General features: G+C 60.1%; 48 protein-coding genes and 1 pseudogene (1 of these 49 only partly in view). 30 read left to right on the top strand and 19 right to left on the bottom strand.

Annotated features, from left to right (window positions below; genetic code table 11):
* Both ACVHNU_RS10155 and ACVHNU_RS10150 read right to left on the bottom strand, forming a co-directional pair.
* A protein-coding gene (locus ACVHNU_RS10155) for an alkene reductase (protein ID WP_201137689.1) crosses the window boundary here: on the bottom strand, positions 1-638 show its 5' portion. The gene continues 487 nt to the left of window position 1, outside the view; 638 of the gene's 1,125 nt are visible here — the first part of the coding sequence; the start codon lies at positions 636-638; its stop codon lies beyond the left edge, outside the window.
* Between the two features lie 96 nt (positions 639-734).
* A complete protein-coding gene (locus tag ACVHNU_RS10150) occupies positions 735-1,412 on the bottom strand; it encodes a type 1 glutamine amidotransferase domain-containing protein (RefSeq protein ID WP_473019616.1) in 678 nt (225 codons plus the stop codon).
* 196 nt (positions 1,413-1,608) lie between these two features.
* On the opposite strand from ACVHNU_RS10150, the gene ACVHNU_RS10145 reads away from it, so the two are divergent.
* Positions 1,609-2,193, top strand: a complete 585-nt coding sequence (locus ACVHNU_RS10145) for a TetR/AcrR family transcriptional regulator (protein WP_103483554.1) — start codon at positions 1,609-1,611, stop codon at positions 2,191-2,193.
* Between the two features lie 48 nt (positions 2,194-2,241).
* Here ACVHNU_RS10145 and ACVHNU_RS10140 read toward each other — a convergent pair whose 3' ends face one another.
* A complete protein-coding gene (locus tag ACVHNU_RS10140; protein ID WP_473019615.1) occupies positions 2,242-2,883 on the bottom strand; it encodes a recombinase family protein in 642 nt (213 codons plus the stop codon).
* Positions 2,884-3,201: 318 nt separating this feature from the next.
* Here ACVHNU_RS10140 and ACVHNU_RS10135 point away from each other — a divergent pair, with 318 nt between their 5' ends.
* Together ACVHNU_RS10135 and ACVHNU_RS10130 are read left to right on the top strand one after the other, a co-directional pair.
* Entirely contained in the window at positions 3,202-4,269 is a 1,068-nt protein-coding gene (locus ACVHNU_RS10135) for a fatty acid desaturase (protein WP_473019614.1), read from the top strand.
* 53 nt (positions 4,270-4,322) lie between these two features.
* On the top strand, positions 4,323-5,468 hold the full coding sequence (locus ACVHNU_RS10130; RefSeq protein WP_473019613.1) for a serine hydrolase domain-containing protein: 1,146 nt from the start codon (positions 4,323-4,325) through the stop codon (positions 5,466-5,468).
* A gap of 50 nt (positions 5,469-5,518) precedes the next feature.
* Here the strand turns inward: ACVHNU_RS10130 and ACVHNU_RS10125 are convergent, their stop codons facing one another.
* The 6 genes from ACVHNU_RS10125 to kdpF are packed head-to-tail and all read right to left on the bottom strand — an operon-like array spanning position 5,519 to position 13,465.
* On the bottom strand, positions 5,519-6,208 hold the full coding sequence (locus ACVHNU_RS10125; RefSeq protein WP_103519821.1) for a response regulator: 690 nt from the start codon (positions 6,206-6,208) through the stop codon (positions 5,519-5,521).
* On the bottom strand, positions 6,205-8,904 hold the full coding sequence (kdpD, locus tag ACVHNU_RS10120) for a two-component system sensor histidine kinase KdpD (RefSeq protein ID WP_473019612.1): 2,700 nt from the start codon (positions 8,902-8,904) through the stop codon (positions 6,205-6,207). The genes ACVHNU_RS10125 and kdpD overlap by 4 nt, the downstream gene beginning before the upstream one ends.
* A 22-nt stretch (positions 8,905-8,926) precedes the next feature.
* Positions 8,927-9,499, bottom strand: coding sequence for a potassium-transporting ATPase subunit KdpC (gene kdpC, locus ACVHNU_RS10115; RefSeq protein WP_473019611.1), 573 nt, complete (start codon positions 9,497-9,499; stop codon positions 8,927-8,929).
* A gap of 15 nt (positions 9,500-9,514) precedes the next feature.
* Positions 9,515-11,593: a potassium-transporting ATPase subunit KdpB gene (gene kdpB, locus ACVHNU_RS10110; protein WP_003224888.1), complete on the bottom strand. Its 2,079-nt coding sequence runs from the start codon at positions 11,591-11,593 to the stop codon at positions 9,515-9,517.
* 10 nt (positions 11,594-11,603) lie between these two features.
* Positions 11,604-13,376 (bottom strand): potassium-transporting ATPase subunit KdpA, encoded by a 1,773-nt coding sequence (kdpA, locus tag ACVHNU_RS10105; RefSeq protein WP_473019610.1) that lies wholly within the window; start codon positions 13,374-13,376, stop codon positions 11,604-11,606.
* Entirely contained in the window at positions 13,373-13,465 is a 93-nt protein-coding gene (gene kdpF / locus ACVHNU_RS10100; protein WP_003224886.1) for a K(+)-transporting ATPase subunit F, read from the bottom strand. Before kdpF ends, kdpA begins: the two co-directional genes overlap by 4 nt.
* 274 nt (positions 13,466-13,739) lie before the next feature.
* On the opposite strand from kdpF, the gene ACVHNU_RS10095 reads away from it, so the two are divergent.
* Positions 13,740-14,867, top strand: a complete 1,128-nt coding sequence (locus tag ACVHNU_RS10095) for a GGDEF domain-containing protein (protein WP_473019609.1) — start codon at positions 13,740-13,742, stop codon at positions 14,865-14,867.
* Positions 14,868-14,899: 32 nt separating this feature from the next.
* On the opposite strand, the gene ACVHNU_RS10090 is transcribed toward ACVHNU_RS10095, so the two are convergent.
* The gene (locus ACVHNU_RS10090) at positions 14,900-15,559 is read right to left on the bottom strand and encodes a carbonic anhydrase (protein WP_003224876.1); all 660 of its coding nucleotides are present in this window, start codon (positions 15,557-15,559) and stop codon (positions 14,900-14,902) included.
* 395 nt (positions 15,560-15,954) lie between these two features.
* Between ACVHNU_RS10090 and ACVHNU_RS10085 the strand changes: the two genes are divergently transcribed.
* A complete protein-coding gene (locus ACVHNU_RS10085; protein ID WP_473019608.1) occupies positions 15,955-16,566 on the top strand; it encodes a dTMP kinase in 612 nt (203 codons plus the stop codon).
* 185 nt (positions 16,567-16,751) lie between these two features.
* Here the strand turns inward: ACVHNU_RS10085 and ACVHNU_RS10080 are convergent.
* Both ACVHNU_RS10080 and ACVHNU_RS10075 read right to left on the bottom strand, forming a co-directional pair.
* Positions 16,752-17,268: pseudogene (locus ACVHNU_RS10080) on the bottom strand (cupin domain-containing protein).
* Between the two features lie 177 nt (positions 17,269-17,445).
* Positions 17,446-18,354, bottom strand: a complete 909-nt coding sequence (locus ACVHNU_RS10075) for a helix-turn-helix domain-containing protein (protein WP_473019607.1) — start codon at positions 18,352-18,354, stop codon at positions 17,446-17,448.
* Between the two features lie 161 nt (positions 18,355-18,515).
* On the opposite strand from ACVHNU_RS10075, the gene ACVHNU_RS10070 reads away from it, so the two are divergent.
* The 5 genes from ACVHNU_RS10070 to ACVHNU_RS10050 all read left to right on the top strand — a co-directional run bounded on the left by ACVHNU_RS10070 (position 18,516) and on the right by ACVHNU_RS10050 (position 24,886).
* Complete coding sequence (locus ACVHNU_RS10070; protein WP_226499371.1) at positions 18,516-19,874, top strand: glutamine synthetase family protein; 1,359 nt, start codon at positions 18,516-18,518, stop codon at positions 19,872-19,874.
* 204 nt (positions 19,875-20,078) lie between these two features.
* On the top strand, positions 20,079-21,167 hold the full coding sequence (locus ACVHNU_RS10065) for a polyamine ABC transporter substrate-binding protein (protein ID WP_003224753.1): 1,089 nt from the start codon (positions 20,079-20,081) through the stop codon (positions 21,165-21,167).
* Complete coding sequence (locus ACVHNU_RS10060; protein WP_473019606.1) at positions 21,164-22,465, top strand: NAD(P)/FAD-dependent oxidoreductase; 1,302 nt, start codon at positions 21,164-21,166, stop codon at positions 22,463-22,465. The genes ACVHNU_RS10065 and ACVHNU_RS10060 overlap by 4 nt, the downstream gene beginning before the upstream one ends.
* A gap of 197 nt (positions 22,466-22,662) precedes the next feature.
* Positions 22,663-24,318: a PqiB family protein gene (locus ACVHNU_RS10055; RefSeq protein ID WP_473019605.1), complete on the top strand. Its 1,656-nt coding sequence runs from the start codon at positions 22,663-22,665 to the stop codon at positions 24,316-24,318.
* 16 nt (positions 24,319-24,334) lie between these two features.
* Positions 24,335-24,886, top strand: coding sequence for a PqiC family protein (locus ACVHNU_RS10050; protein ID WP_226499374.1), 552 nt, complete (start codon positions 24,335-24,337; stop codon positions 24,884-24,886).
* On the opposite strand, the gene ACVHNU_RS10045 is transcribed toward ACVHNU_RS10050, so the two are convergent.
* On the bottom strand, positions 24,844-26,157 hold the full coding sequence (locus ACVHNU_RS10045) for a sensor histidine kinase (RefSeq protein ID WP_473019604.1): 1,314 nt from the start codon (positions 26,155-26,157) through the stop codon (positions 24,844-24,846). The two genes, ACVHNU_RS10050 and ACVHNU_RS10045, sit on opposite strands and share 43 nt — an antisense overlap.
* A 316-nt stretch (positions 26,158-26,473) precedes the next feature.
* On the opposite strand from ACVHNU_RS10045, the gene pmrG reads away from it, so the two are divergent.
* The 6 genes from pmrG to ACVHNU_RS10015 all read left to right on the top strand — a co-directional run bounded on the left by pmrG (position 26,474) and on the right by ACVHNU_RS10015 (position 34,539).
* On the top strand, positions 26,474-27,154 hold the full coding sequence (pmrG, locus tag ACVHNU_RS10040; RefSeq protein WP_262141202.1) for a lipopolysaccharide core heptose(II)-phosphate phosphatase PmrG: 681 nt from the start codon (positions 26,474-26,476) through the stop codon (positions 27,152-27,154).
* 295 nt (positions 27,155-27,449) lie between these two features.
* Positions 27,450-29,171 (top strand): lipid IV(A) 4-amino-4-deoxy-L-arabinosyltransferase, encoded by a 1,722-nt coding sequence (gene arnT / locus ACVHNU_RS10035; protein WP_473019603.1) that lies wholly within the window; start codon positions 27,450-27,452, stop codon positions 29,169-29,171.
* Positions 29,168-30,685, top strand: a complete 1,518-nt coding sequence (locus ACVHNU_RS10030) for an ArnT family glycosyltransferase (protein ID WP_473019602.1) — start codon at positions 29,168-29,170, stop codon at positions 30,683-30,685. The genes arnT (ACVHNU_RS10035) and ACVHNU_RS10030 overlap by 4 nt, the downstream gene beginning before the upstream one ends.
* 186 nt (positions 30,686-30,871) lie before the next feature.
* Complete coding sequence (locus tag ACVHNU_RS10025) at positions 30,872-31,885, top strand: iron ABC transporter substrate-binding protein (protein ID WP_473019601.1); 1,014 nt, start codon at positions 30,872-30,874, stop codon at positions 31,883-31,885.
* A 3-nt stretch (positions 31,886-31,888) separates the two neighbouring features.
* Positions 31,889-33,484: an ABC transporter permease gene (locus tag ACVHNU_RS10020; RefSeq protein WP_262141198.1), complete on the top strand. Its 1,596-nt coding sequence runs from the start codon at positions 31,889-31,891 to the stop codon at positions 33,482-33,484.
* Positions 33,481-34,539 (top strand): ABC transporter ATP-binding protein, encoded by a 1,059-nt coding sequence (locus tag ACVHNU_RS10015; protein ID WP_473019600.1) that lies wholly within the window; start codon positions 33,481-33,483, stop codon positions 34,537-34,539. The genes ACVHNU_RS10020 and ACVHNU_RS10015 overlap by 4 nt, the downstream gene beginning before the upstream one ends.
* Here ACVHNU_RS10015 and ACVHNU_RS10010 read toward each other — a convergent pair whose 3' ends face one another.
* Positions 34,540-35,430: a site-specific integrase gene (locus ACVHNU_RS10010; RefSeq protein ID WP_003224736.1), complete on the bottom strand. Its 891-nt coding sequence runs from the start codon at positions 35,428-35,430 to the stop codon at positions 34,540-34,542.
* Positions 35,431-35,867: 437 nt separating this feature from the next.
* Here ACVHNU_RS10010 and arnB point away from each other — a divergent pair, with 437 nt between their 5' ends.
* The 14 genes from arnB (at position 35,868) to ACVHNU_RS09940 (ending at position 51,516) form a co-directional block, all read left to right on the top strand.
* Positions 35,868-37,016, top strand: coding sequence for a UDP-4-amino-4-deoxy-L-arabinose aminotransferase (gene arnB, locus ACVHNU_RS10005; protein ID WP_103483385.1), 1,149 nt, complete (start codon positions 35,868-35,870; stop codon positions 37,014-37,016).
* A complete protein-coding gene (gene arnC, locus ACVHNU_RS10000) occupies positions 37,013-38,044 on the top strand; it encodes an undecaprenyl-phosphate 4-deoxy-4-formamido-L-arabinose transferase (protein ID WP_201137718.1) in 1,032 nt (343 codons plus the stop codon). Before arnB ends, arnC begins: the two co-directional genes overlap by 4 nt.
* Entirely contained in the window at positions 38,041-40,032 is a 1,992-nt protein-coding gene (arnA, locus tag ACVHNU_RS09995) for a bifunctional UDP-4-amino-4-deoxy-L-arabinose formyltransferase/UDP-glucuronic acid oxidase ArnA (RefSeq protein WP_003224731.1), read from the top strand. Before arnC ends, arnA begins: the two co-directional genes overlap by 4 nt.
* Positions 40,032-40,916 carry a 4-deoxy-4-formamido-L-arabinose-phosphoundecaprenol deformylase gene (gene arnD / locus ACVHNU_RS09990; protein ID WP_103483384.1) on the top strand — a complete coding sequence of 295 codons (885 nt, stop codon included), beginning with the start codon at positions 40,032-40,034 and terminating at the stop codon, positions 40,914-40,916. The genes arnA and arnD overlap by 1 nt, the downstream gene beginning before the upstream one ends.
* On the top strand, positions 40,913-42,562 hold the full coding sequence (arnT, locus tag ACVHNU_RS09985; protein WP_473019599.1) for a lipid IV(A) 4-amino-4-deoxy-L-arabinosyltransferase: 1,650 nt from the start codon (positions 40,913-40,915) through the stop codon (positions 42,560-42,562). Before arnD ends, arnT (ACVHNU_RS09985) begins: the two co-directional genes overlap by 4 nt.
* On the top strand, positions 42,559-42,903 hold the full coding sequence (gene arnE, locus ACVHNU_RS09980; RefSeq protein WP_003224726.1) for a 4-amino-4-deoxy-L-arabinose-phosphoundecaprenol flippase subunit ArnE: 345 nt from the start codon (positions 42,559-42,561) through the stop codon (positions 42,901-42,903). Before arnT (ACVHNU_RS09985) ends, arnE begins: the two co-directional genes overlap by 4 nt.
* Entirely contained in the window at positions 42,900-43,313 is a 414-nt protein-coding gene (gene arnF / locus ACVHNU_RS09975; RefSeq protein WP_003224724.1) for a 4-amino-4-deoxy-L-arabinose-phosphoundecaprenol flippase subunit ArnF, read from the top strand. Before arnE ends, arnF begins: the two co-directional genes overlap by 4 nt.
* Positions 43,310-44,689, top strand: coding sequence for a UDP-glucose dehydrogenase family protein (locus tag ACVHNU_RS09970; protein WP_003224722.1), 1,380 nt, complete (start codon positions 43,310-43,312; stop codon positions 44,687-44,689). Before arnF ends, ACVHNU_RS09970 begins: the two co-directional genes overlap by 4 nt.
* Complete coding sequence (locus tag ACVHNU_RS09965; protein WP_473019598.1) at positions 44,686-46,284, top strand: ArnT family glycosyltransferase; 1,599 nt, start codon at positions 44,686-44,688, stop codon at positions 46,282-46,284. The genes ACVHNU_RS09970 and ACVHNU_RS09965 overlap by 4 nt, the downstream gene beginning before the upstream one ends.
* A 79-nt stretch (positions 46,285-46,363) precedes the next feature.
* Positions 46,364-46,882 carry a GNAT family N-acetyltransferase gene (locus ACVHNU_RS09960; protein WP_262141191.1) on the top strand — a complete coding sequence of 173 codons (519 nt, stop codon included), beginning with the start codon at positions 46,364-46,366 and terminating at the stop codon, positions 46,880-46,882.
* Positions 46,883-46,998: 116 nt separating this feature from the next.
* Positions 46,999-48,177, top strand: coding sequence for an MFS transporter (locus tag ACVHNU_RS09955; RefSeq protein WP_473019597.1), 1,179 nt, complete (start codon positions 46,999-47,001; stop codon positions 48,175-48,177).
* Between the two features lie 154 nt (positions 48,178-48,331).
* On the top strand, positions 48,332-49,018 hold the full coding sequence (locus ACVHNU_RS09950) for an HPP family protein (protein WP_473019596.1): 687 nt from the start codon (positions 48,332-48,334) through the stop codon (positions 49,016-49,018).
* Between the two features lie 236 nt (positions 49,019-49,254).
* Positions 49,255-50,361 (top strand): enoyl-CoA hydratase/isomerase family protein, encoded by a 1,107-nt coding sequence (locus ACVHNU_RS09945; RefSeq protein WP_473019595.1) that lies wholly within the window; start codon positions 49,255-49,257, stop codon positions 50,359-50,361.
* Positions 50,362-50,364: 3 nt separating this feature from the next.
* Complete coding sequence (locus ACVHNU_RS09940) at positions 50,365-51,516, top strand: acyl-CoA dehydrogenase family protein (RefSeq protein ID WP_473019594.1); 1,152 nt, start codon at positions 50,365-50,367, stop codon at positions 51,514-51,516.
* 186 nt (positions 51,517-51,702) lie between these two features.
* On the opposite strand, the gene ACVHNU_RS09935 is transcribed toward ACVHNU_RS09940, so the two are convergent.
* The 5 genes from ACVHNU_RS09935 to ACVHNU_RS09915 all read right to left on the bottom strand — a co-directional run bounded on the left by ACVHNU_RS09935 (position 51,703) and on the right by ACVHNU_RS09915 (position 57,407).
* Positions 51,703-52,476, bottom strand: a complete 774-nt coding sequence (locus ACVHNU_RS09935; RefSeq protein WP_123586292.1) for an enoyl-CoA hydratase — start codon at positions 52,474-52,476, stop codon at positions 51,703-51,705.
* A 15-nt stretch (positions 52,477-52,491) separates the two neighbouring features.
* Complete coding sequence (locus ACVHNU_RS09930) at positions 52,492-53,619, bottom strand: acyl-CoA dehydrogenase (protein ID WP_473019593.1); 1,128 nt, start codon at positions 53,617-53,619, stop codon at positions 52,492-52,494.
* A 140-nt stretch (positions 53,620-53,759) separates the two neighbouring features.
* Entirely contained in the window at positions 53,760-54,953 is a 1,194-nt protein-coding gene (locus tag ACVHNU_RS09925) for an acetyl-CoA C-acyltransferase (protein ID WP_262141187.1), read from the bottom strand.
* A gap of 12 nt (positions 54,954-54,965) precedes the next feature.
* Positions 54,966-55,727 carry an SDR family NAD(P)-dependent oxidoreductase gene (locus ACVHNU_RS09920; protein ID WP_338801863.1) on the bottom strand — a complete coding sequence of 254 codons (762 nt, stop codon included), beginning with the start codon at positions 55,725-55,727 and terminating at the stop codon, positions 54,966-54,968.
* Positions 55,728-55,742: 15 nt separating this feature from the next.
* Positions 55,743-57,407, bottom strand: a complete 1,665-nt coding sequence (locus ACVHNU_RS09915; RefSeq protein WP_473019592.1) for an AMP-binding protein — start codon at positions 57,405-57,407, stop codon at positions 55,743-55,745.
* Positions 57,408-57,671 lie beyond the last annotated feature (264 nt).

The raw sequence follows: 57,671 nt of genomic DNA, 5'->3' as shown, positions 1-57,671 counted from the left end.
AGGCGATTGTGCAGCGAGCCACCGTACTGATCGGTGCGCACATTGCTGTGGGCAGAAATGAACTGGTTCACCAGATAGCCGTTGGCACAGTGCAGTTCGATCCCGTCGAAGCCGGCGTCCATCGCATTGCGCGCCGCCTGAATATAAAGCTGAACCAGTTCCTGGACTTCATCGGTGCTCAGCGCTCGCGGCGCGGAGGGTGTAACCAGCTCGCCAGCACCCGGCGCGGTTTCGATGAACACACTGACACGCTCGGTGGCGATGGCAGAAGCTGAAACGGGTGCCGCGCCATCGGGCTGCAACGCGGTGTGGGACACACGTCCGACGTGCCAAAGCTGCGCGAATATCACGCCGTCCTTTGCATGAACCGCTTCGGTAACTTTGCGCCATCCGGCAATTTGTTCAGGGGTATGAATGCCAGGCGTCCAGGCGTAGCCCTGACCGCGAGGCTCGATCTGCGTACCTTCGGTGACCAGCAGACCGGCGCCGGCACGTTGCTGGTAATACTCGGCCATCAACGCGTTGGCGACATTGCCCGGTTGTGTGCTGCGCTGGCGGGTGAGGGGAGGCAGGACAATGCGGTTTTTCAAGGTGTGCAGGCCCAGGGTGACGGGGGTGAAGTAAGGGCTGTTTTTCATGCAATTCCTGTTTTGATCTTATTAGACCAGTCGACTATTAAAGCGGTAAAAAAAACACCGTGCGTCACGCGCACGGTGTCGGGGGCGCTGGAGGGCTCAGGCCAACAGTTTCAGCAGTTTTTCAGCGACGACTGCCGAGCTGGCAGGGTTTTGACCCGTCACCAGTTGACCATCGGTCACCACGTGAACCTGCCAGTCAGCCACTTTGGAGTAACGCCCACCGAGACGCTGAAATTCGTCCTCGATCAGGAACGGCACGACATCCGTCAGGCCCACAGCGGCTTCTTCAGCATTGGTGAAACCGGTGACGTCCCGGCCTTGAATCAACGGTTTGCCGTCGGCAGCAACGACGTGACGCAGAACGCCCGGTGCATGGCAGACAAAACCGTGAGGTTTGTTGCTGCGGTCGAAGGCTTCGATCAAGGCGATCGAGTGTTGGTCTTCGGCCAGATCCCACAGCGGGCCATGGCCACCGGGATAAAACACGGCATCGAAATCGTCAGCGCTGACATCCGCCAGGCGCCCGGTATTGGCCAGCGCCTGTTGGGCAGCAGGGTCCTTGCGGAAGCGGTCGGTTTCAGCGGTCTGTGCATCGGGCTCATCACTTTTCGGATCGAGCGGTGGCTGGCCGCCGGCCGGCGATACCAGGGTGATCTGCGCACCGGCATCCTTGAAGGCGTAGTAGGGAGCTGCGAACTCTTCGAGCCAGAAGCCGGTTTTCTTGCCGGTGTTGCCAAGTTGATCGTGGGAAGTCAGAACCATCAAGATTTTCATAGAGCGCCCTGTGTTGGTCTGGTGTCCTCGACGGGTTCGTCTGCGACACCTCGGAAGGAGTGACGGGCACAGAATAGATTTATATTAGACCGGTCGTCTAGTAAATTTTTGCGGCCGTGTTTCCGCGCCATCACTGTGGCAAACTCCTGCTCATCAGAAATATACGACTGGTCTAATGTTTGGTATTTTGCGCCCCATGAAACCGACCTACGACGATACCCGCCAACACCTGCTCGACACCGGCCACCGCATGATGGCCGAAAAGGGCTTCACCAGCGTTGGCCTGAGCGAGATCCTGCAGACCGCCGGTGTGCCCAAGGGCTCGTTCTATCACTATTTCAAATCCAAAGAGCTCTACGGGCAGGCGCTGCTCGAGGATTACTTTGTCGGCTACCTCGCAGACATGGAACGACGCCTGACCCTGCCTGGGCTAAGCGCTTACGAGCGGCTGATGGATTACTGGCAGGGCTGGCAGAACCGTTGCACCCTGGAAGGCCATGGCGATGAGTGCCTGGTAGTGAAGTTGAGCGCAGAGGTCGCCGACCTGTCCGAGTCAATGCGACTCACGCTGCGAGATGGTGCCGAGCGCATCGTTGCGCGCATCACGACGTGCCTCGAAGAAGGGCAACTGGATAAAAGTCTGCCGGATACCGACGCTCGCCAACTGGCAGAAACCCTTTATCAACTCTGGTTGGGCGCCAGTTTGTTGAACAAGCTGCAGCGCACGGGGCAATCGTTGCAGACGTCGATGGTGATGACGAAACGGCTTCTGCAAAACTGAGGACAACAAAGGCTTGTAGCGATTTTAGCCACGCGCACGCCTGCATCGTTACGAGCAGGCCGAGTGGTCGGCTTCGCCATGATCTCTGTCCTCAGTTGCAATACGCTGACGACCGTCCGAACAGTTGTGAATGGAATTCAAGTACCGATAAAGCGTCTGCCGGCTGATATCAAAGTCACGCGCCAATTTGGATTTACTTTCTCCGGCGCGGGCTCGGTGAATTAAGCTGACAACCTGATTGTCAGACAGTTTTTTCTTGCGACCTCTGTAGGATCCGCGAATCTTTGCGGTGGCAATTCCTGCTGCCTGCTTTTCCCTCGTCGCATTGCGCTCAAACTCTGCGAGCCGCTCCATTACCGTAATGATGGGTTCCACAACTTCAAGGCAGTCGTGCCGGAAAATCAGGTTTTCTTGAAGAAACTCCAGCGTTACCTGCTTTTCAATCAACCGGCGAATGATGGTGCACAGTTGCTCGGTACTGGTAGTGAGCGATGCCATGCTGTCCACTACCACAGTGTCCCCGCATTGTATGTAGCGAATCAGCCTTTCAAGGCCTGCGCGATTCACGCCATTGTCTGCTGCGTTATCGCAAAACGCTGCGTCAAATACATCTTGGCTCGTTAGTTTCTCTAACGTGTCCTTGGAATTTGCTAGAGAAAGCCGGAAATATCTGATGCGGTGCAGTCTCATGGTGCCTCCTTGGCAATACTTGTACGCAGTCCTTCTGAACTTGTACAAGCTGTAACTAAATTATTAATTCCTTACACAAATAACTGTAACGCTGAACCCGCCCAAAATACACAGTTGCAAAGACCTGAACTTACCTTATTATTTTGAAGCTTGGAATGATTCTAGCAATTTTTTTGAAAACAGTCGGCTTCGCATCTCTTGAATGAAGTGCGTGAACTCGCGCACCTAACTTGAATGCCTGGTTTTTAGCGTTCAAACCACTGATTTGTCCGGCTTGACGAGGCTGGCAATACCCCGACGCAAGCAGAGGATGAATTGATGAATGTCTTGAAGAAAGCCATCGAAATTGATCGCCTGAATACCGATCAGGAAAAAATTGATGAAGTAACCCGGCGAATTACCGAATACGGAAATTACCTGCGCAAGCGCTATCCGCTCCTGCAGTATCAGAATGCTCTGGGGGCGAGTGTCATGGCGTTTTCCCTGGTGGGGATGGCCGTTACGGGAGGCCTTTACCTGAAGGGTTTCATCCCAGGATGGACGTGTATTTTAATCAATGCGCTGCTGACTTCGTTCATTCATGAAATCGAACATGATTTGATCCATCGGCTTTATTTCAGAAAACAACCGCTGGCTCATAATGCCATGATGTTTTTGTGCTGGCTGGCCCGGCCGGGAATGCCCAGCCCCTGGTTAAGACGCGATCTGCATTTTCATCACCATAAGGAGTCTGGAACTGCTTCGGATGTCGAGGCGTGGATCACCACCAGTGGCAACCCGTGGGGAATACTGCGGTTATTGAAACTGATCGATGGATTTTTGTTTGGTTTTCTAAATGCGGTTTTAGCGCCGGGATGGCGGCAAAAGGTAAGATTGTTAGGCAAGATTATTCGACTCAATACACCGTTCGGTCTGTTGTATTGGGGATGCTGGTATGTATTCCTCGGCTACCATCTGTATATCGGACTTGGGTCAATCATGGGGGCGCAAGTTTACAGTTCTGCCGCGACGCTGGAATTAATGGATGTCGTCAATAGTGCAGTGGTCATCCTTATTGCGCCAAATATGATACGACAGTTCTGCCTGTTCTTTATTAGTTCAAATATGCACTATTATGGTGACGTTGCTCCGCGCAATGCGTTACAGCAAACACAGGTAATGAACCCTTGGTGGTTGTGGCCGTTTCAGATGTTCTGCTTCAACTTCGGCAGCACTCACAGCATTCACCATTTCGTTGTGCGAGACCCGTTCTATCTGCGTCAGATGACGGCACCTTATGCGCATAAGGTCATGGCAGAGGCGGGGGTCAGATTCAATGACTTTGGCACTTACAAACGGGCGAATCGTTTTTCCATGGAGCACTCTCAAACCCGGTCGCGTGGTTGAGTTCCTTCACAAACATCATTTGTTTGAAGCATTTCAAGACGAGGATTCCTGATATGAGAGCGCAAGGGATGTGTGCGAAGCCGTTCGAAGCGGTCAAGCAAGCTTTCGAGGACATGTTTGATGATCCGCAGGAGCGTGGGGCCGGACTCTGCGTGCAGGTAGGCGGAGAAATGGTTGTCGACCTCTGGGCCGGCATGGCGGATCTGGAGGGCACGAAGCCTTGGGCCCGCGATACGCTCGCCAATACCTTTTGCGTCATAAAACCCTATGTCGCCGTGGCGGTTCTGATGTTGGTCGAGGAGGGCAAGCTGGAGCTGGATGCGCCCGTGGCCCGTTACTGGCCTGAGTTCGCCCAAAGCGGGAAAGCAAAGGTCACCTTGCGTCAGGTAATGAACCACACCGCAGGCCTGCCGGCGCTGCGAGCACCCGACCATAACGCCAGGATGTATGACTGGGAGCATATGGTGCAGGTCTTGGCGGCCGAGCCGCTTTGGTGGGAACCGGGAACAGACCTGGGGTACGGCACCACCACCTTCGGCTGGATTCTCGGTGAGTTGATTCGTCGGGTGGACGGACGAGATCCATGCGTCTTTATCCACGAGGAGATTCTGGATCCCCATGACCTTGACGTTCACCTTGGCGTGGACGAAAAACACTTTCACCGTATCGCGCGATTCGACAGTGCCACGGGGCGAGTCGGGGACTCTTACTCGCAAGCGTTGCGCACAGTGCTGAAAAACGAGCCATCGCACATCGCGACATTCGCCTTCACCAACCCCGGAATGGTACCTAGACGAACCAGTGACCCGCGCTGGTGGGCCTATCGGCAACCGGCTGTATGCGCACATGGGACGGCTCACGGCCTGGCCGGTTTTTATAGTGCATTACTGGCGGGAAACTTTATCGGTCGCGAACTGCTCAGTGAGTTCACTCGAGAGCACAGTCATGGCATGGATCGGGTATGGATGCGCCCAATGCGTTACGGATTGGGCTGCATGCTGGAGCAGCAACGCGACCCCGCGGCTTCCCACGCAATGGGCCCGGGCACCTTTGGTCATATCGGCCTTGGCGGCCCGATCAGTTTCGCCGATCCCAAAACGCAAGTGAGCTTCGGTTTTGTCACCACGACGTCGGGCAGTCATTCGATGATTGATCCGCGCCCTGGCCGGTTGTCATCCCTCGTCTATGCGGCGCTCTGAGCGAGAAAGCAGACGCCCCACAATGACCGCTGAACAGCAACTGGCCCATCTCAAGGAATAAAGCGATAACCCACCCCTGTTTCCGTCACCAGATGCCGTGGCTGGGACGGATCCACCTCGACTTTTTTGCGCAAACCGCCCATGAATACACGCAAGTAAGGGGTGTCGGTGGTATGCGAGGGGCCCCATACCGCCTTCAGTAATTGCAGGTGGGTCAGGACCCGATCAGGGTGCGAGCACAGATGCACCAGCAAGCGGTATTCCAGCGGGGTCAGATGCAATGGCGCGCCGTTGCGCTCGACGACACGTCGTTCAACATCGATGCGCACTTCGCCGAAGCTGAACACCGAGTTGTTTTCGGCATCCTTGGCTTGTCTGCGCAGCAACGCCCGGACGCGGGCCAGAAGCTCTCCGGTGCCAAACGGCTTGACCAGATAATCGTCGGCACCGGTGTCCAGGGCCAGGATCTTGTCGGACTCCGCTCCGCGCGCCGACAGCACGATGATGGGCACCGGCGACCAGTTGCGCACATCGCGAATCAGATCGATACCGTCACCGTCGGGCAAGCCAAGGTCGAGCACGATCAGATCGGGGCGGCGCGTTCCCGCGTCGACGAGACCTCGGTGAAAGGTGTCGGCCTCATGCACTTCCAGACCTTCGGCTTGCAGGGCCATACGCACGAATCGGCGTATTTCCTTCTCGTCTTCAATGATCAGAACACGGGGCAATGATTCGCTCATGGCTGCTCCTCGTCACTGCGTTGCGCAAGGGTTTCGATATCCGGCGGCGTTTCAAGGGGCAGGCGCAAGGTAAAACAGGCTCCGCCTTCAGGCCGCGTCACGCCTTCGATCGTCCCGCCATGGGCGTGCGCAACGGCCCTGCAGATGGCCAGGCCCAAACCGACACCGGGGATCGCACTTTCCTTTTTGCCGCGCATGAATTTATTGAAAATGTCCTCTTCGTGGCCGTAGGGCAAGCCCGGCCCCTGGTCGGCAACCCAAAGCTCGAAGTGGTCTGACGTGGCCCTGGCCCCCAGATCAATGGGGGTGTTGGCTGGCGTGTATTTGATGGCGTTTTCGATCAGGTTGATCAGGATGCGCTCGATCAGCACCGCGTCGATGAATACGGGGGGCAGATCGTCGTCCAGTGCGACGTGCACCGACCGTTCGCCGAGCGTCGGCGCAATGGCTCGCAGTGCGCTACCGACCACGTCTTCAATCAGCTGCCACTGGCGATTCAACTGGACCTTGCCAGACTCGAGGCGGGCCATGTCCAACAGGTTGTTGACCAGCGTGTTCATGCGCAGCGCCGATTCGCCCACGGCGCTGGCGATCTCGGCCGCTTCGGCGGGCAGGGGCGGATGAGTCAGCTTGAGCGCTTCGGCCAACCCGACCATCACCGAAAGCGGGGTTCGCAGATCGTGAGAGATGGCTGACAGCAACGAATTGCGCAGCCGTTCGGACTCCATTTGTACCGTGGTGTCCTGGGCGACGTGAATGTAGTGAATGCGCTCCAGCGAAATCGCCAGCAGGGAGGCGCAGGTGTCGAGCAGTCGTCGCTGCTCCGGTACCACCAATCGCGTAGTGTCACGCGGTTGCACCGCCAGCACCCCGCGTACGCGCATGGGCGCCGAGAGCGGCAGGTACAGGGTCGGGCTGGAGGGCAGGGTATCGGTGCCGTACCCGGCCGGTTCGGATTTGTCGAATGACCACTGGGCGATCGCAACGTCCACCAGTGGCGCCTCCCCGGTGATCAGCGGTGCCGCCAGCTTGTCGTGGTCATCGGCGACCAGCAGTGCCGAGCGGGCGCCGAATTCGGCGGAGAGAAATCGCGCGCCGATCTCGGCAACTTGTTCGGTCATCAGTGCCGCAGACAACAAGCGTGACATGTCATACAGCGCACGCATCCGGTCTTCGCGTCGCTGCGCAACCCGCGCCTGATACGTCAGGCCCGCAGTCATCTGGCCGATGACCAGGGCTACGACGAGCATGACGCTGAAGGTCACCAGATATTGAGCGTCAGCGAAGGCGAACGAAAAGCGCGGCGCGACAAAGAAAAAGTCGAACGAAGCCACCGAGACAAACGCCGCCAGAATCGCCGGGCCGCGTCCCAGGCGAACCGCCACCGCGACCACCGCGAGCAGGAAGACCATGACGATATTGGCTTGCTCGAACACATGCAGCATGGGCAACGCAATCACAGTCGTCGCCGCGCAGATCAGCACGCTCCAGGCATAGTCGCGCCAGACGACAGGGCCGCTGCCGGTCTGGGTGCGAGTCTCGGTTGGCGCGTGTCGGTTGGCCGGAAGCGAGATTTGAATCACATCAAAGTCAGCGCCCAGCTCACCGATGCGCTCGGCCAGCGCTTTGCGCCAGAGTCGCCGCTGAGGATGTTCGTCGCGGCCCACCACGACTTTCGAGAGGTTGTACTGCCGGGCATATTTGACCAGTGTTTCGGCGATGTCCTGACCGGCCAGCGTGGCGATCTGCGCGCCCATCTCCTGTGCCAGCTTCAGCGTTGCCAGCATCCGCCGCCGCTTGGTCTCGGGCAGGCGCTGCAAGGCAGGCGTTTCGACGGTCACGGCGTGCCACGGCACATTCAGCTGATCCGCCAGACGGGCTGTCGAACGAACGATTTTCTCGGCCTGTTCATACGGGCTCACGCAAGCGAGCAATGAGTCGCGCGTGCCCCAGACCGGTTTCACCGAACTGCTTTGGCGGTACTGCAGCATGTCGCTGTCGACGCGGTCGGCCGTGCGACGCAGCGCCAGTTCACGCAGGGCAATCAGGTTGCCTTTGCGAAAAAAGTTCTGCACCGCGCGCTCGGCCTGTTGCGGCAGGTACACCTTGCCTTCTTTCAAGCGCTGCAACAGATCATCGGGCGGCAAGTCGACGATGACCACTTCGTCGGCGTTGTCGAAGACATGGTCGGGCACGGTCTCCCAGACACGAATGCCAGTGATGCCGCCAACGATGTCGTTGAGGCTTTCCAGGTGCTGGACGTTCATGGTTGACCAGACATCGATCCCGGCGCTCAGCAACTCCTCAACGTCCTGCCAGCGTTTTGGATGACGGGAACCGACCACGTTGGAGTGAGCCAGTTCGTCAATCAGGATCAGCCGGGGATGACGTTCAAGTGCAGCATCCAGGTCGAACTCGGTGACGGTACGCTGCTTGTCGACAACCTGTTTGAGCGGCAGCCGATCAAGCCCTTCAGTCAGTGCCTCAGTGTCGGCGCGACCGTGGGTTTCGATCACGCCAATCAGCACCGTGCTGTCCTGCAGTTTGACCGCATGCGCAGCAGCGAGCATGGCGTAAGTCTTGCCCACCCCGGCGCTGGCACCGAAGAAGATCTTCAAGCGGCCACGTTCGGCTTGCGCGGCTTCTTCGCGGATCCGCGCCAGCAGCAGGTCGGGGTCAGGGCGTTGGTCGGCCATCAGGCTCACCGTGTGTCAGCGTTCAATGAGCGGCGTCGAGTGCCAGGTTCAGGGCGAGGACATTGACCCGTGGTTCGCCGAGAAATCCAAGGAGCGGGGTTTCCGACTGTTCAGCGATCAACTGATCAACCCGTGCAATGGGCAGGTTGCGCACCCGTGCAATCCGGTTCGCCTGATACTTTGCGGCGGCAATGCTGATGTGCGGATCCAGCCCACTGGCGGAACTGTAGACCAGGTCGGCGGGGATCGTCGCCGAGTTGCCCGGATCGGCGGCGTGCAGGGCGTCGATCCGGCCTTTCACCGCGTCCATCAATGCCGGGTTCAACGGGCCCAGATTGGAGCCGCTCGAGGCCTGTGCGTTATACGGCATGGGGCTGGTGGCAGACGGTCTGCTCCAGAAGTATTTCGGGTCACTGAAGCCTTGACCGATCAACAGCGAACCCACGGGTTTACCGTCTTTTACGATCAGGCTGCCAGAGGCTTGCGCTGGAAAAACCAGTTGCGCGATGCCCGTGGTCAGCAGCGGATAAGCCAGGCCGGTGATCAGTGACAGCGCAATCAACAAGGTCAACGCTGGACGCAGTAGAGATGTCATGACAGTAATCCTCGCTTAAACCAGGCCGACGGCGGCCAGTGCCATGTCGATGATCTTGATGCCGATGAAGGGCACGATCACGCCGCCCAGCCCATAGATCAGCAGGTTGCGGCGCAACAGCAGGGCCGCACCGACCGGGCGGTACTTCACGCCTTTGAGGGCCAGCGGAATCAGGAAAATGATGATCAGCGCGTTGAAGATCACCGCCGACAGCACCGCCGAATTCGGGCTGGTCAGCCCCATGATGTTCAGCGCGGCGAGCTGCGGGTAGGTGGTGACAAACGCGGCGGGGACGATAGCGAAATACTTGGCGATGTCGTTGGCAATCGAGAAGGTCGTCAGCGAACCCCGGGTCATCAGCATCTGCTTGCCGGTTTCCACCACCTCGATCAACTTGGTCGGGTTACTGTCCAGATCGACCATGTTCCCGGCTTCCTTCGCCGCTTGTGTTCCGGAGTTCATCGCCACGGCAACGTCGGCCTGCGCCAGTGCCGGCGCGTCGTTGGTGCCGTCGCCGGTCATGGCCACCAACCGGCCTTCAGCCTGATAGCGGCGGATCAGTTCGAGTTTCTGCTCGGGCGTGGCTTCGGCAAGAAAGTCATCGACCCCGGCTTCGGCGGCAATGGCTGCTGCGGTAACGCGGTTGTCGCCGGTGACCATCACGGTCTTGATGCCCATGCGCCGCAGTTCGACAAAGCGCTCCTTGATGCCGCCCTTGACGATGTCCTTGAGCTCGATCACGCCCATCACTTTCGCGCCGTCGGCCACCACCAAGGGTGTGCTGCCGCGACGGGACACTTCTTCAACGATCGCTTGCACCGCTTCGGGAAAGTGTCCGCCCAGACTCTGCACATGGCGCAGGACTGCTTCGCCGGCGCCTTTGCGCAGTTGCCGCTCGCCGAGGTCGACGCCGCTCATGCGGGTCTGTGCAGAAAAGTGTACGAAGTGCGCGTCGAGGGCGGCGATGTCCCGCTCACGCAGGTTGAAGCGCTGTTTGGCCAGCACCACGATGCTGCGTCCTTCGGGGGTTTCATCGGCCAGCGAAGCCAACTGGGCGACGTCGACCAGATCCGCTTCCTTGACGCCCGGCGCCGGCAGGAACGCCGAGGCATGGCGGTTGCCCAGGGTGATGGTGCCGGTTTTGTCGAGCATCAACACATCGACGTCACCGGCGGCTTCCACGGCGCGCCCGGAGGTGGCAATCACGTTGGCCTCCATCATGCGACTCATGCCCGCGACGCCCACGGCCGACAGCAGTCCGGCAATGGTGGTGGGAATCAGGCAGACCAGCAGCGAGATCAGCACCGTTATCGACACCGGCACGCCGGACTTCGCCACCGCAACGCTGTACAGCGAGAAGGGCAGCAGCGTTACCGTCACGCCGAGGAACACGATGGTCAGCGCCACCAGCAGGATCGACAGGGCGATTTCATTGGGGGTCTTTTGCCGCTTGGCGTTTTCGACCATGGCGATCATGCGATCAACAAAAGTTTCGCCGGGGTCGGCGGTCACGCGTACGACGATCCAGTCCGAGAGCACCCGTGTGCCGCCGGTGACGGCGGAGAAGTCGCCGCCACATTCGCGGATCACCGGGGCCGACTCACCCGTAATGGCTGACTCATCCACCGAGGCTGCGCCTTCGATCACCTCACCGTCGGCGGGGATCATCGAGTCGGCCAGATCGCCGGCTTCCACCAGCACCATATCGCCTTTGCGCAGATCACTCGATTGCGCCAATTGCCATTCCGAACCGTAGCGCGGTTCGCGCAGTTTCTTCGCCCAGGTTTCCTTTTTCAGGTTGCGCAGGGACGCCGCTTGCGCCTTGCTGCGGCCTTCGGCCAGGGCTTCGGCGAAGTTGGCGAACAATACGGTGAACCACAGCCACAGGGCGATGGCGAGGATGAAACCGCTACCGGCCTCACCGTGGCCGCGCAGAGCCTGAACCCACAGGGCAGTAGTGATAATCGCGCCGATGTAGACGACGAACATCACCGGGTTGCGCCACTGGATTTTCGGACTGAGTTTACGCAGGGACTCGACCATGGCCGGGGCCAGCAGTGTCGGGTCGAACAAGGAGAACGATTTGCGAGTCATGGCCGTGGTCTCACTTGATCATCATGAAGTGTTCGACGACTGGCCCCAACGCCAGGGCCGGCACGTAGTTCAACAAACCGACCAGCAGCACCGTGCCGGTCAGCAGCACCACGAACAGCAGTCCATGCGTGGGCATGGTGCCGCCGGTCACGGCCAGACGTTTCTTCGCCGCCAGGCTGCCAGCCACCGCCAGTACCGGTACGATCACCCCAAAGCGCCCGAACCAGACGGCGATCGCCAGCATCACGTTGTAGAACGGGGTGTTGGCCGACAGGCCGGCGAAGGCACTGCCGTTGTTGTTGGCCGCCGAAGTGAAGGCGTAGAGGATTTCCGAGAAGCCATGGGCGCCGGGGTTGGCAACGCCGAGTTGCCCGGCCTCGGCCATGACCGCGATCGCGGTGCCGAACAACACCAGCAACGGCGTTGCGAGGATCGCGATGGCGACCATCTTCATTTCGTAGGCTTCGATCTTTTTGCCCAGGTACTCGGGTGTGCGGCCAATCATCAGCCCGGCGATGAACACCGCGAGAATGGCGAACACCAGCATGCCGTAGAGGCCCGATCCGGTGCCGCCAAACACCACCTCACCCAGTTGCATCAGGATCAGCGGCACTGCGCCGCCCAGTGGCGTCAACGAGTCGTGCATGGTGACCACGGCGCCACAGGAAGCTGCGGTGGTGATCGCGGTGAACAGGCTCGAGGCGCTGATGCCGAAGCGCAGTTCCTTGCCTTCCATGTTGCCCGCCGCCGTATCGATTCCCAGGCCCGAGAATTGTGGGTTGCCCAGTTGCTCGTAATGCGTGACCGCCACCACCGCGATCACGAAGATGATCGTCATCGTCGCAAGCAACGCCCAGCCTTGCCGGATGTCACCGACGATGTGGCCGAAGACAAAGCACAGCGCCGTCGGGATCAGGAAGATGGCGAGCATCTGAAAGAAGTTGCTCAGGGCTGTCGGGTTCTCGAAAGGGTGGGCCGAGTTGGCATTGAAGAACCCGCCGCCGTTGGTGCCGAGCATCTTGATGGCTTCCTGCGAAGCGACAGGGCCCATCGCGATGGTCTGCTTGTCGGTGCTGGCCGCTGTGGTCAGAGGATTGCCTTTGGCGTCGAGGCTTGGCTGCCCGGCATCATTGAGCACCGGCGCCTGGTATTGCATGACCTCCATCGTCGTGACTTGTTTGTAAGGTTGAAGATTCTGGATCGCGCCCTGGCTGACGAAGAACAGCGCGAAAATCAGAGACAGCGGCAGCAACACCCACAAGGTGACACGGGTCAAGTCGACCCAGGCGTTGCCGATGCTGGCGGCGCTGTGGCGGGCGAATCCGCGAATCAGCGCAACCGCCACCACGATGCCGGTGGCCGCCGACAGGAAATTCTGCACGGTCAAGCCGAGCATCTGAGTCAGGTAACTCAGCGTCGCCTCGCCGCTATAGCCTTGCCAGTCGGTGTTGGTGACGAAACTGGCGGCGGTGTTGAACGAAGAGTCGGGCGTCACCGCGCCAAATCCCTGGGGATTGAACGGCAGCACACCCTGCAGTCGTTGCAGCGCATAAACCGCGAGCATGCCCAGCGCGTTGAAGACGATCAGCGCGAGGGCGTATTGCAGCCAGCTCATTTGTGCTTCAGCACTGACGCCGGCCAGTCGATACAGCGGCGACTCGATGCGTGAGCCGAGGCGAAACCGGCCCTCCATCACTGCGGTCAACCAGCGCCCGAGTGGCCAGGCCAGAACCGCCAGTACCAGCAGAAAGACTCCGAGCAGAGTCCAGGCTTGAGTGGTCATAGGAAGTCCTCCGGGAGCAGAAGCGCGGCAACCAGATACACCAGCAAACCGGCGGCGATGATGCCGCCAAACACATAGAACCCTGTCATGACCGCCTCCTGTTGAGCGCCGCGCAACCGCGTGCCAGCCCGATCAAGCTGATGAAAAACACTGCACCGAGTATCAAATAGACGAAGTCCATGGTGTTTCCTCCCGTGTTGAGGAAAGCCTAAGCGTGAGCCCGGAAAGTTGTTAAAAGGATTGGAGGCAGGGGTATAAAGATCTTATAAAAAGCGTTATTCGCCTTGCTCGTTCTCGATTGTTTGCGCTGGCGGCGAGGTGCCACAATTTGTCCTGTCGATTCATCATGTTCAGGCGGACTCAATGGATGATCTTGAGCTAAGAAGTGATCAGGGCTCGGAAATAGCCGAACAGGTTCGAACCGATCGCTTGCAGCAGTTATTTCGGCAATCCGGCGCTGCCGTTTTCGGCAGTTATATGGCGGCAATCCTCCTTTGCTGGCTGTGTTGGGAGCGGTTTGATCACGGTGTGGTTATCGGTTGGATAGCGGTATTAACGCTGTCGACGTTGCTGCGTATCTCAATGTTCATCGGCTATTTTCATAGCCACGTCAGTGAACGCACGCCACAGCGTTGGGAACGCAGATACTGGTGCACGCTTATGTTGTCTGCAGGGATATGGGGCGCGGGCGCACTCGCGGTCATACCGGTCGACGACCTGTTGGCTCAGGCGATGGTCATGCTCTTCACTGTCGGCATGTCTGTCAGTGCGGTGTCGTGTTACTCGGCTTACAGGAACATGACGATGGTCTCCATCGGACTGGTTTTGTTGCCGTGCTCCATATGGCTGCTGTTTCAACCGTCAACGTTGCAGGTCGGCATGGCGCTCGCGGTTTTTGTGTTCGCATCGTTTGTAGCCAGCGCCACACGCAAGATGTCCGATGCGCTGGAAACTGCATTTCGCTTGACCCGAGAGTTGGAGCGGGAAAACCGGCTTTCTGTCAGAGCCGCCAGAACCGATGAGCTGACCGGCCTGAAGAATCGCCGTGCGTTTTTCGATGATGCTGATCAGCTTTACCGTGAATGCAAAAGCAAGGGTTCCGTGCTGTGCGCAGTCATGCTCGATATGGATCACTTCAAGCACATCAACGACTCTTACGGTCACCAGGTTGGGGATCAGGTGCTGCGTCAGGTGGGGGCGGTGATCACTGCATCTATCCGTGAAACCGATGTTCATGGCCGACTGGGAGGCGAGGAGTTCGCTATTTTGCTTCCTGACACCACACTGGACGTCGCCATGAGCATTGCCCAGGAACTGATCCAGGCCATCTCCAGACTCAAGGCTGAGCCAGCTGATCGCATAACCGCCAGCCTTGGCGTAGCGTCATCGGACTTTAACGAAGAAAGCCTTTCTAGCTTGATGAACAATGCAGACAGAGCGCTGTACAAAGCCAAGTCGTATGGACGAAATCAAGTTGCTGTCGCGGATTGATGGGCTGTTGCGACCTTGGGAGACGCCCACTATCACATCTGTCTGCCGTTACGCGCTGCAATCGCAACGGTGGTCGGCGAATCAGCAAGTGGAACGAATTGTCGTGTCGCGCCATCAAGTGCATCGATGCATCCCGCCTCGATGTCGTAAACCCAGCCGTGCAGATTCATGCGCCCTTGCTCGAGCGCGAGGGCCACGGATGGATGTGTGCGCAGGTTCGCCAGTTGCGCGATCACGTTTTCGCGCACGAGGCCGTCGAGCTTTGCGCGGGGCGTGTCGAACTCGTGCGCCGCGTTAATCGCTTTTGCGGCGTCCGCGTGACGTAACCAATTAGCAACTGCCGGAAGGTGATCCAGGCACGTGCAGCGTGAAATCGCGCCCATCGCCCCGCAGTCCGAATGGCCGCAGATCACAATGTCCTGTACGCCAAGCACGGCGACCGCATATTCGACGGTAGCCGACACACCGCCCGGTTCAGGGCCGTAAGACGGCACAATGTTGCCGGCGTTGCGAATCACGAACAGTTCACCGGGTTCACGCTGCGTAAGGAGTTCCGGCACAACACGACTGTCCGAGCAGGTTACGAACAACGCCTTCGGATTTTGTGCAGTCGCGAGCTGCTTGAACAGCTCGACGCGTTGCGGATAAACCTCGCGCTGAAAGCGCAGAAAGCCGTCAATAATGTCACGCATGAAGTCCTCCAAACACGAGTAGCGGATGTGGGCACGAGCACTCGATATGCCTTCGCGCCGCTGTGGTCGGCATTATCGCAGACGTCGCACGTGTTGGCAGTACTCGAACAACGATGTACTACAAGCCAAATGGTGTTGACGCCGAAGCCGAAGCCGCGAGGAGCTGATACCTGATCACCTAAAAGCTAAGCCAAAACTCGCACAGGTAAGCAGAAGAGGGTGGTCGGGACAGGCGGGGTCATGTCATTGGAAATGGGAATTCAGCCATTGGAATGCCCAAAATGCGGTTACAGTGGTAGTCCATGTCTGTTTTTGTCTGTTTTCACGCACTTGCACCAAGCGGTTCAAGCGACTGTACAGAGGCAGAAAACTGCGAATCCATCGTTATGTGAACTATGAATCGTCCGCTGTTTGTTTCTCTGGATGGGCCCAAGGGCACCGGCAAAACCACGCTGTTGGAGGCCGTTACGAAGGAACTGAGGGCCAGCAACAAGAAAATCATCCGGCTTTGCGAGAGAAAAAGCGATCCTTTCAGGGGTGAAACCATGGCCCTGATTAACACGCTTGCCAGAAATCCTTCCCAGGATCTGGAATGGGCTGTGTGCCAGCGCCTGGCTGATAGTCGACGCTGGATTTCCCGAAACGTGCTGACGGAGCAGCCGCTGGACAGCATCATCCTGATTGATCGCTGGTATCCGTCTGATGCAGCGTTTCGCCAAACCATCCCGTTTGCCGAGATTCTCCAGTTGAACCTGGATCGAGACGTGCGAGTGCCGGACCTGCATGTCGGCGTTGTCACCGATCCGGATATTTCATGGACAAGGGCTGCGACACGCGCGCGAGGATTGGGCGGCACTGTGATCCAGAAGCACGCAGAGCATGTGGCATGTACGGAGATGTTCGAGCAAGCGGTTAAGGAGCACGGTTGGGTTCTGTGCCGTAATGAGGGACCAATCGAACACGCTACGATGCAGATTGTTTCTGAGATCCATAGGGTGCTTGGGTGATTGTTGGAGCGGAGACGGGCGTTGGTGCAGGAGGCGCATAAGGTAATAAATGATTTAACATAATATACATTACACGTAACAAGATGTTTCAGGATTAACCCGGTTGCACGCCAGATTTCAATCCAGCGTCTTTTTCCTGAAACCTTACTTTTCACAACCACGGCCTTGCCGGAAACTGGCGACCCTCAATCAGCATCCCGCGTCAGCTTTTCAATCAGCGTGCTGATGCTGTGGAAATCGCGCAATCAGTTTCCGTCGATCAGCCATCTCCATGTCCGCAAAATCAAATCCCGGCGACACGGCTTCGCTGATTAATCCAAATCCGTGCTCACCCTCAAGCAATCGCGAAGCTTTCCAGATTCCACCAGGCACGTGCATTTGCAAATGCTGGCCTGCCAGAACGTCGCTACCCATCACCAGCGTTCGTAACTCGCCGTCACTGAGGATCATGCTGTACTCGACAGGATCGCCCAGATGATAGAAATGCAGGATGTCCGATTGGTTGAAATGAAATTGGCCCACTGGCGAATCTTCAGTCAGCAGGTAATAGATCGAGGTCATCAGGTAACGTGGACCACCGGCGGTTTGCAGCATGGCGCGCTGATCTGCTTGAAAAGTCCTGCGAAAATAGCCGCCTTCGACATGAGGCTGCAGATCCAGCGCCGCAATCACATTCTCGACGCTTGTTTTCCCTCGATTCATGGCCCACTCCATTGATTTAAGGACAGATGCGACGATAGCTCTACTAAACGGCTATTTAGTGGAGTTAACAGTAGATCGGCGGATTTCGAAGGAATTAACCTTCTTTTTAGCGCCTATTTATTCAAGAAGGCATTTCAGAAATCTACCGTTGCCAAATCCGCTATTTAACTAACATCTTCAGGCGCTGTTCTTACGCTTCAGCGTCTCGCTCGGCAGCTCTTTGAACAGTGCCCGATAACTGCTGGAAAACCGCCCCAGATGCCAGAACGACCAGTGCATCGCCACTTCGGCAACCGTGGTGTCTGTGGGCGCACGCTTGAGTAATTCGCGATGTGCGCTGTTCAACCGGCGCAGGCGCAACCAATGGCTTGGCGTCATGCCGGTGAAGTCTTTGAACGCATGCTGCAACTGACGCAGCGAAACGCCCGCGACCTGCGCCAGTTCCAGCAGATTGACCGTTTCTTCCGGTGAATCGGCGGCCCACTCCCCTACTCGCTTCATGATCGTCCGCTCCTCGCTAAGGCGCTGCAAACCGCCACGATCCAGGTGCACGCGAGCGTTGTCGAGGATGAACAGGCAGTCTTCCAGTAATTGCTGAGTCAGGGCCTCTTTACTTGGCTGATCAAGGGTTTGCGATAACTTCGTGAGCGTCGAGCTTAACCAGCGACTGAACAAGGCGTTCTGTCCGCAGTTAAGCGGTGCCATGAACAATCCCTCGAGCCTCGCCACGTCCAGACCGTGCTGACGGACGAATTCCGGGCCGAACACCACAGCGATTTCCTGGTAGTTCTCCGGGGTTATCCAGATGTTGCGGCTGTCTTCGTTGAGCAGATACAGCGCGTTATCGCTGCGATCGAAACAGAACGCCAAGGCACCCGATGGCGCGCTAAACGTCTGCTCGACACGGGTGTTCATCTGCTCTTCGTAAACCTGCACACCCTGCAGATCCAGATAGCGAATCTGCCCGGCGAAATGCCCTGGCGACATCTGCTGGTAATGCTGGACCCAACCCGGCGTGGCGCGGATCTGTTCGGTGACATCAGCGGTATTGAAAGCCTGAACCTGTAGCGGATTACACGTTGTCATGGGAGACCTTGCGCACTCTTTTGGTGCGCTTTGGTGCTGCTTAAAGTGGATAGATGGAACTGCAAGGCTCGCCCAAGATAGTCGTCAACGCGCCACAGGGGAAGGGGCGGAAGATGAAACCCGCCCTCCCCGGCGTCTATAAAACCAATAACGAGGTCTTTATGAATGCCCCTTTCGATCAGCTGTTCACTTGGCTGAAAGATCACAAGATTACCGAAGTTGAATGTGTGGTCAGCGACCTGACCGGCATCGCCCGCGGCAAGATCGCACCGACCAACAAGTTCCTGCATGAACGAGGCATGCGCCTGCCGGAAAGTGTGCTGCTGCAAACGGTAACCGGGGATTTTGTCGACGACGACATCTACTACGACCTGCTCGACCCGGCCGACATTGACATGGTCTGCAAACCGGTGAGCGACGCCGTGTATGTGATTCCATGGGCGATCGAGCCGACCGCCATCGTCATCCACGACACCTTCGACAAGTTCGGCAACCCGATCGAACTGTCGCCGCGCAACGTGCTGAAAAAGGTTCTGCAGCTGTACACCGACAAGGGCTGGAAGCCGATCGTTGCGCCGGAAATGGAGTTCTACCTCACCCAGCGCTGCGAGGACCCGGACCTGCCGCTCAAGGCGCCACTGGGCCGTTCGGGCCGTGCCGAAAGCGGTCGGCAGTCGTTCTCCATCGATGCTGCCAACGAATTCGATCCGCTGTTCGAAGACGTCTACGACTGGTGCGAGTTGCAAGGCCTGGATCTGGACACGCTGATCCACGAAGACGGCCCGGCACAGATGGAAATCAACTTCCGTCATGGCGATGCGCTGGATCTGGCCGACCAGATCACCGTGTTCAAACGCACCCTGCGCGAAGCGGCGCTCAAACATAACGTCACCGCAACGTTCATGGCCAAGCCGATTGGCGACGAGCCTGGCAGCGCGATGCACCTGCATCAGAGCGTGGTCGACATCGAGACCGGCAAGCCGATCTTCGCCGATGCCGACGGCAAGATGAGCGAGCTGTTCCGCCATCACATCGGCGGGTTGCAGAAGTACATCCCGAAAGTGCTGCCGATGTTTGCGCCCAACGTGAACTCGTTCCGCCGCTTCCTGCCGGACACCTCGGCACCGGTCAACGTCGAGTGGGGCGAAGAGAACCGCACTGTCGGCCTGCGTGTGCCGACCTCCGGCCCAGAATCCATGCGCGTGGAAAACCGTCTGCCGGGCGCCGACGCCAACCCGTATCTGGCGATCGCCGCGAGCCTGCTGTGTGGCTACATCGGCATGGTCGAAGGCATCGAACCGAGCGCCGCCGTCGAAGGCCGCGCCTACGAACGCCGCAACCTGCGCCTGCCGATCACCATCGAAGACGCGCTGACACAAATGGAAGAGTGCACAACCGTTGCCGAGTACCTGGGCAGCAAGTTCGTGCGCGGCTACGTCGCGGTGAAACGCGCCGAGCATGAAAACTTCAAGCGCGTGATCAGTTCGTGGGAGCGCGAGTTTCTGCTGCTGAGCGTCTGACTCCAGCACAAATCCCCTTCCTCCATGGCATGGCTTTTTGTGGGAGGGGGGGTTGCTCCCGAAAGCGGTGTATCAGCCAGCTGTAATGTTGGAGGTACCGGCCTCTTCGGGAGCAAGCCCCCTCCCACAAAGAGCAGGGGAACAATGATCCATCTGAAAATCCAGAACCACCCGAAAACTCCAATAATTCCAAGAGGTGTCGATATGCGTCTATTGAAATCCATGGTTCCCGCCGCACTGGCGCTGTTGTGCAGCACCGCAGCCCTGGCTCAGCCCCAGGTCTCCGTCTACAACTGGACCGACTACATCGGTGAAACCACCCTCGCCGACTTCCAGGCCAAGACCGGGATCAAGGTGATCTACGACGTTTTCGACTCCAACGAAACCCTGGAAGGCAAACTGCTTGCCGGCCGCACCGGCTACGACGTGGTCGTGCCGTCCAACCATTTTCTCGCCCGCCAGGTGAAGGCCGGCGCGTTCCTCAAACTGGATCGCGAGCAGTTGCCGAACTGGAAAAACCTCGACCCGAAACTGCTCGCGCTGCTTGAGAAGAACGATCCGCAAAACGCCCACTCGGTCCCCTACCTGTGGGGCACCAACGGCATCGGCTACAACGTCGACAAGGTCAAGCAAGTGCTGGGCATCGATCACATCGATTCCTGGGCGGTGCTGTTCGAACCGGAAAACATCAAGAAGCTGTCGCAGTGCGGCGTGTCGATGATGGACTCGGCCGACGAAGTGTTCCCGGCGATCCTCAACTACATGGGCATGGACCCACGCAGCGAGAACCCGGAAGACTTCAAGAAGGCTGAAGCCAAACTGCTGAGCATCCGTCCGTACATCACCTATTTCCATTCCTCGAAATACGTGTCCGATCTGGCCAACGGCGACATCTGCGTGGCGTTCGGTTACTCCGGCGACGTGTTTCAGGCCGCAAACCGCGCCAAGGAAGCCAAGAACGGCGTGAACATCGCCTACGCGATCCCGAAGGAAGGCGCCAACCTGTGGTTCGATCTGTTGGCCGTTCCAGCCGACGCCGCCAATCCCAAGGAAGCCCACGCCTTCATCAATTACCTGCTTGATCCGCAAGTGATCGCCAAGGTCAGCGCTTCGGTCGGTTACGCCAATCCGAACCCGCCGGCCAAGCAGTACATGGATGTGGCACTGGTGAGTAATCCAGAGGTTTACCCACCGCAGGAAGTCCTCGACAAACTGTATATTTCCACCACCCCGCCCCAGTCGATCATGCGTCTGATGACCCGCTCCTGGAGCAAAGTGAAGTCGAACAAATGAATCAGTACAGCAAAGAACACGCCCGCTCCTATTACGCTGCTTCGGCCCGGGCAAGCACGCCCTGGCCGGTGCTTGACGGTGATCTCACCGCCGATGTCTGCGTGATCGGCGGCGGGTTCACCGGGGTCAACACCGCAATTGAGCTGGCGCAACGCGGGCTGTCGGTGGTGTTGATCGAAGCCCGGCGCATCGGCTGGGGGGCCAGCGGACGCAACGGCGGTCAGTTGATTCGCGGCATCGGTCATGAGGTCGAGGGCTTTGCACGTTACGTGGGCAACGACGGCGTGCGCTATCTGCAACGTGCCGGGATCGACTCGGTGGACCTGGTGCGCCAGCGCATCACCGAAAACGACATCGAGTGCGACCTGCGCTGGGGCTTCTGCGAACTGGCCAACACCCCGGCGCAGTTTGCGGCGTTCAAGGACGAACAGGTCAGCCTCGACGAACTCGGCTATCAACACCAGACCCGCCTGGTTGGCCCCGAGCAGATCCGTCAGCAAGTGGTCAACGCCGACGGCTACGCGGGGGGGCTGATCGACACGGGCTCCGGCCATCTGCATCCACTGGATCTGGTTCAGGGCGAAGCGCGTCTGGCGGCGTCCCTCGGTGTGCGCATTTTCGAGCAAAGCCCGGTGCTGCGGATCATCCACGGCGAAACCGTTGAGGTGCGCTGCGCCACTGGCAGCGTGCGCGCTGGCAGTCTGGTGCTCGGTTGCAATGCGCATCTGGATGAACTCGAACAGCAACTCAGTGGCAAGGTGTTGCCCGCCGGCAGTTACATCATCGCCACCGAGCCGTTGTCCGAGGCTCGCGCCGCGCAACTGATCCCGCACAACCTCGCGTTGTGCGACCAGAAAGTCGGCCTCGACTACTACCGGCTCTCGGCGGATCGACGCCTGCTGTTTGGCGGCGCCTGTCACTATTCCGGACGCGATCCGGCGGACATCGCTGCCTACATGCGCCCGAAGATGCTCAAGGTCTTCCCGCAACTGGCCGATGTGCGCATCGACTATCAGTGGGGCGGCAAGATCGGCATCACCGCCAACCGCTTCCCGCAGGTCGGTCGGCTCAAGCAACAGCCGAACGTGTTCTACGCTCAGGGTTATTCCGGTCACGGTCTTAACGTCACGCACTGGTGCGCCAAGCTGCTGGGCGAAGCGATTCACGCCGGCCATAGTCAGGGCATGGACGTGTTCAGCGCCGTGCCGCACATGACCTTCCCCGGCGGCCCGGCGCTGCGTTCGCCGCTGCTGGCACTGGGGATGTTCTGGTATCGCCTGCGCGAACTTGTCGGCTGAACGCATCCCCCCTGTAGGAGCTGCCGCAGGCTGCGATCTTTTGATCTTTAAAAATCAAGATCAAAAGATCGCAGCCTGCGGCAGCTCCTACACGTAACCAGCTCCTCGCTATTTGCTCTATCGCCAAGCACTTCTATATTGATGGAGTGCTTTTGCGTTCCTGACGCTCAGCATCCACAAAACCGAGGGGGACATGGATGAAGTCGTCAGCCGCCGATGAGCCACGAGCACCGGGCCAAGCGCCGATCAAGACGCGTCGTTTCAGCATTTCACTGGTGTGGATCGTGCCGATCGTGGCGGTGCTGGTCGGTATTTCGCTGGTGGTGCACAACCTGCTGCAGGAAGGCCCGAGCATCGTCGTCAACTTCAAGACCGGCAGCGGTCTGACCGCCAACAAGACCGAGGTCAAGTATCGCAACGTGGTGATCGGTCAGGTGACTGACGTCGAGTTGAGCGCCGACCAGAAGAGCGTCGACGCCACGATCAAACTGTCCAAGCAGGCCGAAACCTTTACCCGCGAGGATTCACACTTCTGGGTCGTGCGCCCGCGCATCGGCGCTGGCGGCGTATCGGGCATCGACACCCTGCTCTCCGGCGACTACATCGGTGCCGATATCGGCCAGGCCGACAGCCGCGCCAAACACTTCAAGGGCCTGGAGAACCCGCCGCCGATCACCTACGGCGAACCGGGCAAGCGCTTCATGCTGCACGCCCCGGATCTCGGCTCGCTGGACATCGGATCGCCGGTTTACTACCGCAAGATTCCGGTTGGCCAGGTCGTCACCTACACCCTCAATCCCGAGGGCAAAGGCGTGGACATCGAGGTGTTCATCCATTCGCCGAATGACGCGTTCGTCACCGAAAATACCCGGTTCTGGAACGCCAGCGGCATCGACATCAATGTCGGCGCCAACGGCTTCGCAGTAAAGACCGAATCGCTGTCGACCATGCTGGTCGGCGGCATTGCCTTCCGTGCGCCGGATTACAGCCCCAACGACGTTGCTGCCACGGACGACAAAGACTTCGAGCTGTTCGCCGATCAGCAGACCGCCCTCGCCCCGCCCAACGGCAAGGCGCAATACATGGTGCTGCGTTTCGATCAGTCGCTGCGCGGACTCAAGGTCGATGCACCGGTGGAGTTTCTCGGCATGGAGATCGGCCGGGTCGTCGGGATCAACCTGGACTTCGACGCGAAAAAACGCAGCTTCCCGCTTAACGTCGGCATCGTCATCTACCCGCAGCGCCTGGGCCAGGCCTACAAAAAGATGCTGACCGAATTCAAGCACGATCCCAACGACGAAGCCGCCGGTATTCGTCTGCTCGGCACCTTCGTCGATAACGGTCTGCGCGCCCAGGCCCGCAGTGGCAACCTGCTGACCGGGCAGTTGTACGTTGCACTGGATTTCTTCCCGAAAGCCGAGAAAGTCGCGTTTGACCCGACGGCCCGGCCGGTGGTCTTGCCCACCGTGCCCGGCAGCCTCGAACAGTTGCAGGAAAAACTCGAAGCCGTGGTCGACAAGCTCAACAAACTGCCGGTCGAACGGATTGCCGGCAACCTCGACAGCAACCTCGTGGAGCTGCGCAAAGGCCTGACCCAGTTCAACGCGAAAACCCTGCCGAGCGTGCAGACCACCCTGGCCGACGTCAGCAAGACCTTGCAGTCCGCCAGCTCGACCCTCGCCGAAGACTCACCGCAGCGCGAGAAACTCACCGAGACCCTCGACGAACTCGGGCGCATGTCGCGGTCGCTGCGTGAGCTGTCGGATTATCTCGGGCGCCATCCGGAATCGCTGATTCGCGGTCGCCCCGACAATGCCGCGCCGCTGGATCTGAAAGGACCGCCACGCAATTGAGCACAGGAGCTACCCCATGGCTTTACCGCTGAAGATCACCGTGCTCGCTGCGTTCATGCTGCTGGGTGCCTGCCGCAGCGAGCCGATCAACTTTCACACCCTGACGCCGGTGCAACTGCCGACGTCCCGGGCCGGTGCGCAAATTCCCATCGAGGCGATCAGCGTGCCGCCACAGGTCGACCGCCCGCAAATCGTCATCCGCCAGGGCAACAATGGCCTGGCGATTCTGGAAACCCAATGGTGGGGGGCGAGTCTGGCGGATGAGTTGCGCAGCGCGTTGAGCGATCAACTGAGCAATACCGGCAGTCGCGGCAATGTTTCGGTGCGCATTGATGTGCAGCGTTTTGACTCGATTCCCGGACAATACGGGCTGATCGACGTCAAGTGGCGCCTGCGCCCGAGCGGTGCGGCGGACAATGCTCTGCTGACGTGTCATTCAACCTTGCAAACACCGTCCGGCCCGAGCATCGATGACCTGGTGGCCGCGCAACAGAACAACGTCAAACGACTGGCTGCATTGATCAATCAAGCGGCGGGCAATTCACGCACCTGTCCATCGGCGTCCTGAGTCGCCGCCGGTAGCGTGACGGTGAAACGGCAGCCGTTGGGTTCGCGAGTCACCAAGTGAACCTGCCAGTGTTGATGGCTGCAGATTCGCTGCACCAGCGACAACCCCAGGCCAAGCCCTTCACCGCGCTGTTCGTCACCACGCACGAATGGCTGAAACATCGCCTGGCGTTTCTCTTCCGGAATACCGATGCCGCTGTCCTCGACCACGAAACTGTCCTTGAGCAGAGTCAACCGGACAAAGCCCTGATCGGTGTAGTGCCAGGCATTACGCAACAGATTGCCCATGACCGATTGCAAGAACGTCAGGTCATATCGCGTGGTGCCCGCCAGTTGCGGCTCGTAGATAAGCTCCAGACCTTTTTCGCGAATCAGCCGCCCCCAGATTTCCACCTGGGCGTCAGCGATAGATTTGAGTGTGCAGGTGGATTCGGTGCCAAGCTCTTCCGGCTTGCGCGCCAGCATCAAAAAAGTCTCAACCAGTTGGCGCATTTCAGCGCTGGCCCGGGCAATGCGTTTGACCTGCTCAGTGGAACGCCGATCCAGCGAGGGGTTGGCCAGCAACAGCTCGCAGGAACTGGCCAGAATCATCAGCGGTGTGCGCAGTTCGTGGCTCACGTCACTGGTGAAGAGCTTTTCCCGGTTCAGGGTCTCGCGCAACCGGCCGAGTGTCTGGTCGAAAGACAGCGCCAACTCCCCTACTTCATCATCGGCGTAATCCGGATGCAGGGCCGGCGCCAACGCGATCAACTGATCGCGATGACGTACCTGCCCCGCCAGGCGAATCACCGGCGCCATGACCTGCCGCGCCAGCAGCCTGCCGAGCGCGACAGCCAACATGACACTGAGGATGAACCCGACAATCACCACGACGAACAGCAGGTGCTCGCGTTGTTCGAAGCTTTCCTGATTGCGCAGCAACACATATTTGCGGCCGCCGACTGCCTCGACCATGGCGTAGAAATCATCACCGTTGAAGGTGATCTCCTGAAACCCCAAGGGCAGTTTTGCCAGTTGCGGCGTCAGCGCCATGGGCCCCGGACCGTTCTCGAAAAAAAACAGTTCGCTCTTTTCCGGCTCATGGCGCCACTGGTTGATGTCGTCCATCGCCAGCAACCGGCGCAGTCCGCCGCTCAGGGCCGTCATGGTCAACTTGTGCTCGACGACATGCACCGTGGCCACAATGCCCATCGCGAAGACACCGGCTACCACCGCGCTCATCAAGGCGAACACAATCACGATCCGATTGGCGAGGCTTTGCTTGAGGTCCATCCGGTTCAATGACTCCAGTGCTGATGTCAGAGCTGCAAGGGGCGGCGCGACGACGTTGTCCAAAGCGCGCAGCTTCGCCTTGCCCGGCGCAGTTGTTAAGTGCTTCAAGCAAACAAAACGGCTATTTGAGTTTAGTTATCAAATAGCCGTTTCTGTTGATACCTGCGCCTCTCTCGCAAATTTTTCACATGTTCTTCACTGCGCCGCCACGACTCTGAACGTAGTGTTCAGCAGCCATTCAAGCAACCCACCGTAAAGTAACTAACCTCCTGGAGCTTACGTTGCACTTTGCGTGTGAACTGAATGGAACTCGGGAATGACAAGGGGCAACGTCGTGGTTGAATTAGTACAAATACAATCAGCACCCAAGAGATCGTACCTCTCTCGTCCGCGGGCCTGGGTTGCCATCGCTGCCGGCGTGCTGGTGATCAGCCTGATTTGTGGCTTCGTCTGGCTGCAGCGTTCACCTGCCAACCTGCGTTATGTCAGCGCCTCTACCACCCAGCAATGGGTGAAAGCCTGGCAGGCTGGCGAGGTCGTCGCACTGGTGCGCCACGCCGAACGCTGTGACCGCTCGAACAACATTTGCCTGGGGCCGGCAGACGGTATTACCCAGGCAGGCAGCGTCTCTGCAGTCTCCGTTGGCCGGGCCTTTACGCAATTGGGAATGCAGCAGACCCAAGTGTTCACCAGCCCCCTGACGCGCACTGCGCAAACGGCTCATTACATGTTCGGTCGCGACGCAATGGCGGCAGAATGGCTGGAAACCTGTGGCCCGACGATGCGCGATGAGTTGGTGGCGCACAAGCCCCCTGGGCAGAACATGATCCTCGTGACCCACAGCGGCTGCATCGCCGATTTCGAAAGACAAACCGGTTACCCGCGCGCGGTCGCCACCGAATATGGCGGCGCGGTTTTAGCCCGTATAGATGCACAAGGCAAACTTGAAGTCATTGGCATCATGAACCCTGAAGGCTGGCAGCGATTGACCAAGTAACCAGCAAACTTAATCAAGCAACAAACAACTCGGCCAATGCTCTGGCACAGGGTATTGGCGCCTATGAAATTGTAATAAGAAATGTTTTTTATTTTGAGCAACTGGACATATTTCATTTTAGAGCTTGTCTTCCCGAGGAGAACTTAAAGCTGGAAGCAGACCCGTTCTCTGAATACAGGACACGGCCTTCGGACGTGCTCTCCTCTGCATTCATTCAACCCAGTGCCGCGCCTGCAACGGAAATCGCCAGGCGCTTCACTGAAACGCACACTTTGTACTGCACCAAGGTCCAGTCATGACGTCTGAGAACAAACCGCTGCACCATGCAGCGTTGAATTTGCCACACCTCCACCAGAGCACCCTGGTCGAGCGCTTTGCGATACCCGGTCTGGTGCTGGCATTCGTGGTCTTTTATCTGCTGCCACTGATGACCCACGGTCTGTGGATTCCCGATGAAACCCGTTATGGCCAGATCAGCCAGGAAATGCTTCTGAGCGGCAACTGGGTGGCGCCGCATTTCATGGGCATCCGCTACTTCGAAAAACCGATTGCCGGCTACTGGATGATCGCCATCGGCCAGGCCATTTTCGGTGAAAACCTGTTCGGCGTACGCATTGCCTCGGCGCTCAGCACCGGCGTAAGCGTGTGGCTGGCCTACGTATTGGCCCGTCGCCTGTGGAACAACCCGCGAATCAGCGCAGCATGCGCCCTCCTTTATATGAGCTTCGGCCTGATTGCAGGTCAGGCCGGCTATGCCAACCTCGATCCGCAGTTCACCCTGTGGGTCAACCTCAGTCTGGTGGCGATCTGGTTTGCCATCGACAGCACCACCCCGCGCGCGCGCCTGGGCGGCTGGGCGTTGTTGGGCCTCGCTTGTGGCATGGGCCTGATGACCAAAGGTTTCCTCGCCCTGATGCTGCCAGTGCTGATCGCCCTGCCCTACATGATCTGGCAGCGACGCTTTGGCGAGCTGGTGCGTTATGGTCTGGTCGCCGTTGCGGTGGCCGCCCTGGTCAGCGTGCCATGGGCACTGGCCGTGCATTACCGTGAACCGGATTTCTGGCGGTTCTTCTTCTGGCACGAACACATCCGCCGCTTTGCCGCCGGCGAAGACGCACAGCATGCACGGCCATGGTGGTTCTATCTGCCGCTGCTGTTCGCCGCCACCTTGCCATGGGCATTGCTGCTGCCTTCGACGCTGTTGCGCACCTGGCGCGAAAAGCGTGACCCGAAAATCGCCTTCCTGGCTTTGTGGTTCCTGCTGCCCCTGGCGTTTTTCAGCGCGAGCAGCGGCAAACTGCCGACCTACATCATGCCGTGCCTGCTGCCATTGGCCCTGTTGATGGGCTACACCGTGATGAACTGGCTCGCTGACCAGAACGGCCGCGTCTTGCGTACCAACGGTGTGGTCAACGTGGTGCTGGCCGGCGCCGCGCTGGTGGCGCTGATTTATCTGCAAGCGACCCGTGAAATCTATGCAAACACTGAGATGTTCAGCCTGTCGCTGGCCTACATCGTATTGCTCGGCTGGATCATTGCCGGTTCGCTGCAAGCCTTGCGACCACTGACGCTGTGGGCGATGCCGGCGCTGGGCATCGGCCTGCTTGTCGCGCTGCTACCCGCTGCAATGCCGGCGACCATCGTCAACAGCAAGATGCCGGATCAGTTCATCGCCGAGCATCAGCAGGAACTCAGCCAGACCAGCTCGTTGCTGAGCAACGACCTGGGCGCCGCTTCTGCGTTGTCATGGCGCTTGCGCCGCCCGCAAGTCGACCTGTTCAACACCGTTGGCGAGCTCAAGTACGGCCTCGATGACCCGGCCATGGCTTCACGCAAGGTCAGCCTGGAAGGTGTTGGCCAATGGATGACCGAAGCGCGCAAGAAAGGCTCGGTGGGCGTAGTAATGCGCGTCAACAGCACATCGGACGCGCAACAACTTGAACTGCTGCCAATAGACGGCAAGCACTACCGCCGTGGCCAAATCGAAATCCTCATCTTCAGTCAGAGCCAGCCATGACCCAGACCAGGACTGAACGGAGGCAGTTGCTGCTTCTGCTGGCAGCGACTGCCCTGCTTTTACTGCTTGGCCTGGGCAGTCGTGAGCTGTGGGGGCCGGAGACCCGTTGGGCCAACATCGCGTTGCAGATGCTGCAAAGCGGCGACTATTTCGACCCCTATCTCAAGGGCAGCCCCTACTACGACAAGCCGCTGCTGTCGTACTGGCTGATCACCGCCACCTCGTGGTTCACCGGCGGACTGGGGCATTGGTCGTTGCGCCTGTCATCGGTGATTTCCGCGTGGTTCAGCGTATGGCTGGTGTACCTGATCGGCGAGCAACTGTTTCGCAAAGGCACCGGGCTGATCGCCGGCTGGATGCTGGCGACCACGTTCTACTTCGTGTTCTGGGCGCGAGTCGCCACCGCCGACATCCTCACCGTTTGCGGTGTACTGGCGGCCGTCTGGTGGTACTGGCGTGGCCCGGATGACACGCGGTTCTGGCGCTACGTGGTGTTCTTCGGCCTGCTGTCGCTGACATCGCTGTTCAAAGGCCTGATCGGTTTCATCCTGCCCGGCCTGGTGCTGCTGCCGCACCTGCTCAGCGAACACCGCTGGAAACGTCACCTGAACCTGCGCCTGCTGGGTGCTCTGCTGATCGCCGGGGCGTTCTACATGACGCCGTTCCTGTTGTCCCACCTCTACGGTGCGCCCAACTACGAACAGAGCGGCCTCGGCCTGGTGCTGCGCGAAAACGTCGTGCGGTTTTTCCAGCCATTCGATCAATTCGGGCCGATTTACACCTACTTGATCTACCTGCCGGTCTACACCCTGCCCTGGGCACCGTGCTGGTTGATCGCCTTGTGGGTGGCCGCGCGCAACTGGAAGCACATCGAACCGGACACCCGCTGGCTGATTCAAGGGCTCGCGTTGCTGATGCTGTTCTTCACCGCGTGTGGCAGTCGCCGCAGCTATTACGTCCTGCCGTTGGTGCCCTTCGCGCAACTGCTGGGTGCCTGGTGGGTGACCCGGCGCATGGCCGCTCGCAACAGCGCAGGTCGTGGTCTGAAGATCGGCTTCGCTGTCACCACGGTGTTGCTCGCCGCGATCCTGGGGGTGCTTTACCCGTGGACCAACAGCGGCGGCGGTGTTATCCGCTTCGGCGAGCAGGTTCGCGAACAGGCCAGTCAGCAGGCACCGTTGAATCAATGGCGGATGGTCATGATCGAGGTCGACAACAAAGTGCCGATGTACCTGCAAACCGGTGGTGCACCGTTCTACTACGTACCGGAAACGATCCAGGACTTCCCGCACAATGGCGACACCGCGACGCTGATCGCCTGGCTGGAAAGAACCAGCGGGGAACATTGGGATCCGCAACGCACGATTTTCGTCGCGCAATACCGTTCCGGTGATGCCGTGCCACTGGATGCGCTGAAGGCTGATCACCAGGTCATCACCACCATGCCCACCCGTGGCGAGCAGCTATTCCACGGGCGTGAAGACCAGAGCGTGGCCTACATCCCCCACTCCTGAGCAATGACGTTAAGACAAAAGTGGAAAGTCGCGGTAAATTTGAATGGCAATGACAAGTATTAACGGCTTCTTTGACGTTTTTTTCTCATTTGCCACCCTACATTGCCGCGACTCGACACTTGCAAATCGTTCGCATTGTTTCCTGCGAGGGTTTGCTCATAACGTCTAAAAACAGGAGCTGCCCGAATGAATCCACGCCTTCCATCCTTCTTCAAGCGCGCATTGCTGGCCACCGCATTGCTCGGCACCGGGCAGGCGTTTGCCGCCGACTCGGTGGGTCTGGTGGTTTACAACGCGCAGCATGAAACGCTGACCAAGGCCTGGGTGGCCGGGTTCACCGAAGAAACCGGGATCCCGGTGACCATTCGCAATGGCGATGACACCGAAATGGGCAACCAGCTCGTGCAGGAAGGCGCCGCCTCGCCGGCAGACGTATTCCTCACTGAGAACTCCCCGGCGATGGTGCTGGTGGACAATGCCAAACTGTTCGCCCCACTGGCGCCCGCGACCCTTGAGCAAGTCGATTCCGCCTACCGTCCGGCCCACGGCAATTGGGTCGGCATCGCTGCCCGTTCCACCGTGTTTGTCTACAACCCGAACAAGCTGACTGAAAAAGACCTGCCCAAATCCCTGCTAGACCTTGCCACCCCGGCATGGAAAGGCCGCTGGGCCGCCTCCCCGGCTGGCGCGGATTTCCAGGCAATTGTCGCCGCCGTCCTGCAACAGAAAGGCGAAGCCGCCACGCTGGAATGGCTCAAGGGCATGAAGACCAATGCAACCATCTATCGCGGCAACAGCGCGGTGCTCAAAGCGGTGAACGCCGGGCAGATCGACAGCGGTGTGATCTATCACTATTACAGCTTCGTTGATCAGTCGAAGACCGGCGAAAACAGCAAAAACACCAAGCTGTACTACTTCAAACATCAGGATCCGGGCGCGTTCGTCAGCACCTCCGGCGCTGGCGTCCTGGCATCGAGCAAGCATCCGGAGCAGGCGCAGGCGTTCGTCAAATACATCACCAGCAAGGAAGGTCAGGAAGTTCTCGAAACCGGCACCTCCTTCGAATACGCCGTGGGCAAAGACGCGCCGTCCAATCCGAAGCTGACCCCGCTGAAAACCCTCGATGCGCCGAAAGTCGATGCTTCGACCCTCGACAGCAAAAAAGCCGTCGAGCTGATGACCCAGGCCGGATTGCTCTAAGTGATGCCCGAAACCTTGCCTGCACCGGCCGTTGCGACGGCCCCCGCCAGCCTCCTCCACCCTGCCCGCAGGCTTGGCGGGCGCGGCGGCTCGTGGGTGGTGACCTCGGCGGTGCTGGTGTCATTGTTGTCACTGCTGCCGATTGCGTTCGTGATCGGCGTGTCGTGGTACACCGGTTGGGCAACCATCGAAGCCATGATATTTCGCCCGCGGGTCGGCGAATTGCTGATCAACACCGTGCTGCTGGTGCTGATCACCCTGCCATTGTGCATCGTGCTCGGGACAACCCTGGCCTGGCTGACCGAACGCAGCAACCTGCCCGGCCGACGCTTGTGGTCAGTGCTGGCGGTCGCACCGTTGGCCGTGCCGGCGTTCGTCCACAGTTACGCGTGGGTCAGCCTGATTCCATCGATCCACGGTCTGCCCGCCGGCGTGCTGGTGTCGGTGATCGCGTATTTCCCGTTTCTGTATTTGCCGATTGCCGCGACCTTGCGTCGTCTCGATCCGGCGATTGAAGACGTTGCGCAATCCTTGGGACTCAAGCCTTGGGCGGTGTTCTTTCGGGTGGTGTTGCCGCAATTGCGCCTGGCAATCTGCGGTGGAGCCTTGTTGGTCGGTCTGCATTTGCTGGCCGAGTACGGCTTGTACGCGATGATCCGTTTCGACACCTTCACCACGGCGATCTTCGATCAGTTCAAATCGACCTTCAACGGCCCGGCCGCCAACATGCTCGCCGGGGTTCTGGCGCTGTGCTGTCTGGCGATGCTCACGGCTGAATCCGCCGCCCGTGGCCAGGCGCGGTATGCGCGAGTCGGGTCCGGCAGCGCCCGGGATCAGCGCAGCGTACAACTGGGGCGCGGCGCGACATCTTTGGCGTTACTCCTGCAAACGCTGACCTGCCTGCTGGCGCTCGGTGTGCCGTTGCTGACACTGGGCCGCTGGCTGGTGGCCGGTGGTGTGCAGGTCTGGCAAGGCGACGAGTTAATGCCGGCCCTGCTGCAGACGTTGTCGTATGGCGTGGCCGGCGCGTTGTTGACCAGCGTCGCGGCGATTCCCATTGCATGGCTGTCAATCCGCTCTCCGGGCAAACTGCAGCGCTTGCTGGAAGGCTGCAATTACATCACCAGTTCGCTACCCGGCATTGTCGTTGCGTTGGCGTTGGTCACCGTGACCATTCATTTCGCCCGGCCGATCTACCAGACCACCATCACCGTGCTCTTGGCCTATCTGCTGATGTTCCTGCCGCGGGCGCTGGTCAGTCTGCGCGCCGGTTTCGCACAGGCCCCGGTCGAACTGGAAAACATCGCGCAAAGCCTTGGCCGCTCGCCGTTGCGCGCATTGTGGCTGATCACCGTGCGCCTGGCGGCTCCCGGCGCGGCGGCAGGGGCGGCCCTGGTATTTCTGGCAATCACCAATGAACTGACCGCGACCCTGCTGCTCGCGCCCAACGGCACGCGCACCCTCGCCACTGGCTTCTGGGCGATGACCAGCGAAATCGATTACGCCGCCGCAGCGCCCTACGCGCTCTTGATGATCCTGCTTTCCCTGCCGCTGACGGCCATTCTCTATCACCAATCCAGGCGTACCGCTGGCCGATGAACGCTCTCGAACTGCTCAACCTCAGTAAAACCTTCGGCGCACAAAAGGCGCTCGATGACGTCAGCCTCAACGTGCCGACCGGCAGCCGCACGGTGATCGTCGGCCCCTCCGGTTCCGGCAAGACCACGCTGTTGCGGATGATCGCCGGGTTCGAGTTTCCCGACAGCGGCAGCCTCACGCTCAACGGCCAGACGCTGGTCGACCGCAGTCACGCGGTGCCGGCCTATCAACGGCAGATCGGCTACGTCCCGCAGGACGGCGCGTTGTTCCCGCACATGACGGTGGCGGCGAATATCGGTTTCGGCCTGGCCCTGACCGGCGCCGCGCGCCAGCAACGCATTCTGCAATTGATGGACAGCGTCGCGCTGGACGCCAACATGGCCAACCGTTGGCCGCACGAATTGTCTGGTGGTCAGCAACAGCGCGTATCCCTGGCCCGGGCACTGGCGCAACAACCACGGCTGATGCTGCTCGACGAGCCGTTCTCTGCCCTCGACACCGGTTTGCGCAGTGCCATGCGCAAAATGGTCGCGCGCCTGCTCGAAGACGCCGGCGTCACCACCATTCTGGTGACCCACGATCAGAGCGAAGCGTTGTCGTTTGCCGATCAATTGGCGGTGATGCGCAACGGCCGGCTGGTGCAGTCCGGGCATCCGATGGATCTCTACCGCTTTCCGAATGATGAGCAGACTGCGCACTTTCTCGGCGAAGCGGTGGTGCTGCCCGCGCGGATCGAGGCAGGTTGGGCGCATTGCGATCTGGGTCTGGTGGCGGTGAACAGCAACGGTTTCAGCGGCGCCGCGCAGATCATGCTGCGCCCCGAACAATTGCAGATCGCCGAAGTCGCGTCTGACAGTCAAGGCTGCCACGCGCTGGTCACCGACCGCGATTTTGCCGGCAATACCTGCACCTTGACAGTCGAACTGAGCTCATCCGCGACTCAGGATCCGGCCCGTTCGATTCTAGTGCGCAGCTCGGGCATGCACGCGCCGCCCGCCGGCAGCGCGGTGCAACTGTCGGTGCTCGGTGCGGCGCATGTGTTTGGCCTGAACTGATCAGAGATCGAAGCGATCCACCGCCCGCCGCCGCTCGTTGTCATCGCGCACATCGTAGTTGGCGGTGGTCTGGATGTTGCTGTGGTGCGCGAGTTTCTGCGCGATCGACAGGTCGTGCTCCTCGATCACCCGGGTGATGAACGAGCGACGGAAATCGTGGGGCATGATCTTCACCCCGACCTGCGTCCCGCGCTGACGGGCGATGTAATAGATCGCGTGCTTGGTGATGCGCTCGCGGGTGATGTGGCTGCCACGGCGGATGCGGTTGAACAGGAAGGCATCGTCGCTCTCGCCTTCCTTGAGCTGTGAACGGCGCAGTTCGAGCCAGGCATTGAGCTTGCTGAACGCCCATGCCGGTGCGTATTTGATCAACTGCTTGTTGCCCTTGGCGGTGACGCACAGGCTGCGCTCGCTGAAGTCGACCTGATTCAGGTCCAGATCCACCGACTCCGACTTGCGCATGCCAGTGCCGTACAGCAACGCGATGATTGCCGCATCGCGCAGGCCCTGTGGGCGTGGGTCGGCGGCGCAGACTTCCATCAATTCGTGAATCAGCGTGCGCTTGAGATTGCGCCCCTGGGACAGCCGCGTGCCGGCGATGCCCTTGACCGAGCGCATTTTCAACAGATGTTCCTGGCTGATCAGGCTCATGCGCCAGGCTTCATTCATGACCCCGCGCACGGCATTCACATACAACGAAGAAGTGTTGGGTGCGTAGTTGTCTGCGCGCAATGCCGCCACCAGTGCGACAACATCTTCGGGTTGCAAGGCATGCCAGGGAATCTCTTCGACATTCATGTCTTCAAAACCCAGGCGATCGGCCGCATCTTGCAGCACGTAGCGCATAGTGAGCTGGCTGGAAGGCGCCAAACGCGCGAGGTACAGGCTCATCGGGTTGGGCTTTGGAACGACCGGGGTTGCAGCAACTAAATCAATCAAACGATAAACCTTGAGTAAAAAACGTACAGCACTACAACAACTAACAAATGCAATGTACTTGAAGTAAAGAAGGTACTAGGGCCGCACTGTCCGACAAAAAACTGCGATGGACGGTAGAAGCCTGAACAGCGGCTGTATAAGTGACAGATAAACGATTCGCCAACCGGTTTTTCATGTTCCTTTCACAAAAACCGGCATAACCTTAATTCCCATCGGTTCGGTAGTGGCTTTGCCCAACCTGCCGGGCAAATCGTGAAAAGTCAATCGATCCCGACGTCATGCTTTTTTTGCCAAGTTATTGATGCAGGAGTGCTTTTCTGCGTCTACGCTGAGGTTGGATCCAACGATTCCGTGAATTCATCCTTTATTTTTTTTGCAATGAGGTGCCCATGAGTCAGGCGTTTCTCCCCTTCTCTCGCCCGAGTATCGGCGATGAGGAAATTGCCGCCGTAGAGCAGGTGTTGCGCTCGGGCTGGATCACGACGGGGCCGAAAAACCAGGCACTCGAAGAGCAGTTTGCGCAGTATGTCGGTTGCAAGCACGCGGTAGCCTTGTCTTCGGCCACCGGCGGCATGCACATCACGCTGCTGGCCCTGGGCATCGGCCCGGGCGACGAAGTCATCACCCCGTCGCAGACCTGGGTCTCGACCGCCAACATGATCTCCCTGCTGGGCGCCAAACCGGTATTCGTCGATGTCGACCGCGACACGTTGATGACCGACGCTGCGCGCATCGAAGCGGCCATCACCCCGCGGACCAAGGCAATCATTCCGGTGCACTATGCCGGCGCAGCGTTCGATCTCGATCCGCTGTATGCCCTCGCCGACAAGCACGGCATCCCGGTCATCGAAGACGCCGCCCACGCTGCCGGAACCCGCTACAAGGGGCGTCACGTCGGCTCGCAAGGCACGGCGATCTTCTCGTTCCATGCGATCAAGAACATGACCTGTGCCGAAGGCGCGATGTTCGTCACCGACGACGAAGCCCTCGCCAGCCGTGTGCGCATGCTCAAATTCCACGGCCTGGGCGTCGACGCCTACGACCGTCTGACCGGTGGCCGCAAGCCGCAGGCGCAAGTGATGGAGCCGGGCTTCAAGTACAACCTCGCCGACGTCAACGCCGCGATTGCCCTGGTGCAACTGCAGCGTCTGGACGAAATCAACGCCCGTCGCACTGAACTGGCTACGAGCTATCTGCAGAAGTTCGAAGGCTTGCCAGTGCAACCGCTGGCCCTGCCCGACTACGCCCAGCAACACGCCTGGCACCTGTTCATCCTGCGCATCGACAGCGAGCGTTGCGGCATGGATCGCGAAGCTTTCATGAAAGCTTTGCAGGATCAGGGCATCGGTACCGGTATCCATTTCATTGCCACCCACCTGCACACCTGGTATCGCCAGCGTGACCCCGACCTCTACCTGCCCAACACCGAATGGAACTCGGCGCGGCTGTGCTCGATTCCGCTGTTCCCCGACATGACCGATCAAGACCTTGACCGTGTTGTCGGTGCCATCGCACAAATCATGGAAAAACGCCTGTGAAACCTTATCCAATCCGCAGTGTGTCGATCGTCATCCCGGTCTACAACGAGCAGGAAAGCCTGCCCGAGCTGCTGCGTCGTACCGAGGCGGCCTGCCGCCAGTTGCATCACGACTTCGAAATCGTGCTGGTCGACGACGGCAGCCGCGACGAATCGGCGAACATGCTCGAAGAAGCCGCCGGGCGTGAAAACAGCCCGTTCGTGGCGGTCATTCTCAACCGCAACTATGGTCAGCACGCCGCGATCATGGCCGGTTTCGAACAGTGCAAGGGCGACGTGGTCATCACCATCGACGCCGACCTGCAGAACCCGCCGGAAGAAATCCCACGGCTGGTGGCCGAAGCCGAAAAAGGTTACGACGTGGTCGGTACCGTGCGCGGCAATCGGCAGGACTCGGCGCTGCGCCGGTATCCGTCGAAGCTGATCAACCTTGCCGTGCAGCGCTCCACCGGCGTTGCCATGAGCGACTACGGCTGCATGCTGCGCGCCTACCGCCGCAACATCATCGACGCGATGCTCGCCTGCCGTGAGCGCAGCACGTTCATCCCGATCCTGGCCAACAGCTTCGCCCGTCATACCACCGAAATCGTCGTGGCCCACGCCGAGCGTGAACACGGCGACTCGAAATACAGCCCGATGCGCCTGATCAACCTGATGTTCGATCTGGTCACCTGCATGACCACCACCCCGCTGCGCTTGCTCAGCATCGTCGGCTTCGCCATGGCCGGTCTGGGTGTGCTGTTCGCCGTCGCACTGATCATTCTGCGTCTGGCGTTCGGTGCCGGCTGGGCGGGCGGCGGTACCTTCGTACTGTTCGCCGTACTGTTCGTGTTCACCGGTGGCCAGTTCATCGGCATGGGGCTGCTGGGTGAATACCTGGGCCGCATGTACAGCGATGTGCGCGCCCGTCCGCGTTTCTTCATCGAAAAGGTGTTGCGCAGCCAGCCGGCCGATCCGGCCCCTGCCGTCACCGTTGATGGTCTTTCTTCTACCGCTAATTCTTCCACTTCCGATCAGGTTCTCTCATGAGTGCAAAAACTGTTGTCTTCGCCTACCACGATATTGGCTGCGCCGGCATTGAAGCCCTGCTCAACAGCGGCTTTGACATTGCAGCAGTGTTCACTCACGCCGATGATCCGAAAGAAAACGCGTTCTATGCGTCGGTTGCACAACTGTGCGCGAACAAAGGCATTCCGGTACACGCGCCGGAAGACGCCAACCACCCACTGTGGATCGAGCGCATCGCCAAGCTGGACCCGGAGTACATTTTCTCCTTCTACTACCGCAACCTGCTGAGCGAGCCACTGCTGGCCCTGGCGAAAAAAGGCGCGTTCAACCTGCACGGTTCGCTGTTGCCACGTTATCGCGGTCGCGCTCCGGCAAACTGGGTGCTGGTCAACGGCGAAACCGAAACCGGCGTCACCCTGCACCGTATGGTCAAGCGCGCTGATGCTGGCGCGATCGTTGCCCAGCAACGCGTGGCCATCGAGCGCAGCGACACCGGTCTGACCCTGCACGCCAAATTGCGCACAGCCGCCAGCGACCTGCTGCGCGACACCCTGCCGAACATGCTGCAAGGCAAGATCACTGAAACCCCGCAAGACGAATCCAAAGCCACCGTGTTCGGTCGCCGCACCCCAGCGGACGGCAAACTGGTCTGGGCCAAACCGGCCGAAGAACTGTTCAACCTGGTGCGCGCCGTCACCCGACCTTACCCGGGCGCCTTCTGCGCCGTGGGCGAGCACAAACTGATCGTCTGGAGCGCTGAAGTCGTCAAGGGCAACGAAGGCCAGGCGCCAGGTCGCGTGATCAGCGTCGATCCGCTGCGCATTGCCTGCGGCCAAGACTCGCTGGTGATCAACGCCGGTCAGCGCAACGACAACGGTCTGTACCTCAGCGGCCCGCAACTGGCCAACGAACTGGGTCTGGTGGATGGCTCGTTGCTGCGCGGCGCCGAATCCGGTCGTGCGCCACGTCGTACTCGCGTACTGATCCTGGGCGTCAACGGTTTCATCGGTAACCACCTGTCCGAGCGCCTGCTGCGTGACGACCGCTACGAAGTCTACGGTCTGGACATCGGCTCCGACGCCATCGAGCGTCTGCGCAGCCACCCGAACTTCCACTTCGTCGAAGGCGACATCAGCATTCACTCCGAGTGGATCGAGTACCACATCAAGAAGTGCGACGTGGTCCTGCCGCTGGTGGCCATCGCCACCCCGATCGAATACACCCGCAACCCACTGCGCGTATTCGAGCTGGACTTCGAAGAAAACCTGAAACTGGTTCGCTACTGCGTCAAGTACAACAAGCGCGTGATCTTTCCGTCCACTTCGGAAGTCTATGGCATGTGCCAGGACAAGAACTTCGACGAAGACAGCTCGAACCTGATCGTCGGCCCGATCAACAAGCAGCGCTGGATCTACTCGGTCTCCAAGCAACTGCTGGACCGCGTGATCTGGGCTTACGGCGCCAAAGGCCTGAACTTCACCCTGTTCCGTCCGTTCAACTGGATGGGCCCGCGTCTGGACCGTCTGGATTCGGCGCGTATCGGCAGCTCCCGCGCCATCACCCAGCTGATTCTGAACCTGGTGGAAGGCACGCCGATCCGTCTGTTCGACGGTGGCGAGCAGAAGCGTTGCTTCACCGACATCGCTGACGGCGTCGAGGCGCTGGCGCGGATCATCGACAACGACAACGATGTCTGCAACGGCCAGATCATCAACATCGGCAACCCGGACAACGAAGCCAGCATCCGTCAGTTGGGCGAAGAGCTGCTGCGTCAGTTCGAAGCGCACCCGCTGCGTCACAACTTCCCTCCGTTCGCCGGTTTCCGCGACGTGGAAAGCAAGGCGTTCTACGGTGCCGGTTACCAGGACGTGGAACACCGCAAGCCAAGCATCGCCAACGCCAAGCGCCTGCTGAACTGGGAGCCGACCGTGGAAATGCGCGAGACCATCGGCAACACCCTGGACTTCTTCCTGCGTGAAGCCATGCTCGAAATCGCGGACAAGAAGTAATGCAGGCAGGTCTTCGTATCGATGTCGACACCTACCGTGGCACCCGTGAAGGTGTGCCGCGGCTGCTGGAGATGCTCGACGAGGCGCAGGTCAAGGCAACGTTTTTCTTCAGTGTCGGCCCAGACAACATGGGTCGACATCTGTGGCGCCTGATCCGCCCGCAGTTCCTCTGGAAAATGCTGCGCTCCAACGCTGCCGGCCTCTACGGCTGGGACATTTTGCTGGCCGGCACTGCCTGGCCCGGCAAACCGATTGGCCGTGATCTCGGGCACCTGATGCGTCAGGCCCGGGACGCCGGTCACGAAGTCGGCCTGCACGCCTGGGATCACCATGGCTGGCAGGCCAACGCCGGGCGTTGGAGCGATGCCCAACTGATCGAACAGATTCGTCAGGGCGTCGACACGTTGAGCGACATCCTCGGAGAAAAGATCCAGTGTTCGGCCGCCGCCGGTTGGCGTGCGGACGAGCGCGTGATCGAGGCCAAACAGACCTTCGGCTTTCGCTACAACAGCGATTGCCGCGGGCAGAGCCTGTTCCGTCCGCTGCTGGCGGACGGCACGCCGGGGACTCCGCAGATTCCGGTGGACCTGCCGACCTTCGACGAAGTCGTCGGCCCGCACGTGGCGGCGAAGGACTTCAACGCCTTCATCCTCGACCGGTTCCAGGCGCAAGCTCTCAACGTCTACACCATTCATGCCGAAGTAGAAGGGATTCTGATGGCTCAGGATTTTCGTCAATTGCTGGCCGATGCACGCCAGCGCAACATTGACTTCAAACCCTTGGGTGACTTGTTGCCCGAGTTCTTCAACACGTTGCCCGTAGGCCGCGTACAACGCGGTGCGCTCGAAGGCCGTGAAGGCTGGCTGGGAGTGCAAGGCGCATGACCAGACGCTGGGCACTGCCGCTGTTGATCGGCCTCTGTCTGCTGGCCTATCTGTTGCCGTTGCACACCCATGGCCTGTGGATCCCCGACGAAACCCGCTACGCACAGATCAGCCAGGACATGCTGCTCAGTGGCAACTGGGTATCGCCGCATTTCATGGGGCTGCGTTATTTCGAGAAACCGATTGCCGGCTACTGGATGATTGCCATCGGCCAGGAATTGTTCGGGCAGAACCTGTTCGGCGTGCGCTTCGCGTCGGCCCTCAGCACCGTTTTGAGTGTGCTGCTGGCCTACCTGGTCGCGCGCAGGCTATGGAACGATCCGCGCAAGAGCTTCGTCTGCGCCCTGCTCTACATGAGCTTCACGGTCGTCGCCGGCCAGGCCGGATACGCCAACCTTGATCCGCAATTCACCTTCTGGGTCAACCTGAGCCTGGTGGCGCTGTGGTTTGCGCTCGACGGCCGCAGCACCGGGCAACGTCTGGGCGCCTGGGCGGTGTTGGGGCTGGCCTGCGGCATGGGTTTCATGACCAAGGGCTTTCTCGCTTGGTTGTTGCCGGTATTGATCGCATTGCCGTGGATGCTTTGGCAGAAACGCTGGCGTGAACTGCTGGTGTTCGGTCCGGTGGCGATTGCCATCGCGATCATCGTCAGCTTGCCGTGGGCACTGGCGGTGCACGCGCAGGAGCCGGATTACTGGCGGTTCTTCTTTTGGCACGAACACATACGCCGCTTTGCCGGTGACGATGCGCAGCACGATGCACCGTGGTGGTTTTACCTGCCGCTGCTGGTGGCGTTCAGCCTGCCGTGGGTCGGTCTGTTGCCGACCGCGTTCAAGCAAGCCTGGCAAACCCGTGCCCAGCCGAAAATGGTCTTCCTGCTGTTGTGGCTGTGGCTGCCGCTGGGCTTTTTCAGCCTGAGCAACGGCAAGCTGCCGACCTACATCCTGCCGTGCCTGCTGCCATTGGCACTGCTGCTGGGCAATGCGCTGGCTGATCGCCTGCGTCTTGAACAAGGTCGGGCGCTGGGGATCAACGGTCTGCTGAACCTGCTGCTGGGTGTGGTCACGCTGATCGCACTGGTTTATCTGCAACTGAACAAACCGGTGTACGACCATGAACTGCACAGCATGGTGCTGGTGTTCATCGCCCTGATCGGCTGGATCATCGCCAACCTCGCTCAAGCGTTCCTGCCGCTGCAATGCTGGGCGGCGCCGGCGCTGGGCAGTCTGTTGCTGGCCGGGATCCTGCCTGCGGCATTGCCCAAGTCGGTGGTGGCCAACAAGACCCCGGATCAGTTCGTCCGTCATCACGTCACTGAACTGTCCGGCGCTACGCATCTGCTGAGCAACGATCTGGGCGCGGCGGCGGCACTGGCCTGGCGCATGAAACAACCGGAGGTCGCACTGTACAACACGGTCGGCGAACTCAAGTACGGTCTGTCCTACCCGGAAGGCGCCGAGCGCCGACTCACCAAGGACAACGTTCAACAATGGGTACGCGAAGCGCGCCGCAGCGGATCGGTCGGTGTGCTGATGCGCGTCAAGGGCCAGGACGAGCTCGAAGAGCTGGACCTGCTGCCCAAGGACGGTACCCGTTACGAATCGGGCAATCTGGTGATCATGGTGCTGCCCAAGGATCCGTCATGAGCTGGTTGCTGTTACTGACGGCGTGTCTGCTGACGTGCCTGGGGCAAGTCGCGCAGAAATTCGCCGTGGAGAGCTGGCGCGGCGTTGATTCGTCCTGGGCCGACAAACTGCGTTCGCCATGGTTGTGGCTGGCGCTGGTTTCTCTCGGCAGCGGGCTGCTGGTGTGGCTGCTGGTGTTGCAACGTCTTGAAGTGGGCATCGCTTACCCGATGCTCAGCCTCAACTTCGTGCTGATCACCCTGATTGCCCGCTTCGTCTTTCGCGAGCCCATCGACCGCCAGCATTGGCTGGGCGTGGCGCTGGTGATCGGCGGCGTGGTTTTGCTGGGGCAACAGTCATGAACAAGGCACGTGGTATCGGTTTCGCCCTCGCCAGCGTGGGGTTGGTCAGCAGTGCCCAACTGGGCATGCGCTGGAGCATGACGCGCCTGCCGCAACCGGAACAATGGCTGACGGCGCTGAGCGCCGGCAGTGTCGATCTGTCGGCACTGGCGGTGGTGCTGGTGGCAATTTTCGCCTACGCCCTGTCGATGCTCTGCTGGCTCGCGGCATTGCGCGATCTGCCGCTGGGCCGGGCTTATTCACTATTGAGCATCAGCTACGCGCTGGTGTACCTGCTGGCGGCCAGTCTGCCGCTGTTCAACGAATCGTTCAGTTTCACTAAATCGCTGGGCGTGGCACTGGTCATGCTCGGGGTCATCACTATTAACACTCGTCCGTCTCGTGCGCCCGAATTCAGGAGTGCTCCATGAAAATCACAGTATTTGGTAGCGGTTATGTTGGCCTGGTGCAGGCCGCCGTGTTGGCCGAAGTCGGTCACGACGTCGTGTGCATGGACATCGATCAGAAGAAAGTCGAACTGCTGCGCCAGGGTCACGTCAGTATCTTTGAACCGGGCCTGTCGAGCCTGGTACGCGAAGGCCTGGACTCCAGCCGCCTGCATTTCACCTCCGATGAAAAACTCGCCGTACAACACGGTCGCGTCGCGTTCATCGCCGTGGGTACACCGTCCAGTGAAGACGGCTCGGCCGATCTGAAATACGTGCTGTCGGTGGGTGACGCCGTGGCGCGCCACCGTGAGCAGCCGCTGATCCTGGTGGAGAAATCCACCGTGCCGGTCGGCACCGGCGACACCCTGCGTGCACACATTCAAGCCGCGCTGGACAAGGCCGGTCGTGAGCTGCAGTTCGATATCGTGTCCAACCCGGAATTTCTCAAGGAAGGTTCGGCGGTGTCCGACTGCCGTCGTCCGGACCGCATCGTCATCGGCTGCGAAGGTGACGAAGTGCGCGACGTGATGCGCGACCTGTACTCGCCGTTCAACCGCAACCACGACCGCATCATGTTCATGGACCTGCGCAGCGCCGAGCTGACCAAATACGCCGCCAACTGCATGCTGGCGACCAAGATCAGCTTCATCAACCAGATCGCCGAACTGGCCGAACACCTGGGCGCCGACATCGAGTCGGTCCGTCAGGGCATCGGTGCCGACACGCGCATCGGTTACCACTTCATCTACCCGGGCTGCGGTTACGGCGGTTCGTGCTTCCCGAAAGACATGCGCGCGCTGATCCACAGTGCCGAACAGGCGCATTGCTCCAGCGATCTGCTGCAAGCGGTCGAGGCGATCAACGAGCGGCAGAAGCACAAGCTGTTCGACCGCATCAACGCGTTCTACAAGGGTGATCTGCGCGGCAAGACCTTCGCCCTGTGGGGCCTGGCGTTCAAGCCGAACACCGACGACATGCGCGACGCACCGAGCCGTGTCCTGCTCGATTCGCTGTTCGCCGCTGGCGCCAGCGTTCGTGCGTTCGACCCGGAAGCGATGCAGGAAACCCAGCATCTGTATCCGAACGAAGAAAAACTGATGCTGATGGGCACTCCGGAATCGGTGCTGTCGGGTTCCGATGCGCTGATCATCTGCACCGAATGGCAGCAGTTCAAGGCGCCGGATTTCGACCTGATCGAGCAGCGACTGAAAGCCCCGGTGATCTTCGACGGCCGCAACCTGTACGACGCCGAGCGTCTGGCGCGCAACGGCTTCAAGTACTTCCCGATCGGCCGTGGTGATTCGCGCAAACTGCCGATCCCGCTGCAACAGTGGCCTAACAAAGCGGACGTCGCTTGATCACGTTGTCGCCTGTCATCCGCCGGCAGTCCCTGATCGCAGGGCTGCTGGCGCTGTTGCTGTTCATAGCCGGGGTTTACGGACAGGCTCCCATTGGCTTCGATTCACGGTTCGTACTGTTTGCCCAGGAAATGCTGAGACACGGGCCGACCGTATTCCCGACCACTTACGGTCAACCTTACGCCGACTATTCAGCGCTCTCGACACTGTTCATCTGGCTGTTGTCATTGCCCTTCGGCGCGATCAACACCCTGACGGCATGGCTGCCGAGCGCCATTGCCGGCGGCGTGATCGTGACGTTGATGTATCGCTTGCTGGCGGTGCATTCGCAGCGTTGGGCCTTGATCAGCATTGCGCTGTTGATGCTCACCAGCACCTTCGTCACCGAAGTGCGCGCCGTGTCGCAAGACCTGATGCTCGCCGCCGTGGCGCTGTCGGTGTTTTACCTGGGCTACGCGCACGACCATTTCGGCTCGCGCCGTCGCTGGCCGCTGATCTTTATCCTGTTGTTGCTGGGCTTCGGCATTCGCGGGCCCATCGGCCTGGTGGTGCCGACCGGCATGCTCTGCAGTTACTACTTGCTCAACCGCGAGTGGAAACGGCTTTTCGTGTTCGGTGTGCTGGCGTCGATCCTACTCGCTGCATGCGTCGGCCTGCTGTTGTGGCTGGCTAAACTCAGCGGTGGCGAGGCATTCCTGCAAGACGTGATTCGTATGCAGTTCATGGGGCGCATGGACGGCAGCGAAGGCGTCAGCGGTTCGCTGTATTACTTCACCAGCTCCATGGGCAATTACGCACTGGCGTATCCGCTGGCGATACTGGCGTTGGCCGCGACCTGGCTGAGCAAGCCGCATCAGCGCGGGCCGGCCTTGCGTCTGGTGCAATACTGCGCGGCCGCCGGGCTGATCGTCATGGTCGGTCTGTCGATTCCACAGGCGAAGAAGGCGCGTTACCTGCTGCCGATGTTGCCGATGGCGGCGATCATCGCGGCGTACCCGTTCCAGGTTGTGCACGGTCGGGTGTTCCGCGTATTGCGTGGGGTAATTCAAGGAATCTGGCTGGTGACGCCGGGGCTGTTGATGGTGGCCCTGCTGGTTGCCAAGCGCCGCTTTCCCGAGCAGCTCGACGGCATCACCCTGGTGCTGATCGTGCTCGGCGTTCTGCAATTGCTCGCGTTGTCGCGTCTGATGATCCCGCGCTGGCGTGCCGAAGTGCTGGCGCTGTGTTCGGTATTGGCGTTGTGGACGGTGTATGCCGCGGTGTTCGAACCGGTAGAGCGACGTCTGTACGACACGCAGGCGTTCAGTCGCGCCGCCTTCGCGCAGGTGCAGCAGAACCCGGCACCGCTGGTGCTGCACGGCATGGGCAAAGACGCCAAGGCGATCAAGTTCATGGTCAACGTCGAGCAGGATCTGCAACCGCAGTTCACCGAAACAGTCCAGCAACTCGAAGCCCTCAAGGGCCCGGCCTGGCTGATGATGGACAGCAAGGACCTGCAATCGCTACAGGGCACCCCGCTGGCCGGCTTGCAACCCGTGCTGACGGGGCGTTTCGACAAGAACGATTACGTGCTGTTGTATCTGAAGCCCTTGTAGGAACTGATTGAGGCTGCGATCTTTTGCGCTTTCAGGAAAAAGATCGCAGCCTGCGGCAGCTCCTACAGGGATTTTTACCATGAGTTTTGTTGTACGCCGGGCGCGGCAGAATGATGCCGCCGCCCTCCCCGCCATCGAACGCTCGGCCGCCGAGCTGTTTCGCACAGATCCGACCCTCGCCTGGCTTGCCGATACCGACGTGGCAAGCGCCGCGCAACACCGCCAAGCCATCGACAATGCCCACGTCTGGGTCGCCGAAACCACCTCGGCGCAACTCGCAGGTTTTATCCGCGCGCTGGATTTCGACAACTTGCTGCACATTGAAGAACTGTCGGTCAGCCTCGCGTTTCAGGGACAAGGCGTGGGTCGTCAACTGCTGCTGGCCGCGATTGAACATGCCCGCTGCGAGCAAATGCGCGCGGTGACCCTGACCACGTTTCGCGACGTGCCGTGGAATGCGCCGTTTTATCAGCGGATGGGGTTTGTGGAAGTCGCACCCGGTGAGCACGAAGCGCATTTGCTCGATGCTCTGCAGAAAGAAATCGAGCATGGCTTTGCCGCCGAGCGACGCTGCGCCATGCACCTGCCCCTCTATTGATAACACCGCCGCTCCCACAAGGGGATTTACGCTGTGTCAGGTTGACCGCTGAGCGGGACCCGGTGAGGATGGCAAGGCTCACCCGCGCATTCTGAAATAAGGACATTGATCTCTTCGTGGCCACCTACTCCCGCCTGATCCGCCGACTGATGATCACCTCGCTGAGTATCGTCATCAGCCGTGCCCTGATCAGTCCGCTGCTGACCTTGTTTCTCAGCAACAAACTGGGCCTTAACCCGCAGGACGTCGGTCTGCTGTTGGGCATCGCCGTGTTCAGTGCCACGCTGTTGTCGCTGTACGGCGGCTACATCATCGATCGCCTCGACAAGCGTCAGCTGTTGATCCTGACCATGCTTTCCAGCGGTGTCGGCCTGATGCTACTGACCTTCGCGCAGAATCTGTACCTGGTCACGCTGGTGCTGATCATCAGTGAAACGGCGTCGGCGTTGTTCCTGATCTGCTCCAAAGCGATGCTCAGTGAAAACCTGCCGGTCGGCCAGCGGGTCAAGGCGTTTTCGTTGAACTACACGCTGACCAACATCGGCTACGCCGTCGGCCCGATGATCGGCGTGGTGATTGCCGGCGTTCAGCCTTCAGCGCCGTTTATTGTCGCGGGGCTGATTGCTGCCGGCAGCGTTTTCCTGCTTATGGGTGTGTCTCGCGAGGCCAGTCCGCTGTCGCAGGTCAGCCAACCGCAGAGTTTCCTGAACACCCTGATCATCCTGAAAAACGACCGCACGATGATCCTGTTCACCTTTGGTTGCCTGCTCAGCACGCTGGTTCACGGTCGCTTCACCTTGTACCTGTCGCAGTACCTGCTGGTGACCCACACGCAGGATCAGACACTCGACACCATGGCCGCCCTGCTCGCCTGCAACGCGATCACGGTGATCCTGCTGCAGTACCAGATCGGGCGATTCCTCAAACGTGAGCACCTGCGCTACTGGATTGCCGGCGGCACCGCGTTGTTCATCGTCGGTCTGATCGGCTTCAGCCTGGCCGACAGTCTGGTCGGCTGGTGCGTGGCGATGTTCATCTTCACCCTCGGCGAGATGATCATTTACCCGGCGGATTTCCTCTTCGTCGACACCCTGGCCCCGGAAGAACTGCGCGGCAGTTACTACGGTGCGCAGAACCTCGCGGCGTTAGGCGGCGCGCTGAGTCCAATGATGTGCGGGTTCCTGTTGATGCACACGCCGGCGCCGAGCATGTTCTACGCCTTGAGCGCCCTGGCGGCGCTGGGTGGGTATCTGTGTTTTGTCAGTGGGCGCCGTGTGGCGACAATTCAAAAATAATGCACTGAAGCAGCATTTATATGAATTTGTCAGCATCGACTTTGCACGGCACACTGTACGCGTTCCTCCCCCAATAGTTGGAACGCTTCGAGGACTTTCCGAAACGGACAAGTCCTTTTTTTTGCCCCGAATTTACCGCAAGGACCCGATGTACATGCTCGCTCGCTGGTTGCCCGCCGCCATCAACACTCGCCCCACCGAATGGAGCCGCGCCGCGATCGGCATGGCGCTGGGCACCTTGTTCAGCGTCTGGGCATGCAGTCAGGTGTTCGGCATTGAGGTCGCGTATCACCTGATCGGGCCGTTGGGCGCCTCAGCGGTGTTGCTGTTTGCCGTCTCTTCGGGCGCCCTCGCTCAACCGTGGTCGATCATCGGCGGCTACCTGTGCGCCAGCGTTGTCGCGCTGCTGGTCGCCCACGTCCTCGGTCGCACCTTGGGCAGCGCCTGTCTGGCGGCGGGCATCGCGTTGATTCTGATGTGCTGGCTGCGTTGCCTGCACCCACCGGCCGGTGCGCTCGCGCTGACGCTGGTGCTGGCCGATCCCGCCACCATCGCCATGGACTGGAAAGCCATGGAATCGGTGATGCTCGCCGCTGCGTGCATGCTGCTCAGCGCGCTGGCCTACAACAACCTGACCCGCATCCGCTACCCGAAGCGCCCGGCCGAGCCTGCGCCGCTGCTGGCTCCCGTCGACAGCCAGTCAATTACCGCCGAAGATTTGAAACGGGCACTGGCCGACATGGAAGCCTTTATCGACGTCACCCCCGAAGACCTCGAACAATTGATCCACGCCAGCGAGCTGCACGCCAAACGCCGCAGCATCGGTGAAGTCTTCTCCTGACACCCCACACTCCCTGTAGGAGCTGTCGAGTGCAACGAGGCTGCGATCTTTCAAGATCAAAAGATCGCAGCCTTCGGCAGCTCCTACACCAGCAGATGTCGATTCTTCCCTAAGGCAAAAACGCAAACTCCCCCTGCACATATCCCCGTTGTACACGGCAAATTTGCACTGTTACGATCGGTCAACGCTCGCGCGCGAGCTTCTCGAATAAAGACAATAAAAGCAGGGAGTTAGTGATGACTGCTCAGGCTTCATCCCCGCGGACGCCGTCCATGGATGCCACACGAAACGAAGTGCTGGCCGAGGTTCGCAATCACATCGGTCACCTGACCCTCAACCGCCCCGCCGGTCTCAACGCCATCACCCTCGACATGGTTCGTCAGTTGCAGCAGCAACTCGATGCCTGGGCCACTGACACCGACGTGCGTGCCGTTGTTTTGCGCGGTGCCGGTGACAAGGCTTTCTGTGCCGGTGGCGATATCCGTTCGCTGTACGACAGCTTCAAAAGCGGCGACACATTGCACGAAGATTTCTTCGTCGAGGAATACGCCCTCGACCTGACCATTCATCATTACCGCAAACCGGTGCTGGCCTTGATGGACGGTTTCGTCCTGGGCGGCGGCATGGGCCTGGTGCAAGGTGCGGATCTGCGGGTGGTCACCGAAAAGAGTCGTCTGGCGATGCCGGAAGTGGCGATCGGTTATTTCCCCGATGTCGGCGGCAGTTATTTCCTCTCGCGGATTCCCGGTGAACTGGGGATCTATCTGGGCGTCAGCGGTGTGCAGATTCGTGCGGCCGATGCGTTGTACTGCGGGCTGGCCGACTGGTTTGTCGACAGCAGCAAACTGGCGAGCCTCGACGAACAACTCGATCACCTGGAATGGCGCGATACGCCGCTCAAGGATCTGCAGAGCCTGCTCGCGAAAAATGGCGTGCAAACCCTGGCCGATGCACCGCTGGAGAAATTGCGCCCGGCCATCGACCATTTCTTCGCCCTGCCGGACGTGCCGAGCATTGTCGAGCAACTGCGCGCGGTCACCGTTGCCGACAGTCATGAGTGGGCAACCACTACCGCGGATCTGCTGGACAGCCGCTCGCCACTGGCGATGGCCGTGACCCTGGAGATGCTGCGTCGCGGCCGGCACCTGAGTCTGGAACACTGCTTCGCCCTCGAACTGCATCTGGATCGCCAGTGGTTCGAACGCGGCGACCTGATCGAGGGCGTGCGCGCCCTGCTGATCGACAAGGACAAGACACCTCGCTGGAACCCGCCGACCCTTGCTGCGCTGGACGCCGGGCATGTCGCGAGTTTCTTTCACGGTTTTACTGAGAGCGGGAGCTGAGCCATGCACGATCTCGAACTGACTGAAGAGCAAGTGATGATCCGCGACATGGCCCGGGACTTCGCCCGCGGCGAAATCGCGCCCCATGCGCAAGCCTGGGAAAAGGCCGGCTGGATCGACGACGCGCTGGTGGCGAAGATGGGCGAGCTCGGTTTGCTCGGCATGGTGGTGCCCGAGGAATGGGGCGGCACCTACGTCGATTACGTGGCCTATGCGCTGGCGGTGGAAGAAATTTCTGCCGGCGACGGTGCCACCGGTGCCTTCATGAGCATTCACAACTCGGTGGGCTGCGGCCCGGTCATGAACTACGGCAGCGAAGCGCAGAAACAGACCTGGCTGGCGGATCTCGCCAGTGGCCAGACGATTGGCTGCTTCTGCCTCACCGAACCGCAGGCCGGCTCCGAGGCGCACAACCTGCGCACCCGCGCCGAACTGCGTGACGGCCAGTGGGTGATCAACGGCGCCAAGCAATTCGTCAGCAATGGCAAACGGGCGAAACTGGCGATCGTGTTTGCGGTGACCGACCCGGATCTGGGCAAGAAAGGCATTTCTGCGTTCCTGGTGCCCACCGATACTGCGGGTTTCATCGTCGATCGCACCGAACACAAGATGGGCATCCGCGCTTCCGACACCTGTGCGGTGACGTTGAACAACTGCAGCATTCCCGAAGCCAATCTCCTCGGCGAACGTGGCAAGGGCCTGGCGATTGCCTTGTCCAACCTCGAAGGCGGACGCATCGGCATCGCTGCGCAGGCCTTGGGCATCGCCCGGGCGGCATTCGAAGCGGCGCTGGTGTATTCCCGCGATCGTATCCAGTTCGGCAAGCCGATCAACGAACACCAGAGCATCGCCAACCTGCTGGCCGACATGCACATGCAAATCAACGCGGCGCGACTGATGATCCTGCACGCGGCGCGCCTGCGCACAGCGGGCAAGCCGTGCCTGTCGGAGGCTTCACAGGCCAAACTGTTCGCGTCGGAGATGGCCGAGAAAGTCTGCTCCTCGGCGATTCAGATTCATGGCGGGTATGGGTATCTGGAGGATTATCCGGTCGAGAAGTACTACCGCGATGCGCGGATTACCCAGATCTATGAAGGCTCGAGCGAGATTCAGCGGATGGTGATTGCTCGGGAATTGAAGAACTACCCGCTGTAAAAGCAAAAGATCGCAGCCTTCGGCAGCTCCTACAGGAAACCGGTGTAGGAGCTGCCGAAGGCTGCGATCTTTTGATATTGCCTCAAAAGCTTCGCGAGCAAGCTCGCTCCCACACTGGATCTGTGTCGTACACAAATCCAGTGTGGGAGCGAGCTTGCTCGCGAAGACGTCAGCCAAGACGATGCATTACTTACCTGTAAACTCCGGCGCACGTTTCGCGACAAACGCCGCCATCCCTTCTTTCTGATCCTGGGTGGCAAACGCCGCATGGAACACCCGACGCTCGAAGCGCACGCCTTCAGTCAGGTTGACCTCAAAGGCGCGGTTGACGCTTTCCTTGACCATCATCGCAATCGGCAGCGATTTGCTGGCGATCACCGCGGCGACTTTCAGCGCCTCGTCGAGCAATTCATCACTCGGCACGATCCGCGCAACGATGCCGCAACGTTCAGCTTCCACCGCATCGATCATCCGCCCGCTGAGGCACATTTCCATGGCCTTGGCCTTGCCCACGGCGCGGGTCAGGCGCTGGGTGCCGCCCATGCCCGGGAGCACGCCGAGGTTGATTTCCGGTTGGCCGAATTTGGCGTTGTCGCCGGCGAGGATGAAGTCGCACATCAGCGCCAGTTCGCAGCCGCCACCGAGGGCGAAGCCGTTGACCGCAGCGATGATCGGCTTGCGTCGGTTGGCCACGCGGTCGCTATCGCTGAACAGGTCGTCCATGTAGATCTGCGGATAGGTGAGTTCGGCCATTTCCTTGATGTCGGCGCCGGCGGCGAAAGCTTTCTTCGAACCGGTGATGACGATGCAACCGATGTTCGCGTCGGCTTCCAGGCCGTCGAGGGCGTGGTTCACTTCACTGACCAGTTGCGCGTTCAGGGCGTTCAGCGCCTGTGGTCGGTTCAGCGTGATCAAGCCGACGCGGCCGTGGTTTTCCAGCAGAATCGTTTCGTAAGTCATGGGCAAGATTCCTTGTCAGAGATTGCGCGAAATAACCATGCGCTGAATGTCGCTGGTGCCTTCGTAGATCTGGCAGACGCGCACGTCGCGGTAGATGCGTTCCAGCGGGAAGTCGTTGAGGTAACCGTAACCGCCCAGCGTCTGCAACGCCATCGAGCAGACCTTCTCGGCCATTTCCGAGGCGAACAGTTTGGCCATCGAAGCCTCGACCAGCGCCGGCTGACCGCTGTCACGCAGGGCGGCGGCGTAATGCACCATTTGCCGGGCAACGGCGATCTGCGTGGCCATGTCGGCGAGACGGAAGGCTACGGCCTGGTGCTCGATGATCGGTTTGCCGAAAGTGTCGCGCTCACGGGCGTAATCGCGGGCCGCTTCGAACGCGGCACGGGCCATGCCCACCGATTGCGAAGCGATGCCGACGCGTCCGCCTTCGAGGTTGGCCAAGGCAATCTTGTAGCCTTCACCCTCCTCACCCAAGCGGTTGGCGACCGGCACTTTCACGTCTTCAAACAGAATCTGGCAGGTGTCCGAGGCATGCTGGCCGAGCTTGTCTTCGACCCGGGCGACTTTGTAGCCCGCTGAATCGGTGGGCACGATGAACGCCGTGATGCCGCGTTTGCCGGCACTCGGGTCAGTCACCGCAAACACGATCACGATCCCCGCATTCTGCCCAGAAGTGATGAACTGTTTGCAGCCGTTGAGCACGTAGTGATCGCCTTCGAGGCGCGCGCGGGTTTTCAGGCTGCTGGCGTCGGAGCCGGCCTGCGGTTCAGTCAGGGCGAATGCGCCGAGCATCGCGCCGCTGGCCAGCGGTTTGAGGAAGCGCTCGCGCTGATCGTCGTTGCCGAACTTGAGGATCGGCACGCAGCCCACCGAGTTGTGCACGCTCATGATGGTCGAGCAGGCGCCGTCGCCGGCGGCGATTTCTTCCAGGGCCATGGCGTAGGCCAGGTAGCCGGTATCACAACCGCCCCACTGCTCCGGCACCAGCATGCCGAAGAAGCCCAGCTCGGCCATCTCGCCGATGGCTTCCTTGGGGAAACGGTGCTCGCGATCCCACTCGGCGGCGAACGGTTTCAGTCGTTCCTCGGCGAACTGCCGAGCCATGTCGCGGATCTGGGATTGGTCTTCGTTGGGAATCATGGTGAATCCTTAAATTCAAGTCGACCCGCTTTCCCTTGTAGGAGTGAGCCTGCTCGCGATAGCGGTGGGTCATATAAATCAGTGTTGACTGACACGACGCCATCGCGAGCAGGCTCACTCCTACAAAGGGATTGCGTGAATCAATAAACGCATTCCACGGCCATCGCCGTGGCTTCGCCGCCGCCGATGCAAATCGCTGCGATCCCGCGTTTCAGGCCCTTCTGGCGCAGGGCCGAGAGCAAGGTCACCAGAATTCGCGCGCCCGAGGCACCGATCGGATGGCCCAGTGCGCAGGCGCCGCCATGCACGTTGAGCTTGTCGTGGGGGATTTCCAGATGGGTCATCGCCGCCATCGCCACCACGGCGAACGCTTCGTTGATCTCGAACAGATCGACCTCGTTCAGCGCCCAACCGGTCTTCTTCACCAGCTTCTTGATCGCGCCAATCGGTGCCACCGGGAACAGGCCCGGAGTGTCGGCAAACGCCGCGTGGCCGTGAATTACCGCCAGTGGTTTCAGACCGAGTTTCTGTGCCTGCGACTGGCGCATCAGCACCAGTGCCGCCGCACCGTCGGAGATCGAACTGGAGTTCGCCGCCGTCACCGTGCCGCCTTCGCGGAACGCCGGTTTCAGTGAGGCGACCTTGTCCAGTTTGGCTTTCGGCGGCTGCTCGTCGTTGCTGATCAGCAGCTGTTCTTTGCCGACGGTCACGGTCAGCGGGACGATCTCGGCCTTGAAGCTGCCGTCCTTGATCGCCTGCTGGGCGCGGGTGGTCGAGGCGATAGCAAAGGCATCCTGGGCTTCGCGGCTGAAGTCGTTGGTTTCGGCGCAGTCTTCGGCGAAGGTGCCCATGAGACGGCCCTTGTCGTAGGCGTCTTCGAGGCCGTCGAGGAACATCGAGTCGAGCACCCGGCCATGGCCCATGCGGTAACCGGCGCGTGCACGATCAAGCAAATATGGCGAGTTGGACATGCTTTCCATGCCGCCGGCGATCACCACGTCGGCGCTGCCGGCCAGCAGCATGTCGTGAGCAAGAATGGTGGTTTCCATGCCCGAGCCGCACATCTTGTTGACCGTGGTGCAACGGGTGGATTTATCCAGCCCGGCACCCAGAGCCGCCTGACGGGCCGGTGCCTGACCGAGGCCGGCGGGCAATACGCAACCGAACAGCACTTCGTCGACCGCATCGCTGGCGACGCCTGCGCGTTCAACCGCGGCCTTGATCGCGGCGGCGCCCAGTTGCGGCGCGGTGAGGCTTTTCAGCTCGCCCTGAAAACCGCCCATCGGGGTGCGGACGGCGCTGACGATGACAATTGGATCGTTGGAAAGGCTCATGACAAATCCTCCTTACTTGGCGGCCATGCGCAAGGCGCCGTCGAGACGGATCACCTCACCGTTGAGCATGCTGTTTTCGATGATATGCCGAACCAGCGCGGCGTACTCGGCGGGTTTCCCAAGACGCGGCGGGAACGGTACGCCGGCGGCCAGCGACTCGCGCACTTCCGGGGTCATGCCGGCCATCATCGGGGTTTCGAAAATGCCTGGAGCGATGGTCATCACGCGGATGCCGAAGCGCGCCAGTTCGCGGGCGGCCGGCAGGGTCAGGCTGGCGATTGCGCCTTTGGAGGCGGAATACGCGGCCTGGCCGATCTGCCCGTCGAACGCTGCGACCGATGCGGTGTTGATGATCACCCCGCGCTCGCCGTCAGCATTCGCCTCGCTCTCGGCGATGGCCGCTGCGGCCAGACGCAGCATGTTGAAGCTGCCGATCAGGTTGACGTTGATCACTTGGGCAAAACTGGCCAGAGCATGCGGGCCGTTCTTGCCGAGAATCTTCTCGCCCCGGACGATGCCGGCGCAGTTGACCAGACCGTTAAGGCTGCCAAAGGCTTTGAGCGTGGCCTGCACGGCGGCTTCGGCAGCGGCTTCATTGCTGATGTCGGCGACGACGCTTTGCGCGCCGAGGCGCTGGGCCTGCGCGGCTACCGCTTCGGCGTTCATGTCCACCAGCATCACTTTGGCGCCGGCGTTGACCAGCAACTCAGCGGTGGCGGCACCCAGGCCGGAGGCGCCGCCGGTGACGATAAAAACCTTGTTCTCGATCTGCATGACTGACTTCCTGATTCAAGCTGAAACGTTGTGCGCCGCGGCCTCTTGAGCCTTGGCGATTTCCTGGTTGCGCAAGATAAAGCGCTGCAATTTGCCGCTTGGGGTTTTCGGCAATTCGCTGACAAATTCGATTTCACGCGGGTACGAATGCGCGGCCAGACGTTTGCGCACGTGTTGCCGCAACTCCTCGGCCAGCGCCGGTTCGGCGCGGTATTGCGGGTTGAGCACGACGAAGGCTTTGACCAGCTCGGTGCGCTCCGGGTCAGGCTTGCCGACCACGGCCGCTTCGACCACCGCCGGGTGTTCGATCAGCGCGCTTTCGACGTCGAACGGGCCGACGCGGTAGCCCGAGGTGGTGATCACGTCATCACTGCGACCGACAAAGCTGATGCTGCCGTCCGGGTTCCACTCCACGGTGTCGCCGCTGAGGTAGTAATCGCCGACGAAGGCTTTGGTTGTCACGCCTTGGTAACCGCCGAACCAGCACATCGGCGACTGTGTACGGTCGATGGCGAGGATGCCCGGCTGGCCAACGCCGAGTTCGTTGTACTGCTCGTCGAGCACCACGATGCGATGCCCCGGCGAGGCGAAACCGGCGGCGCCAAGGTGGATCGGGTGCTCCAGCCCGTGGTGGTTGCACAGGACCATGCCCAGTTCGGTCTGGCCGTAATGATCGTGAATGACTACGCCGAGGTTGTCGGCGAACCAGCGGATCACTTCCGGGTTGAGCGGCTCGCCGGCGCTGCTGACGATGCGCAGCTTGCCCTTGATCGACTTGGCGAACTCGTTGCCACCGGCAATCAGCAAGCGGTACGCGGTCGGCGAGCCGGTGAGATTGGTGATGCCATATTTGTTGATCACCCGGCAGGTGCTTTCGAGGGTGAACGGGCCATCGTAAAAGGTGATCGGGTGCCCCATCGACAGAGGGCCGGTGACGCCGAAATAGATGCCGTAGGCCCAGCCCGGATCGGCGACGTTCCAGAACGAATCTTCAGGACGCAGATCCACCGCGTCGCGGGTGTAGCTCTGGAACGCGACGATGGCCTTGAGCGGCACCGACAGCGCTTTCGACGGACCGGTGGTGCCCGAGGTGAACATCAGCAGGAACGGCTCTTCACCCGTCAGCAGCACCGGCTCGCAGAGATTGGAATAGTTGGCCAGCTCGGCCCAGAAACTGAAATCGCCACGGACGATGCCCTGGCCCTTGGCGCCGCCGACGGTGACGATGGTCGGGCAATCGTTGACCTCAGCGAGTTTCGGCCGGTTGACCGCGTCGGTGACTACCACTTTGGCGCCGGAACTGTTCAGCCGATGTTCGATGGCCTTGGGGCCGAACGCGGTGAACAGTGGCTGATACACCGCGCCGATGCGCCAGGTGGCGAATACGGTGATGAGCAATTCGATGTTGCGTGGCAGCAGGCCGGCGACCTTGTCGCCCTTCTGCACGCCCTGGGCGAGAAGGAAATTGGCGAAACGCGCGGCTTTGTCTTGCAGCTCGCTGAAGGTGTACGTGGCACTCGCGCCGTCGCGGCCCTCCCAGAACAACGCAATGCGCCCCGGCAAGGCATGGCGGTCGCAACATTCGACGCAGGCGTTGAGCGCCTCCAGCGTGCCGCTAAGCGCAGCGTCCACGGTGTGCTGATAGTTGAACTGTTCGGTGGCAGACAAGTAATCGCGCATTGCCAGAATCCCTCTGTGTTTTTATTAGGCTGGGAACCGTAAACAACACAGGGATAGTCGCGCTGCGGCGCGGAGGCGGCAATGGTCAAAGCTGTCAATCTGGCTGATTGGTTTGGCCAAGATTCCAGAGATGTGCCGCCTGGACTGGCGCCTTCGGGAGCAAGCCCCCTCCCACAAGGGAATTGCATTGCAAAGGGAGGATCACTGTGAAAGCTGCAATCACAGAAGATTGCATTTCAAAGAATGCTCCACCTGTGAAAACCA

This window comes from Pseudomonas sp. Ors-4-3C, from assembly GCF_055755035.1.
Note: the sequence above shows the minus strand (reverse complement) of the source record. Positions and strands in the feature narration are given on the sequence as shown.

Excerpts from the sequence above, each read along its gene's own strand:
- kdpD (WP_473019612.1), bottom strand. The coding sequence starts at position 8,904 with ATGGCCGACCAACGCCCTGACCCCGACCTGCTGCTGGCGCGGATCCGC.
- ACVHNU_RS10090 (WP_003224876.1), bottom strand. The coding sequence starts at position 15,559 with ATGCGTGACATTATTGACGGCTTTCTGCGCTTTCAGCGCGAGGTTTAT.
- ACVHNU_RS09915 (WP_473019592.1), bottom strand. The coding sequence starts at position 57,407 with ATGCGCGATTACTTGTCTGCCACCGAACAGTTCAACTATCAGCACACC.
- ACVHNU_RS10045 (WP_473019604.1), bottom strand. The coding sequence starts at position 26,157 with ATGGACCTCAAGCAAAGCCTCGCCAATCGGATCGTGATTGTGTTCGCC.
- ACVHNU_RS10015 (WP_473019600.1), top strand. The coding sequence starts at position 33,481 with ATGAACGCTCTCGAACTGCTCAACCTCAGTAAAACCTTCGGCGCACAA.
- ACVHNU_RS10075 (WP_473019607.1), bottom strand. The coding sequence starts at position 18,354 with ATGACAACGTGTAATCCGCTACAGGTTCAGGCTTTCAATACCGCTGAT.
- ACVHNU_RS10055 (WP_473019605.1), top strand. The coding sequence starts at position 22,663 with ATGAAGTCGTCAGCCGCCGATGAGCCACGAGCACCGGGCCAAGCGCCG.
- ACVHNU_RS10145 (WP_103483554.1), top strand. The coding sequence starts at position 1,609 with ATGAAACCGACCTACGACGATACCCGCCAACACCTGCTCGACACCGGC.
- kdpF (WP_003224886.1), bottom strand. The coding sequence starts at position 13,465 with ATGACAGGGTTCTATGTGTTTGGCGGCATCATCGCCGCCGGTTTGCTG.
- ACVHNU_RS10010 (WP_003224736.1), bottom strand. The coding sequence starts at position 35,430 with ATGAGCCTGTACCTCGCGCGTTTGGCGCCTTCCAGCCAGCTCACTATG.
- ACVHNU_RS09940 (WP_473019594.1), top strand. The coding sequence starts at position 50,365 with ATGCACGATCTCGAACTGACTGAAGAGCAAGTGATGATCCGCGACATG.
- ACVHNU_RS09935 (WP_123586292.1), bottom strand. The coding sequence starts at position 52,476 with ATGACTTACGAAACGATTCTGCTGGAAAACCACGGCCGCGTCGGCTTG.
- ACVHNU_RS10125 (WP_103519821.1), bottom strand. The coding sequence starts at position 6,208 with ATGAGCGAATCATTGCCCCGTGTTCTGATCATTGAAGACGAGAAGGAA.
- arnT (WP_473019599.1), top strand. The coding sequence starts at position 40,913 with ATGACCAGACGCTGGGCACTGCCGCTGTTGATCGGCCTCTGTCTGCTG.
- ACVHNU_RS10135 (WP_473019614.1), top strand. The coding sequence starts at position 3,202 with ATGAATGTCTTGAAGAAAGCCATCGAAATTGATCGCCTGAATACCGAT.
- ACVHNU_RS10130 (WP_473019613.1), top strand. The coding sequence starts at position 4,323 with ATGAGAGCGCAAGGGATGTGTGCGAAGCCGTTCGAAGCGGTCAAGCAA.
- arnD (WP_103483384.1), top strand. The coding sequence starts at position 40,032 with ATGCAGGCAGGTCTTCGTATCGATGTCGACACCTACCGTGGCACCCGT.
- kdpA (WP_473019610.1), bottom strand. The coding sequence starts at position 13,376 with ATGACCACTCAAGCCTGGACTCTGCTCGGAGTCTTTCTGCTGGTACTG.
- kdpC (WP_473019611.1), bottom strand. The coding sequence starts at position 9,499 with ATGACATCTCTACTGCGTCCAGCGTTGACCTTGTTGATTGCGCTGTCA.
- arnT (WP_473019603.1), top strand. The coding sequence starts at position 27,450 with ATGACGTCTGAGAACAAACCGCTGCACCATGCAGCGTTGAATTTGCCA.
- arnB (WP_103483385.1), top strand. The coding sequence starts at position 35,868 with ATGAGTCAGGCGTTTCTCCCCTTCTCTCGCCCGAGTATCGGCGATGAG.
- ACVHNU_RS10050 (WP_226499374.1), top strand. The coding sequence starts at position 24,335 with ATGGCTTTACCGCTGAAGATCACCGTGCTCGCTGCGTTCATGCTGCTG.
- ACVHNU_RS10060 (WP_473019606.1), top strand. The coding sequence starts at position 21,164 with ATGAATCAGTACAGCAAAGAACACGCCCGCTCCTATTACGCTGCTTCG.
- ACVHNU_RS10030 (WP_473019602.1), top strand. The coding sequence starts at position 29,168 with ATGACCCAGACCAGGACTGAACGGAGGCAGTTGCTGCTTCTGCTGGCA.
- pmrG (WP_262141202.1), top strand. The coding sequence starts at position 26,474 with ATGACAAGGGGCAACGTCGTGGTTGAATTAGTACAAATACAATCAGCA.
- ACVHNU_RS09930 (WP_473019593.1), bottom strand. The coding sequence starts at position 53,619 with ATGATTCCCAACGAAGACCAATCCCAGATCCGCGACATGGCTCGGCAG.
- ACVHNU_RS10065 (WP_003224753.1), top strand. The coding sequence starts at position 20,079 with ATGCGTCTATTGAAATCCATGGTTCCCGCCGCACTGGCGCTGTTGTGC.
- ACVHNU_RS09960 (WP_262141191.1), top strand. The coding sequence starts at position 46,364 with ATGAGTTTTGTTGTACGCCGGGCGCGGCAGAATGATGCCGCCGCCCTC.
- ACVHNU_RS10070 (WP_226499371.1), top strand. The coding sequence starts at position 18,516 with ATGAATGCCCCTTTCGATCAGCTGTTCACTTGGCTGAAAGATCACAAG.
- ACVHNU_RS09925 (WP_262141187.1), bottom strand. The coding sequence starts at position 54,953 with ATGAGCCTTTCCAACGATCCAATTGTCATCGTCAGCGCCGTCCGCACC.
- arnA (WP_003224731.1), top strand. The coding sequence starts at position 38,041 with ATGAGTGCAAAAACTGTTGTCTTCGCCTACCACGATATTGGCTGCGCC.
- ACVHNU_RS10020 (WP_262141198.1), top strand. The coding sequence starts at position 31,889 with ATGCCCGAAACCTTGCCTGCACCGGCCGTTGCGACGGCCCCCGCCAGC.
- ACVHNU_RS09945 (WP_473019595.1), top strand. The coding sequence starts at position 49,255 with ATGACTGCTCAGGCTTCATCCCCGCGGACGCCGTCCATGGATGCCACA.
- ACVHNU_RS10025 (WP_473019601.1), top strand. The coding sequence starts at position 30,872 with ATGAATCCACGCCTTCCATCCTTCTTCAAGCGCGCATTGCTGGCCACC.
- kdpB (WP_003224888.1), bottom strand. The coding sequence starts at position 11,593 with ATGACTCGCAAATCGTTCTCCTTGTTCGACCCGACACTGCTGGCCCCG.
- arnE (WP_003224726.1), top strand. The coding sequence starts at position 42,559 with ATGAGCTGGTTGCTGTTACTGACGGCGTGTCTGCTGACGTGCCTGGGG.
- ACVHNU_RS10140 (WP_473019615.1), bottom strand. The coding sequence starts at position 2,883 with ATGAGACTGCACCGCATCAGATATTTCCGGCTTTCTCTAGCAAATTCC.
- ACVHNU_RS10150 (WP_473019616.1), bottom strand. The coding sequence starts at position 1,412 with ATGAAAATCTTGATGGTTCTGACTTCCCACGATCAACTTGGCAACACC.
- ACVHNU_RS09970 (WP_003224722.1), top strand. The coding sequence starts at position 43,310 with ATGAAAATCACAGTATTTGGTAGCGGTTATGTTGGCCTGGTGCAGGCC.
- ACVHNU_RS09920 (WP_338801863.1), bottom strand. The coding sequence starts at position 55,727 with ATGCAGATCGAGAACAAGGTTTTTATCGTCACCGGCGGCGCCTCCGGC.
- arnF (WP_003224724.1), top strand. The coding sequence starts at position 42,900 with ATGAACAAGGCACGTGGTATCGGTTTCGCCCTCGCCAGCGTGGGGTTG.
- ACVHNU_RS09950 (WP_473019596.1), top strand. The coding sequence starts at position 48,332 with ATGCTCGCTCGCTGGTTGCCCGCCGCCATCAACACTCGCCCCACCGAA.
- ACVHNU_RS10095 (WP_473019609.1), top strand. The coding sequence starts at position 13,740 with ATGGATGATCTTGAGCTAAGAAGTGATCAGGGCTCGGAAATAGCCGAA.
- ACVHNU_RS10085 (WP_473019608.1), top strand. The coding sequence starts at position 15,955 with ATGAATCGTCCGCTGTTTGTTTCTCTGGATGGGCCCAAGGGCACCGGC.